The following is a 54,182-nucleotide window of genomic DNA, read 5'->3' on the forward strand; positions in this document are numbered from 1 at the left end:
GCGGAGGGCAGCAAGGTCCCTGCGGCAAAATCCATTCCGGTGCGTCTGTTCAAGGACATCCTTCCAGAGATCGTCGAGGCCGGAGAGGCTCCGATCTCGGCGTCGTGAACGCCGTGGATCACGCCCACAGGAGTGAAGGACGATGAGAGACAGCGCGTCGGACGTGACCGACATCAGCGACGCCGTTCACTTGTGCATCGACATGCAGAACATCTTCGCTCCGGGTGGCCTTTGGGAGACGCCATGGATGGCGCGAGTGTTGCCGACGATCGCCTCGATCGTTTCGCGCCATCAGGCCAGAACGATCTTCACGCGATTCATCACGCCGGAAGATCCGGAAGATCGTCCCGGACAGTGGCAGCGCTATTTTCGTCGCTGGCGCGAAGCGACCCGCAAACATCTGCCGCCATCCGGCCTCGAACTCGTGCCGGCTCTGAGCCGCTTCGTTCCGCCGGCTGCCGTCATCGACAAGCCGGCCTATTCCGCGTTCAGCAATCCTGGCCTCGCGAGCCTGCTGATCGACAAGAACGTCGGCACGGTCGTCATCACCGGGGCGGAGACGGACGTCTGCGTGCTCTCGACGGTCCTGAGCGCCGTCGATCTCGGCTTCAGGGTCGTCATCGTCGAGGATGCGCTGTGCAGCTCGTCCGACGTCGGCCATGATGCGCTGATGACGATGTATCGCACCCGCTTTCACGGCCAGGTCGATCTGATGACCGCCGAGGAATTGGCGGAGTTCTGGCGCGAGTAGGGCACGACCCGCTCAATTGACATTGTCGCCGAGCATGTTGCGGAAGGCGGCGGCGACGGCGGCAATGCCGCTGGCGCCGTGCATCAGCGCGATCTCGCCCTGTTGCTCATGGCGGATGGCGTGGGCCATCACACGCAGGCGCAGATCGCCGCGGCTAAGCCACATCTGGTCGGCCATCCTGACCGCGCCTGCGTGATGCTTGCTCATCGTCTCGACGAACACCGTGTCGAATTGGTCCGCCGGCGCGGCCTTGACCTGTCGCATCTCGGCCTGTGTCAGGAAGCCCGGCATGGCGGCACGTTCGTCCGAGCTGCAATCGGGCATCTCGGTGTCGAACCAGCTCAGCCACCACGTCTCGAAAATCCGGTTCTCGCCGGTCTGGCTTGCGACCATCAGCATCGCCAGCTTTCGCAGATGCGGGTCCTGCGCGCGCTCGGTGGCGATCCGGGCCAGCGCGATGCCCTGGGCGTGATGCGCAGTCATGTGACGGATGTAAGTCTGGTCCGCGTCCCTGTCGCGGCCCGCCCACTGCGGCTCGTAACCATGGCTGCCGAACAAGGCAGCCGCGCCGAGCAGTGCGATCAAAGCCAGCGCGCCGGTGATCCAGGCATTGGTGAAGCGAACGTCGCGCGCGGGTGCTGCTCCCCCCGTCCAGCGCAGCCGGGCAAACAGGGGGTACATCACGGCCGAGGAGCCGTGGACGAGCAGGCCGATCCAGTAGGGCTGCTGCAGCGTGAACAGCGGTTGCCAAAACGGAAACAGGGGCACCAGCACGAACCATTCCATGCTTGACGAGAACACGGCCCAGGGCAGCGCGAGCAGCAGGATCGTGAGCGGCCGCAGGTCAGCGGTCCAGCGCCCGAGCACACCGAAGAACACCAGCGCCCAGGAGAAGTCCGCCCATTGGTGGAAGGCGATCCCGGCAAGGATCGCGCTCCACGACGGCTCTGCGCTGATCGCCCAATCGCGCGCGGGAATGGCGGCGACCGTCATCCAGTCGACCGCGGCATCGCGTCCGATGCGCGCGGCGAAGAGCTGGCTGACGATGGTCGAGAAGGTGCTGCTGATCAGGCCGAGTTCGGCAGCGGCGACCCAGCGCGAGCGTCGCCGTGAGGCGCCTTCATCACCGGTGCGAATTGACTTGGAAATGGCTGACGGCGCGGCAGCGTTCACGTCAGCTGATTGAGTTTCTTCAACGGATTGAGCTCGCTCGGCTTGCTCTGTTCGTCCCGGCCGCGCTCCGCTTGCTCCTTGCCTTCCTCATGGAGATTCTGATCGCCGACGATCTCGCCGACGGCCTGTTTCGCCTTGCCGGCGATCCGCTGACCGAGGCCCTTGGTCTTGCTCATGATCCGCCTCCTGGCTCACGCCGCCACCCCGGCGCTTGAAGGGGGTGAGCGCCGGGGCTGCGGTTTCGTCTATTCAGCCTCCGGCAGGGGGGACGTCGGAGGCGTTGATGAGACTCTCTGACGCGCGGATGGTTCCTCGGCCGTCACCGTGGCTCGAGTTCGATGATCACGCCTTCATTGCCGCGGAGCAGGATGGAGGCGTCCGGCAGCGGCTCGGACGGCAGGTCGAGATGCGTCGACATCAGCAGGCGGCCGCGACCTTGCCAATGCAATTTCCGCGGCTCGGCGGCAATGTTGAGCGCGACCAGAATTTCCTTGCCGCCATCCGTCCGCCTGTAGGCAAGAACGTCGTTCTGCGCGCGTAGGGGCTCGTAGCCGCCGTGGCGCAGGCACGCGCGCTCGCGCCGCAGTCGCATCAGCGCGCGAAACAGCGCCAGGATCGAACGTGGGTCGCGCTGCTGCGCGGCCACGTTGGCCGCGCCGTCGCGCGGCTCGAGCGGCAGCCATGGATCGCCGGTTGTAAAGCCGCCGTTGCTGCTGTCATCCCATCGCATCGGCGCGCGTTCGGGATCGCGGCAAAGGCCATACCCCGGCACGAGCTTCTCGAAGGGATCGTGGACGCGGTCGGGCGGAATGGGAACGCGCTTGCGGCCGATCTCGTCGCCCATGAAGAAGAAGGGCGTTCCCCGCAGCGTCATCAGCAGCATCGCCAGCACGCGCATTTGCGGCTCGCCGATTTGGCTCGCGATCCGTTGCTTGTCGTGACCACCGATCACCCAGACCGGCCATGCATGATCCGGGATGGCGTTGAAATACGCGTCGATCGTTGCTTGCAGGGACAGCGCGTCCCATTGCGAGTCCAGCAGTGCGAAATTGAGGGGCAGATGCAGGCGCGGTCGGTCGTTGCCGTAGAAGTGGCCGATGCGGTCGGTCTTGCCTTGGACTTCACCGCACAACATCCGCCCTGGATAGCCGTCGATCACCTCGCGAATGAATTCGATGCAATCCATCGTCTCCGGCCGGTCGTCGGTAAAGACGGGCGTTTGGCGCTGCGGCGGCGGCTTGCCTTTCGCTTGCGGGTTATGCGGATTGTCGCGCAGCAGCGCGTCCTTGATCAGGACCGCGCTGGCATCGACGCGAAAGCCGTCGACGCCGCGATCGAGCCAGAAGCGCATGACGTCGGCGATCGCGGCGCGCAGTTGCGGGTTGCGCCAGTTCAGATCGGGCTGCTCGACCAGGAAGGAGTGATAGTAATATTGCCGCCGCGCCTCGCACCATTCCCAGCCGCTGCCGCCGAAGCGGCTCAGCCAGTTGTTGGGCGGGCCGCCGTTCTCGGCTGCGTCGGCCCAGATGTACCAATCGGCCTTCGCGCTGTTCCGTGAGCTGCTGCTCTCGATGAACCATGCGTGATCGTTCGCGGTATGATTGGGCACGAGATCGAGGATCACGCGGATATCCGCCGCGTGCAGGGCCTTGAGCAGGCGGTCGAACGCCTCGAGGCTGCCGAACGCAGGATCGATCGAGCAGTAGTCGGAGATGTCGTAGCCGAGGTCGCGAAACGGGCTCTTGTAGACCGGCGTCAGCCACACCGCGTCGACGCCGAGCCATTTCAGATAGTCGATGCGGGATGTCAGGCCGGCGAGATCACCCTTGCCGTCGCCGTCCGAGTCCTGGAACGAGATCAGTGCGATTTCGTAGATGACGGCGGATTCCCACCACGCACCTTCGTTACGGGACGCTTCGCTCATTGTCTTGCATCACCTCGTCGCGCGTTCTCAGGTCCGTTCCGTCGCGGCGTGCGCTGCGATCTGCTTGGCCGCGGTTCGGGCGCTCTCGATGCCCTTGGGAAAGCCGCTGCGGTTCGGATACAGCTTGCGCCGTGCGTCGCGCTGCGGCCGCTGCGGCTTGGTGTCCTGCGCGGCGCGGTAATCGAGCATCGCGATGCCGCCGACCATCAGCAGCGCCAGCGCGATATTGCCCTTTTTGGGATTGTCCGCGGTCAGCCCCGAGAGCAGCGCGGCGGCATCGAGGCCGTCGCCGCCGACGCGGGCCCACAGGCCGGCGTTCTTCTCGACCGAGAGCGTCATGACCCCGGCCAGGATCTCGCGCAGGCCGAAGGTGCGGACCAGCGTCTCATGGCCCTCCATGCCCAGCGTTTCCGTGACGCGCCGCGGCGCGAAGAATTCCACGACGCCGAGACCGATGCTGAACCAGCCGAGCGCACGGGCGAGCTGGTCTTCGGGCCGCTTCAGGCTCGGGCCGCCCTCGACGATTTTCGGGTCGCCCTTGGTGCGAACGATGTTGGAGAAATGAAACATGGGTCTTGCTCCTCAGGGCTTCAGCACGACCTTGACGCAGGAGTCGCGCTTGTCGCGAAACACCTGGTACATCTCGGGGCCTTGGCTAAGCGGGACGGTGTGGGTGATGACGAAGGACGGATCGATCTGACCTTCCTCGATGCGATGGAGCAGGTCGTCGGTCCAGCGGTTGACGTGGGTCTGGCCGGTGCGCATCGTCAGGCCCTTGTTCATGAAGGCGCCCATCGGCAGCATGTCGGAGAATCCGCTGTACACGCCTGCCACCGAAATGATGCCGCCGGGCCGGCAGACATAGATCATCTCGCGCAGCACATGGGGCCGGTCGCTCTCCACCATGACCATCTGCTTGGCGCGGTCGAGCAGCGTGTCGGGCAGGGAAGCCATCACATGCGACTCCATCCCGACGCAATCGATACATTTTTCGGGGCCTCTGCCGTCGGTGAGCTCCTCGAGCCGCTCCAGGACGCTTTCTTTTTCGAAGTTGATGGTGGTGGCGCCGCCGGCTTCGGCCATGCTGAGCCGTTCGGGCAGGCAATCGATCGCGATCACCTGGTTGGCGCCGAGCAGGATGGCGCTGCGGATCGCCATCTGCCCCACGGGACCGCAGCCCCAGATCGCGACCGTGTCGGTCGGCTCGATGTCGCATTGCACGGCGGCCTGCCAGCCGGTCGGGAAGATGTCGCTGAGAAACAGCAACTGCTCGTCGGGAATGCCCGCGGGCACCTTGATGTGCGTGGCGTCAGCGAACGGCACGCGCAAATATTCGGCCTGGCCGCCGGGATAGCCGCCGGTCAGGTGCGTATAGCCGAACAGGCCGGCGCCCGAATGACCAAACGCTTTTTCAGCGAGATGACTCTTGCGATTGGTGGTTTCGCAAACCGAGAAATTGCCACGCTTGCACTGGTCGCATTCGCCGCAAATGATTGTGAAGGGCACGACGATGCGGTCGCCCTTCTTCAGCTTGCCGTCGACGCCCGAGCCGACCTCGACCACTTCGCCCATGGTCTCGTGGCCCATGATGTCCCCGGGCAGCATGCCCGGAATGTAATTGTGAAAGAGGTGCAGGTCCGAGCCGCAGATGGCGCAGCTCGTGACTTTGATGATGGCATCCCGCGCGTCCTGAATTTCCGGATCGGTAACGGTGTCGCAGCGTATGTCTTCCTTGCCGTGCCAAACCAGCGCCTTCATCTCTTTTCTCCCGAGCTACGAGGCAACCAAGTCGAACAACGAACGATGGTTGCTATTCCACAGTGCAAAATCTTTGCGCCGCACCAGCGTGCGTCCCCGATAGGAACGAGCGCGCATTGCGGTGATTGGAGCGTCATCAATCCCCCTCGAGGATTAGCGAAGGATACGCTCATGCCCGCCAATCAACTCGCCGTCGTCACCGGCGCCTCCACCGGCATCGGGCTGGAACTCGCCAGATGCTGTGCCCAAGCAGGTTTCAACCTTGTCATTGCGGCGGACGAGCCCGAGATCGAGAGGGTGGCCGTCGATCTGCGCAGGCTCGGCAGCAGCGTCGAACCGGTGCAGGCCGATCTCGCCACCACCGAAGGCGTCGACAAGCTCTGCGCCGCGGTCGGCGACCGGCCGATCGACGCGCTGCTGGCCAATGCCGGCGTTGGTCTTGGCAAGGCCTTTCTCGACCAGGATTTTGCCAGGATCAAGCACCTCGTCGACACCAACATCACCGGCATGCTGTATCTCATCCATCGCGCCGGCAACGCGATGCTTCGCCGCAATTCGGGGCGCATCCTGATCACGGGCTCGATCGCGGGATTCACGCCGGGCAGTTTTCAGGCGGTCTACAACGCCAGCAAGGCGTTTCTTGATTCATTCTCATTCGCGCTCCGCGAGGAGTTGCGCGACAGCGGCGTCACCGTCACCTGCCTGATGCCTGGCGCCACGGAAACGGAGTTCTTCCGCCGCGCCGACATGATGGATACCAAGGTCGGCACCGAGCCGAAGGACAGTGCCTACGACGTGGCGAAGGCCGGCTTCGACGCCATGTTGCGCGGGGAGTCCGACATCGTGACCGGAATGAAGAACAAGATCCAGACCACGATCGCCAACGTCACGCCGAACGAGATGCTGGCCAAGCAGCATCGCAAGATGGCGGAGCCGGGCACGGCGAAGTCGTAGAACGATACCGTCGCAATCTAAGCTAACCAGTGCGGCGCGGACCGATAAGGAGGACGCCGATTCACATAGCCTAATGCGCAAAGCTCCCCGCGCCGTCAGACTGGTTCGGCTGGAAAAAGGGGGCTGTGATGCCGATGGATCGCGTCGAACAGGCCTTTGTCGCAACGGCAATCACGGGTTTTCTCGTCATGATGGCGGCGATCGTCTGGATGATGATGGGTTGATGACCGGGAGGGCTGCTGATTTGCGGATCGCGTTGCCCTATGCTGCGGTGCTTCTGTGTCTGGCGGTGACCGCCTGGCTCGCTTTCGCGCATCTGTTCTGATCGCCGTCAGGCTCGGCCGTGCGGATCGGCGATCAGCGCCGCCAGCCTCTGTGCCATCGCAGGCATATCGATCGGTTTCTCCAGGATCGGCACGTCGTGGAATTCCGGACTGATCGTGACCTTGTCGTATCCGGTCGTGAAGAGGAAGGGGACGTTCCGTGCCTTCAGTTCGCGCGCGACCGGAAAGATCATCTCGCTGCGGATGTTCACGTCGAGCACGGCGGCATCCAGAACACTGCCGTCGTGCAGGATACGGAGTGCGTCGTTGAGATCGCCCACCGGGCCCGCGATGTCTGCGCCGAGCGCGCGACATGCTCTGCCAATGTCGTCGGCGAGAAAATATTCGTCCTCGACAATGAAGATGCGTCGCCCGCTGAGCGCCGACTCTGGACCTGACGATCGAGGCGACATCGCCATGGTGCCTTCCACCCCTTCGTTGCCGGTTCATAGGAACATAGGGCGGTGACCCGCCTTGGTACAAACGAATACAACCGATAGTGGGTTCCATGAGCAACCGCGACATCATCGTCATAGGTGGCTCGGCCGGCGCGACCGCGCCGCTGAAGCAGATCCTGGGCCGGCTGCCGCCGGATCTGCCCGCGGCGGTGTTCATCGTGCTGCACATCCCGGCGCAGGGCATCGGCATTCTCTCGACGGTGGCCAGCAGCGCCGGTCCGCTCCCGGTCCGGCAGGCCGAAAACGGCATGAAGATCGAGCCAGGCCGGGTTTATCTGGCCGCACCGGACCACCATCTGCTGCTGTCCGAGGATCGCGTATTCCTCGGGCGCGGCCCGCGCGAGAACATGGTCCGGCCGGCCATCGATGCCTTGTTTCGCTCGGCCGCCATCAATTACGGCCCACGTGTGATCGGTGTGCTGCTCAGCGGCCTGTTGTCGGACGGTTCGGCCGGTCTCAACGCCATCAAGCGTTGCGGCGGGATTTCGGTGGTTCAGGACCCCTCGGATGCCATCGCCGATGAAATGCCAAGGAGCGCCCTCGAGGCGACCATCATCGATCTTTGCGTTCCCGGCGCCGGAATGGGCGACGTGCTGTCTGATCTCGCCAGGGAGGCTGCCGGCGCCGCACTGCCGATCCCGCCGGAGATCCGGCTCGAGGTCGAGATCGCGGCCGGCGAACGGATCGGCAGTGACCGTCTCGTCTCGATGGCCGATCCGGTTGCGCTGACCTGTCCGGCCTGCGGGGGCGTCCTGTCCGAGATGAAGGAATCGCACCCGATGCGCTTCCGTTGCCAGGTCGGTCACGCCTTCGCCGCCGACGTCCTCGCAAAAGAGCAGGAGGGGCAAGTGGATGAAGCCCTGCGGGTCGCACTGCGCATCATCGAGGAGCGGGCCGAGCTGGTGCAGCGCATGGCCGCCGACGGACGGCGCAACGGCCGGCCGGCGGTGGCCGAGATGTACCAGGCGCGCGCTGCCGAATATCGCGAATATGCCGACATGATCCGGCGCGTTGTGCTAAAGTCGCTCGATCCTCCCATTCGCAAGCGGGAGGCTTGAGGGTCGCGATGGCCATTTCCCTCGCCGAATGGACCGAGCAGCTCGATACCGAGCGCCGCCATCTGATCAAGGCCGATCGGGATATCGAGGAGGGTTCGCGGCGCATCCTCGATCAGGAGGCGCGCATCCGCGAGCTCAGTGCCGGCGGCCACGACGCGGGCCAGGCGGAACGGTTGGTCGAGGCGCTGAAGCAGACCCTCACGGAATGGCTGCGCCATCGCGTCCTGATCGAGCAGCGGATCGCCTATCTTCGGCAGCAAGTCGGTCCGGAGTGATCTGGGGGCGTTGGCAGGCCACCCAAGCTCAATGCCTAATGCCCAATGCTCGCTGTACGGAACGCAGCGTGACGTTTCCGCCTTGCACCTGTTGGGATAATATCAATTCTGCTATTTGCGGCGAGCGGGCGTCCTCTGGTTCCCGTCAATGAATGAGAGCTACCGAGACCATGCATGAAATCGGCGACCAGTCGGTCGAAAGAGAGCGCCAGACCAGGTCTCCGCTGATCATCGGGGTGGGCGCCGCGCCGACAGCTCTGGATAGCGTCGAGCGGTTCTTTTCCAGGCTGACCGTAAGCGCCGACCAGGCCGTCGTGCTCGCATTCCAGCATCATGAGGCCCTCGACGAGCCGCGGCTGCGCCAGATCGTGCGAAATTCCCACGGTGGCAAGATTTCCGACGTCGGCAACGGCCAGACCATCGAGGGTGGCACGATTTATCTGTGCCCGCCGGCGATGATCACGACGATCCAGGACGGTCGCTTCGGCGTCCGCCCGGCCGAGCAGGCGCCCGGCGAGCGGGCGACGATCGACAGCTTCCTGGTGTCGCTGGCGGAAGAACGCGCCGAGCAATCGATCGGCGTGATCCTGTCCGGCATCGGCGGCGATGGCACGTTGGGTACCGCGACACTGAAGGACCACGGCGGCCTTGCCATCGCCGAAAAAGGCGCGAGCGACGACGCGGATCATCTGAAGGACGCCGATACGCCGGCGGCGATCGCCGACTACGTGCTGACCGCCGAAGACATCGCCGAGCACATCCAGGTCTATGCCCGTCATCTGCGGCGGCTGGAGGAGAAGCAGGGGTTCGATGAGGTGCTGGCCGCTGCAGCGACCTCGCTGTCGCGCATCGCCGACATCCTGCGCAGCAAGACCGGCAATGATTTCCACGGCTACAAGCAGAACACCTTCCTGCGTCGCGTGCAGCGGCGGATGCAGGTGGTCCAGATCGGCGACATTTCCGCTTACGTCGATTTCCTGCGCAACGACCAGGACGAGGCGCAGCACCTCTTCAACGACCTCTTGATCGGCGTCACCGAATTCTTCCGCGACAAGCGTGAATTCGAGGTGCTGGAGAACCAGATCGTCCCGAAGCTCTTCGAAGGCAAGGACGCGAGCCAGCAGGTTCGCGTCTGGGTGCTCGGCTGCGCAACCGGCGAGGAGGCCTATTCGATCGCTATCCTCCTGCGCGAGTACATGGCCAAAATGGACTCGCCACCGCAGGTTCAGATCTTCGCGACCGACATCGACGGACGGGCGCTGGCGGCTGCGCGCGTCGGCCGCTATCGCACCAAGATCGAAGCGGAGATGACCGGCGAGCGCCTGGCGCGCTGGTTCGTGCGCGAAGGTGACACCTATTGCGTGGTCAAGGAGCTGCGCGAGATGTGCATCTTCTCGCAGCACAACGTGATCAAGGACGCACCGTTCTCCAAGCTCGATCTCGTCTCCTGCCGCAACCTGCTGATCTACCTCAATGCCGAATTGCAGAACCGGGTGATCCCGTTATTCCACTTCGCCCTTCTGCCGGATCGGTTCCTGTTCCTCGGCAATTCCGAGAACGTCACGCGGCATCCAAAACTGTTCGTACCGGTCGACCGCCGCGCCCGCATCTTCAAGAAGCTCGAGACCGGAACCCGGCTGCCGCCGGAATTTCCGATCACGACCGCCGCGGGGAGGGCAAACCTCGAGATAGCGCCGGCGCGCTCCTTCCGCCCTGATATCGGGCTGGAGCGTCGCGCGCAGCGGATCGCGGAGCGCTATGCGCCCGCCTATGTCATCGCCGACAGCAACTTTCAGGTCCTGCACTTTTCCGGGCGCACCGGACGCTACATCGAGCCGACGGCAGGCGCCGCCACGCTCGATCTGCTCCAACTCGTCCACCGCGATCTCCGCCTGGACCTGCGGGCGGTGCTCAGCCGCGCGGCGGAGACCAACGAGCCCGCCCATGCCGAACAGGTGCAGCTCGGCGCCAACGGCCAGCACATTCCCGTCGACATCACGGTGGAGCCGATCCAGGAGAGCGGCAGCGGCGATCGCAATTTTGTCGTCCTGTTCAAGGACGGCCCGGTGCGCGCCATCGATGCCGGCGCAGGCAAGCCCAATGCGTTGGTGCAGACCGAGCATGTCGAGCGTATCGAAGGCGAGCTGCGGGCGACGCGGGAGCGCCTTCAGGCGACCATCGAAGAGCTCGAAAGCACCAATGAGGAGCTGAAGTCCTCGAACGAGGAATACCAGTCCCTCAACGAGGAGCTCCAGTCCGCGAACGAAGAACTCGAAACCTCGCGCGAGGAATTGCAGTCGGTCAACGAGGAGCTGACCACCGTCAACGGCGAGCTTGCTCACCGCGTCCAGGAATTGACGCGCGCCACCAGTGACCTCCGGAATTTCCTGGAGAGCACGCAGATCGCGACCGTATTCCTCGACAACGAGTTGCGCGTGATGAACTTCACGCCGGCGATCACGCAAATTCTGCATCTCGTAGAAACCGACATTAGCCGGCCCATCGCGCACATCAAGGCGCGCGTCCCGATCGAGGACCTCTATGACGACGTTCGCAGCGTGCTGCGGACGCTTGCCAGCGCCGAGCGCGAGCTGAGGGCGCCGGACAGCGGCACGCGCTACATCGTGCGAATCCTGCCCTATCGCAGCATCGAAAACTTCATCGCCGGGGTCGTGATCACCTTCGTTGACATCACCGCCATGACCCGCGCCGAGGAGCGGCAGCGCCTGCTGCTGGCCGAGCTCCAGCATCGGGTCCGCAACACGCTCGGCGTGGTGCGCTCGATCGCCCGTCGCACGGCCGATACGAGCTCGACGGTCGAGGAGTTTGCCTCTCATCTCGACGGCCGGCTCAACGCTTTCGCCCGTACCCAGGCGCTGGTGACCCGCGATCCCGAGGGCGGCGTCGATCTCGAATACCTCGCCGTCGAGGAGATGCTGGCCTATAATGCCAGGGAGGGCGAGCAGGTACGTGTCAGCGGTCCCCCGGTGCGTTTTCAGTCGAAGGCAGCGGAAACCTTTGCCCTTGCCATTCACGAGCTCGCGACCAACGCACTCAAATACGGCGCCCTGAGCCGGCCGACCGGTCGCATCGAGATTTCCTGGCGCCTCGAGCAGGGCACCGACCCGGCGGAGCTGGTGTTCGAGTGGCGGGAGCGCGGTGGGCCGCCGGTTGCGCCGCCGCCGCACAAAGGATTTGGGACCGAGCTTCTGGAGCGCACACTCGCGTTCGAGTTCAAGGGGCAGACCAGGTTGGCATTCAGTCCCAAGGGATTGGAATGCACGATCACCATTCCCCTCAGCAAGCGGGCGTTTCATACACCGGCGGTGGCCAGCTGATGCCCTTGTCGACGCTAGATCGCAGCCAGGTGGACCCGGTCATTCGCCGGCTGAACGTGCTGAGGCCGCTGTCGACGGAGGCCCGCACCTCGCTCGAATATGCAATGCTCGAGGGAATCCAGCGCGCAGGAGCGGGCGAGGATCTGATCTCGGAGGGCGATCCGGTCGACAGCGTGCGCCTCGTGCTGTCGGGCTGGCTCTGCCGCTACAAGACGCTCGAGGACGGGCGGCGCCAGATCGTCAATTTTCTCTTTCCCGGCGAAAGTTGCGACGCGCACGCGTTCCTGTTGTCGGTGATGGATCATTCCATCGCGGCGATGACGCCGGTCGTCTACACCGAAATCAAGCGCGCGCGGTTCGAGAGTCTGGTGGCGAGCGACCGCGCGCTGGCGGAAGCGTTCTGGTGCGAGACGCTTGTCAACAACGCGATCCAGCGCGAATGGGCCATCAATCTCGGCCGCCGGGTGGCCTTCGAACGCGTGGCCCATCTGTTCTGCGAAATCATCGAGCGGCTGCGTCCTGTCGGCATGGTCGAGGGCAATTCCTGCGTGATGCCGGTGACGCAAATGGATCTTGCGGACGCCACCGGCCTGTCGGTGGTCCATCTCAACCGCACGGTTCAGGAGTTGCGTGCTTCCGGTCTGATCGTGCTGCGCGATCGCACGCTGACCATCACCGATCTCGATGCGCTCAAGGACGCGGCGCTGTTCTCGCCGAGCTATCTGCAACTCTATCGACGGAGCTAAGCGTTTGCTCGGTTGGGGGACGGTCGTACTTGATCCAGGTTAGCGTTCGCGAATGTTTTTTGAGCGGATGGCTGGTTTTGAGTAATTGACGTAACTTACGTAAAGGCAGTTTCGTCCCGAATCCTGTATTGTCGTTCCATGAACGACGTCCTGCTTGCCCGCGCTGAGCGCGCGATCGAAGCAAGCCGCGCCCTCCGGGCGCAGCGCAGAGCGGTCGCGGACCAGCTTGATCACGCCACGCGCCAGGTGCGCCGGGTGGTGATGGAAAGCGCGATGTTGCGCTCGGAGCTCAAGGCCCTCCGCGACGACCGGGAAGGACAGGATCTCCGGCACCGCGCGCCGTCGGAATAGGAGCCGACGACACTAAACGTCTAGCTGCGCCGGGATGGGTGCCTCGCTCAGCGCCGCTTCGCTGCTTTGGATCGCCTGTTGTAAGGCGAGCGGTTGACGGGCTTGAGCGAAATGCCTTCGCGCTGCGCCTTGCTGCGAATGGCCGCGACCGGACGCTGCAGCTTGATGCTCATGACGCCCGTGGGCGTGTTTCCTTTTGCGAGCTGCTTCAGCTTGCTCACGTCCGCAGGTGTCCATCGTTCGCGCGCCCGCCGCTTGTACGCGGGGTTTGCCTTGCGCGGGCCCTTGCGGCCGATCGGTGAACCCGGTTGTTTCCATGCTGCTTTCACCATGATGATCCTCCTTCAAGTCCCTCATCAATAAGCGAATCAGCATTTCGGTTCCGGCGCACTCGAGGCAGTGCCGGCGCGCGAAGGGAATGCGCGCATCCGTCGCTGCTCGGCCGTTTCGTTTCGCACCAGCAAAATCACGCACCGTTAACTTATTGAAATGCCGGAACCTGCGGTTGCGGCCGAAGCTGCCAACACTGCCGGGCTGGGCCGCCCCAACCGGCACGAAACTCTGGCCCCGGCGCCGACCTCCCGCCGGGGCCAATTCCTCCCATCCCAATCCTTCCATCTGAAGGGCTTTGTGAAAGTACAATGACCGCGAAACGCAACCGCAGGAAACAGACCCAATCGCTCCAGGAGCGGTTGGCGGCATTCGCCCAAACCGCTCGCGAGCGTGCGCGCAGCCTGCCGCCCGGCAAGGAGCGCGACATGCTGCTTCAGCGCGCCAAGCAGAACGAGGTGACCTCGAACCTGACGGACTGGCTGAGCGAACCTGTCTACCCGAGACGGGGAGGGTGACGATGCGGAGCATCAAGCACTACCGCGCGTTCCAGATCGATCCGGACGGGCATGTGTTTGGATGCATCAACCTGGTCTGCGACGATGATGAGCAGGCCAAGCGCGAGGCCGCATCGCTCGTGCTGGTGCACCGCATCGAACTGTGGCGGCTGGACCAGCGCATCGCGCAGTTCGATGTGCCGCCGGAAGTTGTCCGCCAGTAGGGCGACGAGAGGAGAGCGAGAAGGAACCGCGCGCTGCGCCCCGGGTTGGTCGAACTGTACCGACCTCGCGAGGAGCCAGCATGACGGAAGCCGACATTCGCAAGGGGATGCCGCCCGTCAAGCTCTCGCGCGAGGCCTTCGAGCGCCGCTACAGGAGCCGGTTCGTCGATCCCGCCTTTGCACCGCTCCAGCGCGAGCTCGACGCCATCGTCGGCGCGGCCTGGGACGCCTACAGCGATTCACGCAAGGCCCCGCTGACGCGAAAGGCGGGCGCGGGATTCTCCGATCCCGATTACGACATCGCCATCGACTGGCTCGATGCGCGCGCGAAGATCCTGGCGGCGCAGCGACGCCATGACGATGCGGACGAGACGCCGCGCATCCTCATCATCAACGGCTCGGCCCGCAGCGAGCACACCTGTCCCGGCGAGATGTCCAAGACCTGGCGTCTGGTCGAACTCGCCGAGCCGGTCTTTGCCGAGCTTGGGTTTGCCGTCGACATCCTGGACCTGTCGCGCCTGGCCTCGGAGTTCGGCAAGACGATCCATCCCTGCAAATCCTGCGTCGGAACCGCGATGCCGCTCTGCCACTGGCCGTGCAGCTGCTATCCAAACTATTCGCTGGGGCAGACCGACGACTGGATGAACGATATCTATCCGCTGTGGGTCGCGGCCCACGGCATCCTGATCGTGACGCCGGTGAACTGGTATCACGTACCCGCCGGACTGAAGGCGATGATGGACCGCATGGTCTGCGCCGACGGCGGCAATCCCGATCCGACCTCGACCCACGGCAAGAAGGCGGCCGAGGCGAAGGCGCTGGAGCTGAAGGGCTGGCCTTATCCGCGCCATCTCGCCGGCCGTCATTTCGGCCTCGTCGTTCACGGCGATGCGGTCGGTGCCGAGGGCGTGCGCCGGGCCTTGTCGGATTGGTTGACCGATATGCAGTTGATCTCGGCGGGCCGCTTCGCCGAGCTCGATGGCTATGTCGGCTACATGGAGCCATACGCCACCTCGCACCGCGACCTCGATGACGACAGGGCATTCCAGACGGAGGTGCAGAACGTCGCGCGCGCACTCGGCAACGCGGTCCGCCTGGCGCGGAGCGGACAGCTTCGCGAGCCCGGTGCGGGCCTGTCGGATCCAAACCCCAAATGATGGCGAATGATCAGCCGTATGATTGCCTGATCGTCGGCGGCGGCCCGGCCGGGCTGATGGCTGCGATCTACCTCGCGCGATTTCGGCGCCGCGTCTGTGTCGTGGACGCAGGCGCGAGCCGGGCGGCGCTGATCCCGCGCAGTCACAATGTGCCGGGCTTCGTCCACGGCCTCTCCGGCACTGACCTGCTCGCGCGCATGTCCGCGCAACTGGGCGAGCTCGCGGTCACGCGCGTTGATGCCGAGGTCACCAGCTTGCGACGACACGATCACGGTTTTCAGGCGATCTGGAACGGCGGCGCGCATACGGCCGCCACCGTCATCCTTGCCTGCGGCATCGTCGACGCCCATCCGCCGTTCGACGAATGGCGCGCGGCCGTCGCGGACGGGCTGTTGCGCTACTGTCCCGTTTGCGACGCCTTCGAGGCGATCGACCGTCGCATCGGCATCGTCGGTCCGCTTCACCGCGCCGCCGGCAAGGCGCTCTTCATGCGCGGCTACTCGCGCGACGTGACGCTGCTGGCAACGGGCGAGGATGACGGGAAGCCCGCGGCAGCGGAGCTCAATGAAGCCGGTGTCGAGATCGTCGTCGCGCCCGGCCTGCGCCTGAGGCGGCGAGACGACGGCGTTGAAGCCGTCTTCGCCGATGGCCGGACGGCGCAATTCGAGATGGTTTACCCGGTGATGGGTGCGGAAGTGCGCTCGCATCTCGCGATGACGCTTGGGGCCGAACACACCGCAGACGGCCATCTGAAAGTCGACGACCATCAGCGCAGCTCGGTCGACGGGCTCTACGGCATCGGCGACGTCGTCACCGACCTGCACCAGATATCGGTCGCGTTCGGCCACGCCGCGCTCGCCGCCTGCACGATCCACAACAGCCTGCCGCGGCGGCTGGCATGAGGAACGGGGTATCGGACATTGGCAACAGAATCATCCTCGAAGACCGCGGTCTATGCGGCGCTCTTCGGCAATGTCCTGGTCGCGGTCACGAAGATCGGCGCCGCCGCGTGGACGGGAAGTTCGGCCATGACGAGCGAAGCGGTGCATTCGCTCGTCGATACGACCAATGAGATCCTGCTGCTCTACGGCTACCGGCGCGCGAGCCGCTCGCCCGACGAATCCCATCCGCTCGGCTATGGGCGCGAGCTGTATTTCTGGAGCTTCATCGTTGCGCTGCTGATCTTCGCCCTGGGCGCCGGTGTCTCGCTGTATCAGGGCATTCTGCATGTCGCCGCACCCGAGCCGATCGAAAGTCCGATCGTCAGCTTCGTGGTGCTCGGGCTGTCGTTCCTGTTTGAAGGCGGTTCCTGGCTGGTTGCCCTGCGGCGCTTCAGCTCCGACGGCCAGCGGTTCGGGTATTACCAGGCTTTCGTTCGCAGCAAGGATCCTCCGGCATTCATGGTGCTGCTCGAGGACAGCGCGGCGCTGGTCGGCATCGCCATTGCCGCGGCGGCCACTGCCGCGGCCGTATGGCTGCGCCAGCCGGTCTGGGACGGGATCGGTTCGATCATGATCGGGATATTGCTGGCGATCGTGTCGATCGGTCTCGCGCGCGAGAGCAAGAGCCTGCTGATCGGCGAGCCCGCCGATCCGGAACTTGCGCGATCGGTCCTCGACATCGCAAGGCGGTCGCCCGGCGTGCTCAGGGCCAACGGCCTGCTGACGGTGCAGCTGTCGCCGGCCGAAATCGTTGCGGCCCTCAGCATCGAATTTGCGGACGACAAGCGCGCCGACGATATCGAGCGATGCGTCGTTTCGATCGAGACCGAGATACGCAAACGCCATCCAAGCGTGGCCGCCTTGTTCATCAAGCCGCAGACCGATGCTCGCTACCGGGCGGTGCGCGCCAGGCGTTACGGCTAGCTTTGCGAGGTTCCCTGGACGTCACAATCGGCACGACGGCAGGAACGATCACAACATCCCCCTGGTTGACCGGTGCAGGGGGCGAGCAATGGAGACACCGGATGGCTCAATCCGAAGACATGACGCGCTGCATCGCGCTCTGCATGAGCTGCTATCAGACCTGCCTCGGCACCGCGATGAACCATTGCCTCGAGACCGGCGGCAAGCACGTCGAGCCCAAGCATTTCCGCCTGATGATGGCGTGCGCCGAAATGTGCCGGACGGCGGCGCATTTCATGCTGATCAATACGCCGCATCACCGGCACACATGCGGCGAATGCGCCGAAATTTGCAGCGAATGCGCCGAGGATTGCGAACGGGTCGGCGGCATGGACGAGTGCGTCGCCATGTGCCGCTCCTGCGCGCAATCCTGCCGTGCGATGGCGGCCTGAGGACAAGCCCATGCTGGAAGAGAAACTCACGGAAGCCATCGTCGAGGAGCTGAAGCGGCAGGCGGCGAACCGGCCGCAATCGCTGAAGGTCGAACGGGCGCACGACGCGAAAGCCTCGGAGGAGCTGATCGTCAACGGCAAGATCGACTTGGCCGCGCTGGTCATGGTGATCGCCGGATCGGTCGCCGGCGGGCCTTAGGTCCGGCCGTCAACGGCGCCCTCAGCCATATTCCTCGCCGATGCCGTATTCCCGGTAGATCTCCAGCGGATCGAGGTCGGGAAAAAGCCGGCATTTGGCCTGGGCGAGATGCAGGGTCACCGCCGCCGGCTCCTTGCCGTTCGCGAGCATCTTGCGGATGTCGTCCATATGCGCGCTCGGCTGGTGCTTGGTGTCGAGCTGCTCCAGCGCGACCAGCGCAGTCGCCAGCGCCTCGGTCAGAACCCAGTCGTCGTGGCCGGTGATTCCCTTCTTCGGCATCGGCAGACCCCACATGTGGCGACCCCAGTCTATCGGGACTTCCGCCAAATCTCCAAGGAGCCGTTGCAGCCAACAGGCGCGCGGACGGCTCGACGGCCGGGGCTCCGGCTTGCATTATGGCCGGGCGTGGCTAAAAGGCGGCATCGCCGGGGCAATAGTATCTTTGTTGAAACAAAGTTGGCGTAGACGGGGCTGCATGGCATTCAGGCCGGCTGTTCCGGTCTGGGCTCCTGATCCCCGCATTTGCAACACGGTCGGTTGCGCCACCCTTCAAGGCTTAAGCCCGCATGGTCTTTTTAAGCTTCGTCTATCGCTTCGTGACCAACTTCGCATTCATGGCGATGGTCTATTTCAGCCTGAATTTCATGGAGAAGTACCAGAACCGGGCGATTATCGCGATCCTGGTGCTGGTCTATACCGGCATGCGCGCAGCTTCGACGCTGCGGGCGTTCTACTTTTACCAGAAGATCGAGAAGCTGGAAGCCGAGACCAAGCGCCTTCAGGCTCCGCTCAATGACGGCACTGGCGGAACGAGTGTGCGCAAGCAGGTCGTGGTTGACGTCGCCCGGCTGCGGCGCGACGGCGAGGTCAAGTCCTATATGGACCTGTTCTTCCTGGCGCTGATCGTATTGCTCTGCGTCGCCAACATCATGCGACAGTAAGCTCTACTGCGCGCGCTTCTTCAGGCTTGCCACACGGGTCGGGCGCGGCGCTGTGCTCTTGGGCGCGGCGCTCTTGGGGGCAGTGCTCTTGGCTGCAGTGCCCTCGGTCTCTGCGGCGTGGTTCGGTGTGCCATGAGCAGCGCGCGCGGTGCGGCGAGCGTGCCACTTGCCGGCTTTGACCTTGGCCGCAGGAGGCGTCTCGGCCGCCATTGCCAGGCGCGTCGCGGCGCGCCGCGACAAGGTCGTCGACAGCAGCACCTCGACCGAGCCTTCCGGGATCGCAAAGAGATCGCGGCCAGGCGCGGGCAGGGTGGCCGCGACATTGGCGAGCGCCATGGTCTTGCGCGGCAGCAGCGGTTGGTGCGCGGCCTGTGCGTTGAGGTCGGCCAGCGAGGGTGCCGGAAGCGTCTTGGTCTGCGCGAACACGAAGTTCGGCACGGCCGGCCAGCGCGCGATCGGTGTGGTCTCGGTCGGCGGATGCAGCAGCCATTCCACCGGCGTTGTCGGCGTCGCCAGCTGCTCGGCGGTCGCGGGCACCACGTGCACGATGCGATAGCCGCGCGCCTTGAGGTCGCGGATGATCTTCGGCAGCGCCGCCACCGTGCGGGCCTGGATGTCGTGCAGCAGCAGGATGCCCTTGCCCTTGGCCTCAAGCCGCTGGATTGCGAGCTGATAGACGCGATCGGGCGACACATGGCGCCAGTCGTCCGCCGGGAAATCGGCGCTCCAGACCTGGATGCCGCGCGAGATCAGAACGTTCTCGACGCCGTCGGCGCGCATCAGGCCGGGAATGCGGAAGAACGGCGCGAGCTTGGACGGATCGGTCATTGCGGCCGATGTCCACTCGATGCCGCCATTGATCTGCGCCTCGGCCTTGTCGAGCGGCATCCGGTCCATTGTGAGCGGATGCGTCATGCTGTGGGTGCCGACGGTATGGCCCGCTGCGACCAGCTTGCGCACGCCTTCCGGGTTCGCCTTGGCCTGTTCGCCAATGATGAAGAAGGTCGCCTTGATGCACTCGTCGGCGAGGATCTGCAGCACCTGGTTGGAATATTTCGGCAACGGACCGTCGTCGAAGGTCAGGACGACTTCATGGTCCTTCAGCGGCAGCGTCTCGCGGTACTGCATGGTGCCGATGCGGGGATGCTCGTGCGGATCGACCACGAGCGTGCGGGAGGTCCCGAGCGCGTCCGGATGGCCGGGGCAGTCGGCCGCAATGGCCGGCGAGCCGATGGTCAGGACACCAAGGAATCCGCCAAGAAAGCTGCCAAGGCAAAGGACGATCCACGATCGCGTCCGAGCAACAACGCTACTTCCGATCATGAACCCGGTCTGCCCTCTTACGCGATTGCCGCCATAGTAGGTCGGAGACATCAGCAAACGGTTCAGGCGCAAGAACCCCGACCCAGAACCCTGCCGCGACAAGTCCCCTTGATACTTGCATGGCGTAGCATGAACGGACTGTTAATAGGGCCCAAATCACCCCATTTTGCACCGGCGTGACATTCCGGCATCAATGCGCGTCGGCACTCTTCTGTGATGCACCCGCCGGCACGACGTGAACCACCCGATAGCGGTTCTCCCTCAGATACCGCAGGAAGGCCGGCATGATCGCAGCCGTACGCGCCTTGGGATCGTGGAACAGGATGATACCCTTGCCGGCGGCGGCGAGCCGCTCGGTGACGAGCTTCATTTCCTGCTCCGGCGTCATCTCGTTCCAGTCGCTGGCCCACAGGTCGGCCCCGAACACCACGATGCCGCGGGACTGGAGCAGGTCAAGCTCGGCTGGCGTCGCCTCGAAATAGGGGAAGCGGAAGAACGGGGTCGCGGGCGTCGTTGTCGAGGTGCCGTGCAGAGCCAGCTCGACGGCCGCGATGCCGCGGTCGATTTCGCTCTTCGCTTTGTCGAACGGAATGCGCGCCATGAACGGGTGCGAGAAGGTGTGGTGACCGATGCTGTGGCCCTCGCGCGCGATGCGCTTGACCATGTCAGGGTGTTCGGAGGCGTGCAGGCCGATCAGGAAGAAGGTCGCGCGCACGCATTCCTGCGCCAGTGCCACCAATACCTTCGACGTCGTCGGCGGATGCGGCCCGTCGTCGAAGGTCAGCACGACCTCGTGATCGGCAAGCTCCAGCGTCTGCGGAAAGCTCTTCAGGCCCACGCGCGGCGCGGTCTTGGCGTCGACGCTCAGAATGCGGGAGGTGCCGAGCGCGTCCTTGCGCGGGCACTCGGCGGCTTCACTCGAGGCGATGCCGGTGAGGGCGGCGAGGGCTGCGCCTGCCGACATCGAGGTCCACCTCAGTCGAAGCATCTTTGTCATTGCGCTCAGAGTTGCCTTGTGGGTATTGCCTGAACCGTCAGCTCAGACCACTCGTTCCAACCTGTCGAACGGCGAGGCGCGCCATGGATGAACATCTGGACGGTGCCGCATCTGCCGCGGAATCGGTACTCGACCACGTGCCGATGCGCAATGAAGACGGCGAAATTCGTCACGAATTCGTCGCGGAAATTACCCATGCGATCGAGGCCGGCGACAGCGCCGCGCTGCGCGCCTGCGTTGCCGAGCTGCACGAGGCCGATCTCGGCGATCTCATTGGGGCTCTCGAGCCCGACGATCGGGTCCGCCTGGTTGAGCTGACGGGGCGCGATTTCGACTTCTCCGCGCTGAACGAGCTCGACGAGGGCGTGCGCGAGGAGATCCTCGAGGAACTGCCGCCGCAGACGGTCGCGGAAGGTGTGCGCGAGCTCGAATCCGATGACGCGGTCGAGCTGCTGGAAACGCTCGATCAGGCCGATCAGGAGGAGATCCTCGAGAAGCTGCCGCTCAAGGAGCGCGTCGTGCTCGAGCGCAGCCTGCTTTATCCGGAGAACTCCGCCGGCCGCCGGATGCAGACCGAGTTCATCGCCGTGCCGCAGGATTTCACCGTGGGGCAGGCGATCGACTACATGCGCGAGACGCCGGATCTGCCAGACCGCTTCTACGAGATCTACGTCGTCGACAAGGAGCAGCACTGGCAGGGCGCGGTCTCGCTCGACGTGCTGCTGCGCGCCCGCCGCCCGGTGGCGCTTGCCGAACTGACCGACGAGGATCGCCGCCGCGTCTGCGTCCTGGAGGACCAGGAGGAGGTGGCGCGCATGTTCGGCAAGTACAATCTCGTCGCAGCCCCGGTGCTCGACACCCAGGACCGCCTCGTCGGCGTCATCACCGTCGACGACGTCGTCGACGTCATCGAGGAAGAGGCGGACGAGGACCTCAAGGCGCTCGGCGGCGTCAACAGCGACGAAGAGCTGTCCGACACCGTGTTCACCATTGCACGCGCGCGGTTCAACTGGCTGCTGGTCAATCTCGCCACCGCCTTTCTGGCGTCGTCCGTGCTCGGCCTGTTCGAGGGGCAGCTCGAGAAGATGGTGGCGCTCGCCGTGCTGGCGCCGATCGTCGCAAGCCAGGGCGGCAATGCCGCGACCCAGACCATGACGGTCGCGGTGCGGGCGCTGGCGACGCGCGAGCTCGGCTCCTCCAATGCCTGGCGCGTGGTGGTGCGCGAGGGCCTGGTCGGCCTCGTCAACGGTCTCGCCTTTGCCGTGATCACGGGCGTCGCTGCGGTGGCCTGGTTCAGGATCCCGGGCCTCGGCCTGGTCATCGGGCTCGCCATCATCGTGAACCTCTTCGCCGGCGCACTCGGAGGCATCCTGATCCCGATGGCGCTCGAACGTGTCAGGGCCGATCCGGCCGTGGCCTCCGGCACGTTCGTGACAACGGTCACTGACGTCGTCGGCTTCTTCTCCTTCCTCGGCATCGCGACGTTGTGGTTCGGGTTGAGGTAGGGCTACACGCACTCTCGTCTCCCCGGCGCGCTGCAACGCCCTTGGCGTTGCTGCGCAACCGGGACCCAGAAGCGGCACAGTATTGCAGCGACATGGGCCCCGGCTCTGCAGCGCACCGCTGAAGAAGCGCTGCGCTGCGTCCGGGGCACGAGACCGTATACGCAGCCATCATCTTTAATCCGAACTTAAGCGAGCTGCCGCATCATCGCCTTGCTTGGGGGAATGAGCATGCGTGTGCGGTTGAAGGCGGACGGACGGATTGTCGAGTTGCGGGATGGGCGGGAGTTTCCGGTCCAGCCGTTTCCAATCCAGCCCGTACCTAACGCAGCGCCGCCCGACACCAGCTCGCTCGCCGTGCGCGATTTGCGCCGCCGTGCCTGCCTGACCCAGATGGAGTTCGCGGCCAAGCTCGGCGTTCCCGTCGAGACCATCCGCAATTGGGAGCAGGGCAAGCGGGCCCCGCGGGGACCCGCCCGCGCGCTGCTCGCTGTGATCGCGCATGCGCCTGACACCGTATTCCAGGCGCTTGCCAAAGCCTGAGCTCGAGGCCTGACCTCAAGGCCTGACGTCAAGGCCTGACGTCAAGGCCTGGCACGAACCTCCCGTTAGCATTGCGCGCAAGATCCGACCCGGCGGCCGGTGTCGCCCGTTGGCAGTGTTGCCAGCCGGGTTCATAATGACGCCTGGATCATGATTTGGGGCGACCGCGACAGAGAGGATTCCTCATGCTGTTCGTCGAGACCAATGGCGCAAGGATACCGGCGATCGGGCTGGGGACCTGGGAGCTGAGCGGGCGCATGTGCACCCGTGTGGTCGAGCAGGCGCTGCGGCTCGGCTATCGCCACATCGATACCGCACAGGTCTACGAGAATGAGCGCGAGGTCGGCGACGGCTTGCGCGCCTCCGGCGTGCGCCGCGACGACATCTTCCTGACGACCAAGGTCTGGACCAATCATTTCGCGCCCCACGATCTCGAGCGCTCGGTCAAGGAGAGCCTGGCGCGCATGCGACTTCCCTCCGTCGATCTCCTGCTGCTGCACTGGCCCAATTCGCACGTGCCGCTGGAGGAGACGCTGGGCGCGCTGTCGCATGCCAAGCGCATGGGCCTGACCCGCCACATCGGCGTTTCCAATTTCACCGTGGCGCTGATCGAGCAGGCGGTGGCGTTGTCGCCGGAGCCGCTGGCCTGCAACCAGGTCGAATACCACCCTTATCTCGACCAGGCGAAGGTGAGGGCGGCCTGCGATCAGCACGGGCTCGCGCTGGTCGCCTACAGCCCGATCGCCAAGGGGCGGATCAAGACCGACCGGACGCTCGCCGAGATCGGGCGTCTGCATCACAAGACGCCGGCGCAGGTCTGCCTGCGCTGGCTGGTGCAACAGAATGTCGCTGCGATCCCGCGCACCTCGCGCGTCGAACGCCTGTCGGAAAACATCGAGATCTTCGATTTCGAGCTTTCGGACGACGAGATGGCCCAGATCGCCGCGCTGGCCAGTCCCAGGGGCCGCCTGACCGATTTCGCCTTCGCGCCAAAATGGGATTGAGAGGGGCCTGCCGTATGCTAGGACCAGCTTGGCAACCTGAAGTCAGGCGATGGAACTGCGGAAGATCATACGGACGGACATTGCAGCGTCGGCGATCGCCCATCTGACGCTGGTCGCGCTGATCATCGTGATCAGCGAAGTCCATCCGTTTCACGCCAGCCCGCCCGAATCGGTTTCCGTCAGCATCGTGACGCCGGAGCAGGTGAAGCAGGAGGAGGCCAAAGCCGAGGAGAAGACCGGGGAAAAACTCAAGGCGAAGCCGCCGGAGCCGACCCCTGACCTGAAACTGCCGAAGTTCGATTTGAACGATAAGGACAAGGCGGCGGCCGCGCCGAAGCCCGAGGCGAAGCAGCAGGCTGCGGCACAGTCCTCGAAGCAGCAGGCCTCGCCTGAACCGCCGCAGCAGAAACAGCCGCAGCCACAGCCTTCACAGACGCCGCAGCAGCGCGAGGCAAATGCGCAGCCGCAACCGCAGCCTCCACAGCCACAGCCTCAGCCATCGCAGTCGCCGCCGCCTCAGGCGACGCCGCAGCCCCCGGCGCCACAGCTACTGCCACAAGCGATGCAGCACCCGGAGGCCGCGCCGCCGCCGTCCTATCAGGCGCCGGAGCCCGACGTCACTGTCAAATACGGCGTCATGCTGGGCCTGCCGCCGGAATTGCCGACGGAGCTGCCGAAAGACGCCCCCAAAGACGATGGCGGCGATGCCAAGGATTCAATCGCGGCGAAGCTGCCGGTCGAAATCATCGCCGAGCTGCGTCGTCATTTGCGAAGCTGCGCCAAGCTGCCGGCTGGGGTCGCGCCGACCGACAACGTCAACATCAAGCTGCGCACCGTGCTCGCGACCGACGGCACGCTGGCGCGCGAGCCGATCCTGATCGAAGCCCCGCCGTCCGCAAAGGGCGTCGCGCTCGTGAAGTCCGCCATGAGCGCGCTTCAGGCCTGCCAGCCCTACAAGATGTTGCCGGCCGACAAATACGGGGAATGGAAGGTGATGGACCTGCCGTTCAGCCCGCGGGATTTCGGCGGCTAAACTCTCGCTTGGGCTACGGCCTTGCTTTGTCGCTCTGCTGTCAATCCATCTTCGCAAATATATTCCACTTTACCGAAATTCGGACACGGCGTATGTGTTGGCCATCCCGGCTCATCCTTGAGGGGCGATCTTGTGGTCGTCATGTTCGCGAGCCGGCTTGCGGTGGACGCGGCAGCGTTCGGGTGCGAGAGGCCAAGGGCAGGGCGGATTGCTCTCTGTGAGCCCAAAGCTTCGTGCCGACGAGCGGCGCTGCAAAGCTTCGTCACGGCGCCGCCTGTCAAACCGCCACAGACGAGACGCCGGCAGCGAATACAACCTCAGCCTGAGTCGGGCGGCGAAATTGAAGCGCAGCCGCCGCGCGTGCACGGCGATTGCCGCGTCGGCGGGAGCATCAAAATGCAAAGATAATCAATGCCACCAGCAAGACGTTGAACATGCCCAACGTGAGTACGGCGATATCGAAAACGCGGATCAAGCTGATCATGGTGTCCTCCGATACACGCCAACCGGGTGCTATGATGCCTCCGCTACGACCGGGTGTCTATGCAGTTTGTGCCTGCTCGGCGACCATCGCCACAATGTCGGCCAACCGCGTTGGGTCCAGAACGCCGTGTGTGGGAGCGCGGGCGCGCTTGGGAAAAGTGGTGAAAATTCCGCCTTCGTCAACTCGCGCGGCATTGTTGACCGATGCGCTGTTGAGTTGCAACCATTTATCTCAAACCTCACTCGCCCTGTGGAGACAGGCGAGACCGTCGAAACTATCGTAGTTACCGTCGGGCATCGTGCTACCGACCAAGGCAGCTCTACCTGGCCGCTGAAGCTGCCCTCTGCTTGTTCTCTGTCCAACTCTGCTCGCCGCAGTCGCACTTGAGCGACGGATAAGCCGAGATCGCCGCTAATCCTTACAAGCCAGCCGGAGCACACGCTGGGGACACCACCATCTCGACCCAACACCTTGTGCACCGCGCGCTAGTGCCCACGATCTCGCAAGCTGGGTCGGCCGACACAATGTCGCGGCAGCACTTCGGGCACGTATATCCCGCGGTGTTTGGTGCGAAGTCATACTCCGGACCAACATAGGCGCAGATCATGTGGTGGAATACCGGAAACAAGATCAGAGCGGATGAGCCGCAAGCCGGGCAATTCGTTTGAGTCCCTTCGATCTGCATGCTGCACCTCGCTTCCTCTCACAGCTCGTCGAGCCCGAATAGTTTCACCAGCATGGAAGCGATCCGCGCGCTGAGTTGTGTGTAGTGCATGTGAACGTCGACGGCCGAGTTCAGCGCCGGGGGATGCGCGCCTGGGCTGAACTGAATTCGCGCGATTTGCGAGGCGGTACGCTCGCGCGCCGCCGATGAGCCCGCTCCGGGGTACACGTCTGACACCGGCAGAATTTCCACGATCTCGCCCAGAATTCGCCGGTTGCCGAACAGGACAAAGACTTCGTTGCCGACTTTCGGGTCGGACAGGCGTTCGTTGGGAACGTACCAGTCGACGAAGACATCGGTGGGGTCGAGAATTTGTGCGATCGGAGTGCCCGCCCGCGAATCTCTCGACGCGGCGCGCTCACATCTGCAGCTTGCTGAGGAAGCTGTCCAACTTATCGCAACCTCATCGGCCGCGAGCCTGAATTACCGCATTGACAATAAGTAGCGACGATTTCATCGTGCTGCGGAGACCGCACCCTTCCGATTTCTTCGCCGGCCTTGACCGATCCACCTCTCACCACGGTGATGCTGTTGATCTGCACGATGTAGGGCAGTGAAACCAAATATCTTGGCGAGGACACGCTGCCCGGGCCGCCGAGATAGAGAATTGGCCTCCCGAAATAGACGACAAAGAATGCGAGTATGCCGAATACGATTGTCGCATAGGCGGCGCGGACGGTCCGTCCGGCCGCGCGCCGACGGCTCTCGATAGGATCGGGAATATGCGGATCGAGTCGCGTCAGGGCCACCGTCATTTGGCCACCTCTTTTGTCCGATCTCCGAATAGTGCACGGCGAACGCGCGGTGGCACGAAATCATCGTTCCGCGACGAGGCAAAGATGATTTCCGAAGAGTAGGAAAAAACCGCGCGCACTTCAGATAGACGCCCTGGTACAAGGGAAAGATCAGCGCCATCTTCCAGCCAAAGTTTCCGACGGATCGTTGGAATAGGGCGAACACAAGTGCCATATTGAATACCGAGATCCAGAGCAGCAGCAGGTAGATCGCCGAGAGAAACAACACGGCATCCGGGCCGAACAACAGCACAATGTAGGCCAAGTAGAACGGCAGGCTGAGCGTCGGAACGAGATCGAAGACGATGAAGTCCAGCCTTTGGATCGTGTCCGGTAAACGCTCTAGCGGATGGCGAAAACTCAGCTCGCCATACATCATGAAACGGATGCGCAGAGCATCGCGATCCCAGCGCGCGCGCTGGCGCAACAGACTGATGCCGCTTGCGGGGCCGGCTGTTTCCGCCCAGGCGTCGGACACGAACCGAATGACATAGCCGAGCCTGCGGAGCCGTAACGTGTACTCCATATCTTCGCCAGGGCCGACGTCGAGCCCGCCTTGCTGCGTGAAGATATCCCGCCGATACATGGAACAGGCGCCGGACAGACACGCGATCGCATCCACCACGTCGAGGATCGACCGCCCCGCAGTGATCGACATCAGGTATTCGACGCTTTGAAGTCCTGTCCATATCGAATCGCGCTCATTGCTGATCGCGATGTTGCAACTTGCGCCGGCGACGAGCGGATCGCCGAACGCAGCCGCGAGGCGCTCAACCGCGTTCGGTTCGAAGACAGTGTCGGCATCTACGGTCAGAAGAAGATCGCCGCGGGCAAACCGTGCTGCAGCGTTGATGGCAGCGCTGCGGCCGCAGCGGGTCCCATGGCAGATGACCATATCAACTAGCCCCTGCGCTCTCGCCCGCTCCGCGACCGCGCGTGTTTGGTCGGTGGAGCCGTCGTCGACGACGATGATTTCGACAGGTCGCAGGGTTTGCCGGCGCAGCGAGCTGATCGAAGGAGCAAGCCCGGAGCCGCCGTTGAAGGTCGGGATAATCACGCTTACCGTCACCTCGCAAACCGTCCCACTGGCGCTTCGCCGCTTCGAGCTGAACAGAGCAAGAGACACCAGCGATAAGGTGTAGCGGGGTATGTCGAATATCAGCAGCGAGAAGGCGAGCAGAAACAAACTCGTTCCGGCGAGCACTTCTACCATTTCGGACATGCCGGCCACCTCCGCTGCGAAAGGACCATTCCGAGCATCCGACCAAACAAGGCGCGCAAGGCAATTATCAGATGGGAAAATGAAGACCATCGCGTTGATGGTCGAGTGGTAAATTGCGTAAACATTTGCTTTGTGTGTCTGCGCTATTCACCTCCAGCATCGGCTTGGCCAATTGACGATGGAAGCGTGCTCTCGAGTTTTGATTTTGTTGGCCTGCTGGCATCAGCATTGCGGTTTCATGCTGTTGCCGGGTCGATAAATCCGACAAGGTGACCGGTCCGGCCAACCTTTCAGGCGCAAGACGGCCTCAGTCTGGAGGGCTGAGGCCGGGGGCCGTTGATGTACCGTTGGGGTCGGTACTCTTCTATTTTAATCATGGCGAGACCACTTTGCGGTATTGTCCTGAAGGACAAGCAATCAGCACGTTGTTCCTCTCACACATCTGCGGACCGCCCGACGGGTATGACGGACCGTCGTCCGTGCTACGCACACGCCGTTGATACGTGTCCTACCGACGCCGCAGGCAGCAGCAACTTCCGTAACGAGGCTTTCGGGCTGTGCAATCGGGGCAGGTGTCATCGCCTGAGCCGATACTGCGAAGCAGAAGGCGAATGTGGCAATTCCGAGCGACTTGATCATATCGAGCTCCCTGGAAGCGCCCAACCGCCCGGCCGGCGCGGCGGAGCGATGACGCGACTCTCTCAAGTTGATGCCCGCGTCTGTAAGAGAATTGAGATAGATCAAAGCGACTTTAGGGAGTTCCATGCGGCAATCGCTGCACATAGCAGATCGAGACGCCGGCTTAGGACTATGACCGCAGACTTCCCTGTGCCTCTTGGGACAAGAGGGTGAAGTGGCCAGACTCGGGCAAAATGCGCCGCGAAGGTGCGAAGCTATAGTCGCAATTCAAGATGCGAGCTGGAAAAGTGGCGCTGCCGCCTCATGCTCCGTCATTGCGAGCGCAGCGAAGCAATCCAGTCTGCCGCCGCGGGGGGATTCTGGATTGCTTCGCTGCGCTCGCAATGACGATGTGGAGAGAGGGTGCGCCACATTCGCTCTTGTGGACGCACCGCTACTCAGCGGTGCACTGCAGAGCCGCAACACGAGCGCGTCAGGGACCGCGCCGCGTCTCCTCGCCATTCACCACCTCCGGCGCCATCGCTTCCCACGCGCTCGAGGCGAACTGCCGCCGCCAAGTCACGATCACCACGGTTGCCGTGGTCACGAACAACACCCAGGGGCTGACGAACCAGCCGAGATAGCCGAGTGCGAAGAAGAAGGCGCGCTGGCCGCGGTTGAAATGGCGGCCGGCGGATTCGAACAGGCGCGAGGTGCGGATCACATGAGCTTCGGCCTCCGGCGTGTCACGCTGCGCGGCTGCCGGCATGCCGCCGAACAGGATCGCGACATAGTTGAACAGGCGGTACGACCAGGCGAATTTGAAGAAGGCATAGACGCAGATCAGGACGAGGCCGACGCATTTCAGCTCCCACATCGCCGGCGAGGTACTGAGATCGATCGGCAGCTTGCTCAAGATCGTGATCGCGTCGTTGGTCGCGTGCAGCAGCGCCAGCGCGCCGCCGAGCGCGATCAGGCTGGTGGAGGCGAAGAAGGCGGTGCCGTTCTGCAACGAGGCCATGATCTGCATGTCGACCATGCGCGCGTCGCGGTCGAGTAGCCGGCGCACCCACACCTCGCGGTAGCGGTTCATGCGCGCCGACAGGCTGTCGCGGCCATAGGCCGATTGCTCCAGCGTCAGGGCGTAGACCAGCCATTCGATGATGAAGAAGCCGACGGCTGTGATGTCGACCCAATGCCTGCTCATGTCAGTCTCCCGGAGAGGATCGCAACGCTTGCCACGCATGGCGAGGTGCAGCAACGATTGATTGGCGGCAGGCGATGGCGTTAAAAGCGGCTCGCTTCAAGGCGTATCGAGAAGGACTGATGACATGGCTGCGCTGAAACTCGCAATCGGCAACAAGAATTACTCGTCATGGTCGATGCGGCCCTGGCTCGCGCTCCGCGCCAACGACATTCCGTTCGTGGAGACCCTCATCCCGCTCTACACCGACAATCCCGCGGACAAGGAGCAGATCATCTCGTTCAGCCGCGCCGGCAAGGTGCCGGTGCTGGTCGATGGCGACATCACGGTGTGGGATTCGCTCAGCATCATCGAATACATCGCCGAGCGCTATCCGGAAGTGAAGCTGTGGCCGGACGAGGCCGCCGCGCGCGCCCATGCCCGTTCGGTGTGCGCCGAGATGCATTCCGGCTTCATGGCCCTTCGCAACGAATGCGGCATGAACCTGCACCGTCCGGTGCGCCCCGTGACGCTGTCGGCGGACGCCGAGGCCAATATCGCGCGCGTGCAGGAGATCTGGCGCGAATGTCGGGCCCGGTATGGCGCCAATGGACCGTTCCTGTTCGGGCGCTTCGGCGCAGCGGATGCGATGTATGCCCCGGTCGTGCACCGCTTTCGCACCTACGCGATTGAGGTCACGCCGGAGACCAAGGCCTACATGGACACGATGCTGGCGCTTCCGGCGTTCCAGGAATGGACCCGGGACGCGCTCGCCGAAACGCTTGTCATCGAAAAGTTCGAGAACGTGTAATCTGCGGTGATCGGCCTCGCTCGACGTCGAGCAAGCCGGCGGCGCTCCATGCTAGGATGGTCGGCAGGGAGAGGGACCTCACGGCCCAGGAACCGCCCAAGATGGTGGATCACGCCAGCCCCGACGGCCGTTTGCCCCATACCCCCGGAAGAACCGGTTCCAGCGGTATCGTCGGCTGACGGCATCACTCTGAAATAACTGCAAAATTCGCACGTTTGCCATGTCGCATACTGCTGGCCAAAAACGCTCGTCGCATGCTATACAGCGGCCGGGTTTCCGGCCGGCCGACGCAGTGGGACCATGGGCGTGGCAGGCGTTGTTTGAGTGATGGAGAGGGTGTTGAAGCACAAATTCCCTATTGGCGCGCGCGTATTGTTCACCGCCAGCAATGTCGCACGCCCCGCTGCCAGCGGTTCGTATGAGGTCATCCGCCTCCTGCCGACCGATGGTGACGACTGTCAGTACCGGATCAAGAGCTCGACCGAAGCCTTCGAACGTGTCGCCAAGGAAAGCCAGCTCGCGCTGTCCTGAAGGCCGACGCTATCCGCGCATTGGCGCGTCCCCGGGAATTTGTATTCTGCCGCCGTCAAAAGGCCCGCTTCACCTTCAAAAGGTGGGCCGGGGGCAGTTGCCGACTCTCGGTACTCGCTTTGACCATTCGCTCTCTGCTCGCGTGAGGGGACGTCGCGCATGAACTGGGCATGGGCCTCGTCGCTCGACCAAATTTGGCGCTCGCCGGCCTTTCCAATGTGGATGATGCTGGTGGCTGCCGGCTTCTTCGGGGTGATCCTCCTGGTCACGCTGCTGCGCGCCGAACGATCGGTCGCCAACGGCGCGCTGACCGTCCTTGCGCTGCTCGCCATTGCCATCGCGCTGGCTGCTGTTGTGCGCGTCGATGGACCGGCGGGGCAGACCACGCCGACCGAGGCGCGCGCACAGGCGGCGATGACCGCGAGCCTGCCGGCGTTGTCCTGTCTCGACGATCTCGCCGGCGATGCCGTGGCCATGGGCTGCGAGAAGGCGCTGTTCGGCGCGCCGGACGTGGCCGCTGCGGCCGTCTCCACGACCGCGGCCAGGATCGACCGTCTGACGGCGCTCGGCGATGCCGCGACCGCCGAGAAGAGCCTGACGCCCGACATCAAGGTGCTGCGCAAATCGCTGGAGCGTGATCGCTATGGCTTGGTCGCGCAGGTACTGGTCGTGCGCGACGGCTGCACGCAGTTCGACTGTGCGGCCTTCCGCTCGCTGACCGACCAGCAGCAGGTCGCCGCCAACATGGATTCCCATCTCTACGACACGCTGGTCGCGCGCTACGCCCCGACCTGGAATGCGCCTGCAGCAGCGCAATCGTTGCCGGCCACTGCCGCACTTGCGGGACTGCCGCCGTCGATGCCGACGGGCAAGCCGACCAATGCCGAGTTCCCGAGTGCCTCGTCGACGCCGCCGGTCAGCATCATGAATCCCGAGCCGCCGACGCGTCAGGCGGCGCCCACCGCAAACGCGGCGGCTCCGCGCGCCCCCGCAGCGGCCTCGGCGCAGGCCGCAGCTCCCGCCGCGAAGAAGCCGCCTGCGCCGAAGGCTGCGCGGGCGCCGGCGGCAGCACCGGTTCCGCTCACGCCGCCGGCCGCGGCTGCCCCGGCTGCGGATAACGAGTAGATCGGCATTCCAAATGCGTGGCTGTCCGGCTAATGCTGGGGCATGCCACTACATCTGATCAAGCTCGCCGTCGGCTGCGAATCCGTCAAGGAATTGAAGGAGTGGACCGCCGAACGGATCCAGACCGCCAAGAAGAAGGGTCTGCCGCAACATCACATCCACATCACCCGCATGGTGCCCAAGCGCGACGCCGAGATCCTGTCGGGCGGGTCGCTCTATTGGGTGATCAAGGGCGAGGTCGCCGCGCGCGAAAAGATCATCGGCATCGAGCCGTTCCGCGACAAGGACGGCATCGGGCGCTGCCGGATCGTGATGCAGCCGAAGGTGATTCCGGTGTCGCCGCGGCCGATGCGCCCGTTCCAGGGCTGGCGCTATCTCGCCGACGATTCGGTGCCGCCCGATCTCGGCAAGTCCGCCGCCGGCTCGATCGCGGCGATGCCGGAGCCGATGCGGCGCGAACTGCGCGATCTCGGGCTGCTCTAAACCGCGATATTGTCGATCAACCGGGTGGTGCCGAGCTTGGCCGCGACCAGGATGCGCAGCGGTCCGTCGTTGCGCGAGCTGACCTGTGCCAAGGTCGCTGCATGGCGCACTTCGAAATAGTCGAGCTCAAAGCCGGCCGCCGTGATCATCGCGGCACCGCGCGCCATTGCGGGCGCGACCGCTTCGCCGGCGCGAATGCGCCCGGCGCTCTCCTTCATGGCGCGGTATAGCGTGGTCGCGGTCTGCCGCTCCTGTGGCGACAAATAGACGTTGCGCGAGGACATCGCGAGCCCGTCGCGCTCGCGCACGGTGCGGGAGCCGATCACCTTGACGCCGAGCTCGAGGTCGCGGGCCATCTGCGCCACCACCCGCAACTGCTGAAAATCCTTCTCGCCGAAGATCGCGACATCCGGCCGGCACTGGGTGAACAGCTTGCCGACGACGGTGGCGACGCCGCCGAAGAAATGCGGGCGGAAGCGGTCCTCGAGGCCAGCCAGCGCCGGTCCCTCCGGCATGATGCGGGTGGCAAAGCCCTCCGGGTACATGGCCTCGGCGCCGGGATGCCAGACGATATCGACGTCCTCGGCGGCGAGCTTGGCGAGATCGGCCTTCCAGGTTCGCGGATAGGCGCCAAAATCCTCGGTCGGAGCGAACTGGGTCGGGTTGACGAAGATCGACACCACGACGCGGCTCGCGCGCCGCTTGGCCAGGCGCACCAGCGACACATGGCCGTCATGGAGCGCTCCCATGGTCGGGACCAGCGCGATCGTCGCCTTTCGCTTGCGAAGATTGTCGACGGCGCGTCGCAAGGTGGGGACCGTGCGGGCGATCAAGGGGCTGCGTGACATCAGAACTCGACGGGATTGGGAATCGACGGGCGCGTTCCGGCGCCCGGCAGGCTAACCTTAACAAGCGGCGACCATGGACGCCATGCATCCGGATGCGGCACAGCATCCCGCGCAAAGCCGCGCAAGCGTCGCGGCATTGTGGGCTGGATCACAGACGCGAAGCGGCGCCGCGATTCATGATGAAGGTCAGCGCGCCGCGATTTGTCTTGCCTGTCACGCATTTCACTTGACCGCAGACGCGGCCAACTCGAAGATATTCGTTAGGGGTGTTGAGGATCGCGATGCTTGTGCAAGCTAGCCAAGGCCAGTCCGGCTCGGCGCATGTGGTCGTGCTCGGCAACGAGAAAGGCGGCTCCGGCAAGTCGACCACCGCCCTGCACATCGCAGTCGCGCTTCTCAAAGCCGGCCAGCGCGTCGCCACCATCGACCTCGACTGCCGTCAGCAGAGCTTTACTCACTACATCAACAACCGTTCCGCCTGGGCGCGCCGAACCAAGCTCGACCTCGAACTGCCGTTGCATCGCTGCATCAAGCTTGGCGAAACGATGCAGGTTGCCGAGAACGAGAATTCGGAGTTCCTTCAGTTCATGGAGGCGGTCTCGGCGGTCGAGAGCAGCTTCGACTTCATCGTCATCGATACGCCCGGCACCGACAGCTACCTGATGCGGCTTGCGCACTCGATGGCCGACACGCTGGTGACCCCGATCAATGACAGCTTCCTCGATTTCGATGTGCTCGGCACTGTCGATCCCGCCAATTACGCGGTGACAGGCGAGAGCCACTACGCCGAGATGGTGCGGGATGTCAGGCGCAAGCGCCGCCAGCTCGACGGTGCGACCACCGACTGGATCGTGGTGCGCAACCGCCTGTCGATGCTCGGCTCCCGCAACAAGCAGCTCGTTGCCGATGGGTTGAAGGATTTGTCGCTGCGGCTCGGCTTCCGCTACGTCGACGGCTTCGCCGAACGGGTCGTCTATCGCGAGTTCTTCCCGCGCGGTCTGACCGCGCTGGACGAGATCGACGAGGCCACGCTCGGCATGCGGCCAAATCTCGGCCATCTCACCGCACGGGAGGAGGTGACGAGCCTGCTCCGCCAGCTCAAGCTTCCGCTCGACGAGCGCGGACGTCGCCGCGCGGCCAATCGCGCCGAGTGGTTCAACCAGGTCGACAAGCCGCTCGAGGTCCACGACATCCTCGGCGCTTGAGGCGGCGGTACATCGCTACTTCCAGTCGATCAAGAGGCCGGTCTCCCCCGGGGAACCGAGCCCGCGCTCAACCGTTTTCACCCCGTGTTTACTGCAAAACGGAACCCGATCGAGACAGGTTGCGTCGGATGGTGACGTGCACCCTGACGTAGCCGTGTGAGAGCGAGATGCCCAAGAAACGTGTGCGCCGCACAATGAAAGGGCTGCCGGTTCACAATATTTGGCCTTCCTGTCACGCGGCTGTGACATATATTAGGGAATAGGCGACCAGGGGCCGAAGAGCTCCGGAAGAACACGATTTTCAACAGGGATTCAGGCCGCAAGAGCCTGAGGCTGAGGACGAAAATGAAGCGTGGAATTGCCGTTCTGGTTTCGGTCAGTGCCCTCTGTGGCGTCGCCTATTTCACGGCGAGCAAGTGGGCAATCAGGCACGAGACCATCACCTTCTACGATGCCTCGCGCGACAACCGTGCGGTGCCCGTCGATATCGCGATCCGTCGTGACAAGGAAATGCAGGCCAATGCCGGCATGATCACGATGCCGGTCGCCGTGATCAACCACGGCAACACCGTCAAGAACACCGAGTACGGCTTCCTCGCCAACATTTTCGCCGCGCGCGGCTACCTCGTCGTCAGCCCGCAGCATGATTTGCCGACCGATCCACCGATGGTGACCAAGCCGGGCGAGATCTATGTCGGCCGGCTGCCGCAGATCCTGCGCGGCGTCGCCAACATCCATCTCGCCATGCAGGAGATGAAGAAGGTTCAGCCCAACGCCGACTACGAAAAGGTGACGATGGTCGGCCACTCCATGGGCGGCGACATCACGATGTATTTCGCCAAGCAGTATCCGGATGAGGTCAAGAAGGTCGTCACACTCGACAATCTTCGCGTGCCCTTCGTCACCGCCGGGAAGTTCAAGATCCTGTCGTTCCGCTCCACCGATCCGCAGTTCAAGGCCGATGCGGGTGTGATCCCGACCGACGAAGAATGCGAGAAGGCCGGCATCCAGGTCGTGAAGACCGAATTCCAGCACAACGACATGCGCGACACCGGTCCGGATGCTGCCAAGAACTCGATCCAGGGCATGCTCGACAAGTTCCTGAGCGCGACCGACAGTGAAGTGGCGCCGGTCGACACGCAATCGTCCCCACCCAAGATTCTCGAGCCCGGGCCGGTCGCTTTGATGGCGCCCGCCAAGAGCTGACGCCTTCCTCGTCGTCGATACCGATTTCAAAGCCTCCGCCGGCTGCCGCCTGCGGGGGCTTTGCGCATTGACCGGGCTGCATGTGCTGACCACATTAGCCGCTCACGCAAGGGTCAAGGAAATGTCCGGCGAACCCATCAAACCGCGCGGCCGCGATGCCGTCTCGGCGCAACCAGGCGACGCTGTGCCGCAGGCGGGGACCTCGACCTCGGAGGACATCGCCGCCTTCGTCGCCAACGCGCGCGCGCTGTCACCGCATGCGCCCGGTGCAAAAGGGCGGCTGATCTTCGCGCTGGATGCGACGATGAGCCGGCAGCCGACCTGGGACATGGCTTGCGCGCTTCAGGCCGACATGTTCCGTGAGACCGCCGCGCTCGGCAGTCTCGACATCCGGCTCGTCTACTATCGCGGCTTCGACGAGTGCCGCGCCACGGGATGGATCTCCGACAGCGCCAGGCTGGCGGCGCTGATGAGCAAGATCGATTGCCGTGGCGGCGACACCCAGATCGGCAAGGTGCTGAGCGAGGCGCGGCGCGAGGCCGTCGCATCCGGCGTGCGCGCCGTCGTCTTCGTCGGCGACGCCATGGAGGAGAACGTCGACCAGCTCTGCGCCAAGGCAGGCGAGCTCGGCATGCTCAAAGTGCCTGTGTTCGTCTTTCAGGAAGGCCATGACGCGGTGGCCGAGAAGGCCTTTCGCGAGATCGCGCGCCTGACCGGCGGCGCTTGGTGCCGGTTCGATCCGGGCGCGGCGGCGCAGTTGCGCGAGCTGTTGCGCGCAGCCGCCGCCTACGCGGCCGGCGGACGCGAGGCGCTGTTGCAATTGGCGAAGACCGCCAGTGGCGCGGCCAGGCTGATCGGCCAGATGAAGTAGCGCTGGCGCAAGGACACGATGCTTTTTGGCGGTAGGCCGACTATATTCCGGCCATGACCCTGATCGCCGGCGCTATCGCCATTATCACCCTTTATTTGCTGCTCCAGATGTTCCGTTCGGCCAATCCGGCCGTGCTGGCACGCGCGATCAGGTTCGGTGGCGGCGTGGTGGCGCTGGCTGTCGCAGCGTTCACGGGCTTGAAGGGCGAACTGGTGGTGGCGATCCCGCTCGGGATATTCGGCGCCGGGCTCTTGGGCTGGACACCGATGGCAAACGCCGGCTTCGGCAATATCGGCGGGCTGTTCGGCGGGGGCGCGACGCGCCCGGCCGGTCAGGCCTCGCGCGTGCGCTCGCAATTCCTGGATATGCGGCTCGATCACGATTCCGGCCAGCTCGGAGGCCAGATCGTCGCCGGGCCTCACGCCGGGCGCGATCTCGATGAGTTTGATCTCGCGGCCCTGCTGGCAATGGTCCCGGCGTTCGACGCCGAGAGCGTGGCCCTACTTGAAAGCTATCTGGACCGCCGGTTTCCCGCTTGGCGTCAGAACGCGCAGGGCGACGCGGCAGGGGGGCAGCGCCGCACGGTGGCGAGCGGTAAAATGACGACGGAGGAGGCCTATCAGATCCTTGGCCTGCAGCCGGGGGCGGGGCGTGACGACATCAGCCGGGCTCACAAGTCCCTGATGAAGAAACTGCATCCCGACCAGGGGGGCTCGACGTATCTCGCTGCCCGTGTAAACGAGGCCAAGGATACTCTGCTTCGCACGCATAACGGCTAACTCCGGCACCACGCTACAAACGCTCGTCCCGCGTGAGCTCTGCTTGCTCTGTTTGCCGTCGCCCCGATGCCCGCCATTGTCGGCGTGGTCGATCCCTTGCGTAAAGTTTTAACCGTAAATCCTTGACGAGAGGTTGTCGTGGAACAGCCTCGTCGGTCACCGCATCCCGAAAATGAAAATGCCCGCGCAAGGCGCGGGCATTTTCATTGGAGCGGTGCGAAAGTTCAGTTGCGGACGGTCATGCAGGAGATCTCGGCGCGCTTCAGGGTGCGGCAGACGGCTTCGGCCTGGTCCCGGTCGAGCCCGGCGAAGCGGGCGCGGTAGAGCTTGCGATTATCTTTCGCGACGACCGGCTCGGTGAACGGATCGGCCTTGCTGAGCAGGCCGCGAGCCGAGCTGCGCGCCGCGTCGATGCGCTGCTGGGCTTCGTTCTCGCTCTCGAGCGCGCCGACCTGAACGATCCAGCCGCTGTGGGTAGCAACCGGCTTCGTGGTGGCGCTCATCTGGATCGGCTGCAGCGCCGGGTCGGCTGATGCGAGCTTCGCAGCAGCCGGGGCGGGTGCGGCGGCGGTGGCGGCCGGCAAGACGCCGAGGGTGCCGTTGCCGGTGCCGAAGCCCGCCGGCTGCCGCGGCAGCTCGGCACGGGTGATCTCGGCCCTCGGAGCTTCCGGTTGGCTGGCCTCGGGCTTGTTGATGAGGTCTGCGCGGGCGACGACGGCACCGGAGGTTTCGGCGACTTCGGAGCGGGATGCGATCGTGCTCGTGACCTGCGGTGCGATCTGAGCCGGGGCGGCGGAGGCGACCTTCACCGCGCCGGCCTTGACCTGGACGGTCTTGACCCGGACCGGCTTCATCGGTTCGGACGAACCGGGGATGATCGAGAGCGGCTGGCTCGAGATCACGCCATTGGTGAGCGGCGCAGGCTCGATCTTGGATTCTATCGGCCGAACTTCAGGCCTATTGGCTTCAGATCTGGGCTGAGCCGACGGCACCGCGGCAGCCGCAGCCGCAAGCGTCGAAAGGCGCGCGGCGAGACGCGACGGGGCTGCTTCGGGAGCAGGGGCAGCCGACGCCTGGACCTGCGGAGCGGAACGGGCCGGGGTGTCCGATGTATCGGCGACTTCGGCAGCGGCGTCGGAGCCGTTGCGTTCGGTGACCGCGGCGACGGTGTGGGCGGTCGCGGCCTTATCGAGGTTCTCCGCGAGCAGGTTACGCATGATGGCGTCGCGCGAGCCGCCGCTACGGCCGCCCAGCACCACGCCGATCAGGTGGCGGTTGCCGCGGCGCATCGAGGTCACGAGATTGAAGCCGGAGGCGCGAGTATAGCCGGTCTTGATGCCGTCCACGCCCTCGACATTCCCGAGCAGATGATTGTGGTTCCGGATCGACTGTCCGCGCCAGTTGAACGTCGAGGTCGCGAAATAGCGATAGTAGCGCGGGAAGCGCTCCTGGATGGCGCGGCCGAGCGTGGCCTGGTCGCGCGCGGTCGTGACCTGCTCGTCGTTGGGAAGACCGTTGGCGTTCCGGTAAACCGTCCTGGACATGCCGAGCGAACGCGCCTTGCGCGTCATCATCTGGGCGAAGTCGTCCTCGTCGCCGCCAATTGCTTCCGCGATCACAACGGCTGCGTCGTTGGCGGAGCGGGTGACGAGACCTTTGATCGCGTCCTCGACGCGAATGGTCTGGCCGGCACGCAGGTTCAGCTTGGTGGGATCCTGATCGGCGGCGTGCTGCGACACCGGCATCTCGGTGTCGAGCTTCATCTTCCCGGACTCGAGGCGCTCGAACAGCAGATAGAGCGTCATGATCTTGGTCAGCGAGGCCGGATGGCGGATCCCGTCGGGACTCGTGGCCTGAAGCACGGAGCCGGAGTTGCCGTCGACGATGATCGACGCGAATTTCGGGCTGGAACTCTCGGACACATCGCGCTGCACGCGGTGTTGCGCGTAGTGACGCCGGTGGCGCCGCGCCTCGGCAGCATCGGTGGTGAAGATGACTGCACTCGTGACCGCAAGAAGCCCAAAAACGCCAACCCGCGCCAAGCGCGAGGAAGACAAGTTTTTACGAAGCATGAAACCCCGTCCCCGTTTGTGACTTGATCACCGGCTCGTGAGGCGAAATTGTGCCCAAGGGACCCGGGATCATTACCTGCTCAGGCTGTCCTCCGCAGATGTTCGCCGCGGGGGACGTTGGACCTGAGCCGCTGTTCTGGCTAAGGTGATGTTCTCCAACGGCTTTTGGCCGCTTGTGGAAGTTGAACACGTCCAGGGAATCAAGGTAGGGGGCCGCGGTTTCCAAAAGCTTAAGGAACCATTGCGGGAAACCCCGGGAATCTTGGCAAATTTTGTGCGACGCACAAAATTCTTGACTTTTTTGTGCGTTGCACTAATCGTGAGCAGAGTCAGGGAGCCGGGGCTTCCGACAGGCTAGGGAAAAGGATTCCGAATGTTCAAGGTTGAAGACTTTCAGGGCTACGGGAAAGAGCACTTCGAGCAGTACGTCGCCTCCGCGACGTCGATGCAGCACGGCCTTCAGGCGATCGCCAGCGCTTATGGCGACTACACCAAGAAGTCGTTCGAAGACACCAAGTCCTTCGTCGAGAAGCTTTCCGGCGTGAAGTCGCTGGACAAGGCCGTCGAAGCGCAGACCGAATTCGCCCGTTCCGCCTACGAGTCCTTCGTCGCGGAATCGCAGAAGATCGCCGGCCTTTACAGCGACCTCGCCAAGCAGGCGTTCAAGCCGGTCGAGACCATCGTGTCGAAGTTCACCCCGGCCGCCAGCTAACGTTTCCTGACGTCCTGGAATCAAAGGCCCGGCTGCAGTAGCCGGGCTTTTTTTGTTTGTCTCGAAGTGTAGGTCTCAGCGCGCCATCGCAGCTTCCACAGCGTGCCGGTTTCCTTGAACATCGAGACGTCTGATCTGCCTTCGTCATCAGATAGAACTTGTCGGTGCGGCTCGCGCAATACTGCAGCACGCGGGAGGTCGGGTCGCTCCGGTGTTCACCTGCACCGTATGGATCCTGATGTTCGCCGCCTTGGCGTTATCGCACAGCTTCTTCTGCCGCGCGTCGATCTGCGAGGCGTGACGATCCCCGGAAATCTGTGCCTTTGCCCGTTTTCGCGTCACGCCATTGAGGGTAAATTGGTCCGTAGATAACCGGAGATAGCCCGCGCGAAACCGCCGCAGCCGCGTTGCTGGCCGGGTTCCTGGTGAACATCTTCTAAACCGGCGGGGCGGAAGCTTTTGTCAAATCAGTCCGGATTGATTAACCTTGGTGAGGATCGCCCGGACCGGGAATCGGGACCGCCATGGCCGCATCGGCCGAACTGCCGCACGCTTGCGGCGAGCCGGGGGCAGGCCCATATTCGGTGAGGCCGATCCGGTTTGGACCGGACCGGCTGGAAGCGGCGATCCAAAAAGGCGGTGCGCCTGTGCGAAGCTCCGAAGGCCGGGGCTGCGCGGCGAACCGTCATACGCTTCCGTGGGGAATTTGAACGCCTGAGCCATGCCGCAACTGTCTTCCAGACCAGATCCCTCCGCGGCCGCCGCCGCCCACGCTGCCCTGATGAGCAACGACGAGAACCGTTCCGGCGGTCCTTCCGCGCCAAACACGTCCGTCATCACCAAGGTCAAGCCGAAGACCAAACGGCCGAACCTGTACCGTGTGCTGATCCTGAACGACGATTACACGCCGATGGAATTCGTCGTTCATGTGCTGGAGAAATTCTTCCAGAAGGACGCCGAGGCCGCAACCAAGATCATGCTGCACGTTCATCATCACGGGATCGGGGAGTGCGGCGTGTTCACCTACGAGATCGCCGAGACCAAGGTGACGCAGGTGATGGATTTCGCTCGCAAGCACCAGCATCCGCTGCAATGCGTGATGGAAAAGAAGTAAGACACGTTACGGCGCATTCGAAGCCGGTTCTTGTGCATGTCGCAGTGTGATTGCCGCGTGATGTCTGCGCGCGATGTTCGTTGCAGAGGGCAAAACTACGGAATTTCGGACCGGTGCTGATCGTGCCCAAACCGGAACGGGTTTTGCATCAAAAAATACCGTAGCTGTGCAGCCGCCCGAGTCGCGGAACCGGTCTTTCGCCGCGATCTTGTATAACTATATGTGACAAAGGTTGTTGTTGCCTGACCGGGCGATGGCGATCATGATGGTGGGGGCCATAGAGGACGCGAATGCCGACTTTTTCCCAAAGCCTTGAACAATCCCTGCATCGTGCACTGGCGATCGCAAACGAGCGTCATCACCAATACGCGACGCTCGAGCATCTTTTGCTCTCCCTGATCGACGACTCCGATGCAGCCGCCGTCATGCGCGCCTGTAGCGTCGACCTCGACAAGCTCCGTACGAGCCTCGTCAATTATCTTGAGACCGAATTCGAGAACCTGGTGACGGACGGCGCCGATGACGCCAAGCCGACCGCAGGCTTCCAGCGCGTGATCCAGCGCGCGGTGATCCACGTGCAGTCGTCCGGTCGCGAAGAGGTGACCGGCGCCAACGTGCTGATCGCGATCTTTGCCGAGCGCGAGAGTCATGCCGCGTATTTCCTGCAGGAGCAGGACATGACGCGCTACGACGCCGTCAATTATATCAGCCACGGCATTGCCAAGCGGCCGGGCGTCTCCGAGGCGCGGCCGGTGCGCGGTGTCGACGAGGAGACCGAGACCAAGGGCAGCGAGGACGCCAAGAAGAAGGGCGAGGCGCTCGAGACCTATTGCGTCAACCTCAACAAGAAGGCGCGCGACGGCAAGATCGATCCGGTGATCGGACGCAATTCCGAGATCAACCGCGCGATCCAGGTGCTGTGTCGCCGGCAGAAGAACAATCCGCTGTTCGTGGGCGAGGCCGGCGTCGGCAAGACCGCGATCGCGGAGGGCCTGGCCAAGCGCATCGTCGACAGCGAGGTGCCGGAGGTGCTGGCGGCTGCGACCGTGTTCTCGCTCGACATGGGCACGCTGCTCGCCGGTACGCGCTATCGCGGCGACTTCGAGGAACGCCTGAAGCAGGTGCTGAAAGAGCTCGAGGCGCATCCCAACGCCATCCTGTTCATCGACGAGATCCACACCGTGATCGGTGCGGGCGCGACCTCGGGCGGTGCGATGGATGCCTCGAATCTGCTCAAGCCCGCGCTGGCTTCCGGCACCATCCGCTGCATGGGCTCGACCACCTACAAGGAATACCGCCAGCACTTCGAGAAGGACCGCGCGCTGGTGCGGCGCTTCCAGAAGATCGACGTCAACGAGCCGACGGTCGAGGACGCGATCGCGATCCTCAAGGGCCTCAAGCCGTACTTCGAAGACTACCATCGGCTGAAATACACCAATGAGGCGATCGAGGCTGCGGTGCAGCTCTCTTCGCGCTACATCCACGACCGCAAGCTGCCGGACAAGGCGATCGACGTGATCGACGAATCCGGCGCGGCGCAGATGCTGGTCGCCGAGAACAAGCGCAAGAAGACCATCGGCATCAAGGAGATCGAGACCACGATCGCCTCGATGGCGCGGATCCCGCCGAAGAGCGTGTCGAAGGACGATGCCGAGGTGCTCAAGCATCTTGAGCAGACCCTGAAGCGCACGGTGTTCGGTCAGGACAAGGCGATCGAGTCGCTCGCCGCTTCGATCAAGCTGGCGCGTGCCGGCCTGCGCGAGCCGGAGAAGCCGATCGGCTGCTATCTGTTCTCGGGTCCGACCGGCGTCGGCAAGACCGAGGTCGCGAAACAGCTCGCGGCGTCGCTCGGCGTCGAGCTGTTGCGCTTCGACATGTCCGAATACATGGAGCGGCACACCGTGTCGCGCCTGATCGGCGCGCCTCCCGGCTATGTCGGTTTCGATCAGGGCGGCCTGCTCACCGACGGTGTCGACCAGCATCCGCATTGCGTGGTGCTGCTCGACGAGATCGAGAAGGCGCATCCCGATCTCTACAACGTGCTGCTCCAGATCATGGATCACGGCCGGCTCACCGACCACAACGGCAAGCAGGTCAACTTCCGCAACGTGATCCTGATCATGACCACGAACGCGGGCGCGTCCGATCTCGCCAAGCAGGCGTTCGGCTTCACGCGCTCGAAGCGGGAAGGCGACGACCACGAGGCGATCAACCGGCAGTTCGCGCCGGAATTCCGCAACCGTCTCGATGCCGTCGTGTCGTTCGGCCATCTCAGCGTTGAGGTGATCGGTACGGTGGTCGAGAAGTTCGTGCTTCAGCTCGAAGCGCAACTCGGCGATCGCGATGTCACCATCGAGCTGTCCGATCCCGCCAAGACCTGGCTGGTGAAGCATGGTTACGACGAGCAGATGGGCGCACGTCCCATGGCTCGCGTGATCCAGGAGCACATCAAGAAGCCGCTGGCCGACGAGGTGCTGTTCGGCAAGCTCAAGGGTGGCGGCCATGTCCGCGTCGTTCTGGTCAAGGACGAGGCCGACGAGACCAAGGACAAGATCGGCTTCGAGTTCGTCGAGGGTCCGGTCACGCCGAAGCAGGAGAAGCTCCCGGGTGCCCGCAAGCGCCCGCCGGGCAAGTCCAAGCCCGGTGGCCCCGGCGGCTCGAAGGGGCCGACCAAGAGCCCGCTGGTCAAGGCTTGATCTGCGCGCGATGAATTGAAAAGGCCGGCTGAGAAGCCGGCCTTTCTCGTTGGCAGCCAAATATAAGCAAGAAGATCCGGTATGACCAACACGCCTTCTGCAAACTCGTCGTCAGCTTCCTCGATCCCCGCCGACGATCCCGGCCGCGCCCTGACGGTCGCCGATCCCGACGGCGCTGACGTGCCGCATATCTCTGTGGCCGGCGGCACCTACACGGTTCTGGTGTCGGGCGCGCAGACCGCAGGACGCTATTGCCTGGTCGACATGCTGGTGCCCGCCGGCGGCGGGCCCCGCCGCACAGCCACGACTTCGAGGAGATGTTCACGCTGCTCGAAGGCGAACTTGAATTCACGTTTCGCGGTAAGTCCCATACCGTAAGTGCGGGGTCGACCGTCAACGTCCCGGCCAACGCGCCGCACGCGTTCAAGAACGTGTCCGGCAAGACGGCCCGTATGCTCTGCATGTGCGCGCCAGCGGGACAGGACGAATTCTTCCTGGCGGTTGGCTTTCCCGTCGAAGGCCGCACATCGCCACCGCCGAAGCCGACCCCGGAAGAGATGGCCGAGAAAGGCAAGCTGATCGCAGCACTGCTGCCGAAATATCGCACCGAGATGGTGAAGATGTGAGGCGCGGCGGACGCAGCCGAAATCGGCCTTCCCAAATGGTCGCGCGCTATTCGCCGCGCAGGCGCTGGTCGTCCTGCACGCGAACATGCTCGGCGCCGCGCGCACCCGCGGACGACAGCCGCAACATGCTCAGCGCTGCGCCGCAGAGCGCGAAGCCGACGCCGGTCAGCAACGCGATCCTGGTTCCCTCGATCGGATAGCGGCCGAGGAAGAGTGCCACCAGCGCTGCGCCGGTGGTCTGCCCAAGCAGCCGCGCCGTCCCCAGCATGCCGCTGGCGCCGCCGGCACGCTCGCGCGGGGCGGCCGCGATCATGGTGCGGTTATTGGGGGTCTGGAACAGGCCGAAGCCGGCGCCGGCCAGCGCCATCCGCCAGACCACGTCGAGCGGCGTGGGCGCAGCCGGCAGCAAGGCGAGCGCAGCGAGGCCGCAGGCGAACAGCGTAAGGCCGATGCCGCCGAGCAGGCCGGCCGGATAATGCTCCACCAGGCGGCCGGCGAGGGGGGCTGCGAACGCCACCGCGATCGGCCACGGCGTGATCAAGAGGCCCATATGCACCGCCGAATAGCCGAAGCGGCTCTGGAGATAGAAGGGGATCGCGACGAAGGCCAGCATCTGCCCGCAGAACGAGGCGATCGAAGTCGCAATCGACAATGCGAACACGGGGATGCGCAACAGGTCGATCGGCAGCAGCGGCGAGGCCATGTGGGTCTCGCGGTAGATCAGCAGCGCGCCGGCGACGAGCGCGATGGCGAACTGCACGAGGCAGGTGATCGCGGCTTCGCCATGACCGACGCTATCGACGGCCGCGATGCCGACGCCGAAGGTGATCGCGGACAGCCCCGCGCTCTGCCAGTCGAAGGAATGGCTCGCAGGCCTGGTGTGCGGCAGGCTGCGCAGGCCCAGCACCAATGTCACCACGCCGAGCGGAACGTTGATGGCGAACAGCCAGGGCCAGCTGCCGAACGCCAGGATACCGGCGGCGAGCGTCGGGCCGACCGCGGCTGAGAAGGCGACGACGAGAGCGTTGAGCCCGATGCCGCGGCCGAGCTGGCTGCGTGGGTAAGTGAAACGCACCAGCGCTGCGTTGACGCTCATGATGCCGGCCGCGCCGAACCCCTGCACGATGCGTGCAATCGTGAGGAGCGGCAGCGTGTGCGCCAGCGCGCAGAGTGCGGAGGCAAATGTGAACAGCACCAGGCCGACCAGATAGACGCGGCGATAGCCGACGATCTCGCCGAGCGAAGCCAGCGGCAGCAGCGAGATCGTGATCGCGAGCTGGTAGCCGTTGACGATCCAGATCGAGAACGCCGGGCTGGCGTCGAGGTCGGCCGCGATCGTCGGCAGCGCGACGTTGGCGATGGCGCTGTCGACCACTGCCATGATAATGCCGAGCGCAATGGTCAGGACCGCCTGGCCACGCTGCGGCTGCGGCAGGCCGTCGGCGTGCTCCATGGAGGCTGGCAACATGATGGCGGCGTGCTTGATTCGAGCCGTGGTTCGTCTCCGGATTAGGAAATTGCGAGATGCATCGCAACCCGGCAGGATACGGGCGGTTCCTGCGCCGGGAGCGGGTCTCCCGGCAGCGCGGGCATGGGTCGGCATGGCCTCGCGGCTCACCAGCGGGAGGTCGACTTCCCGAACACATAGAGCGCGCCGAGCCCAACCGTCACCGCGGTCGAGACGATCAGGATGGTGCGCTCCCAATCGATCCGCTCCGCTCGGCGCGGTTGAGATTGAGAGCGGTGAACAGGGCCTTCATGGCAAATCGGCGCATCGGCTGCCTCGCGTGAGCGCACGATGCCACTGTCGGCGCGGGCCGGCTTGATGCAGCTCAAGCCGGACTGCGCCGGCGTGCCGGTCTCTACACCGCCGGCGGATTGCGGTCGGTGAAAGTTGTGCGCTGGTGCCAGTAAGGATAGGGCAGCGTCACCTTGCTCGCCGCATCGAGCTTGGCGATCTGGTCCTTGGTCAATGACCAGCCGACCGCGCCGAGATTTTCGCGCAGCTGCGTCTCGTTGCGCGCGCCGATGATCAGCGTCGAGACGGTCGGACGCTGCAGCAGCCAGTTCAGCGCGATCTGCGAGACGCTCTTGCCCGTTTCCCTGGCGACCTCGTCGATCGCATCGACGACGCGATAGACGTGCTCGTCCGGCACGGGCGGGCCGAACTCGGCCGTCTTGGGCAAGCGGCTTACGTCAGGCTTTGGCTGGCCGCGGCGGATCTTTCCGGTGAGGCGTCCCCATCCGAGCGGCGACCAGACCACCGCGCCGAGGCCCTGGTCGAGGCCGAGCGGCATCAGCTCCCATTCGTAGTCGCGCCCGATCAGTGAATAATAGGTCTGGTTGGCGACGTAACGCGGGAAGCCATGCTTGTCGGCAACGCCAAGCGATTTCATCAGGTGCCAGCCCGAAAAGTTCGACACGCCCACGTAGCGGATCTTGCCGGCGCGCACGAGCACATCGAGAGTCGCGAGCACCTCTTCAGGCGGGGTGAAGGCGTCGAAGCCGTGAAGCTGGAACAGGTCGATGTAATCGGTGCCGAGCCGGCTCAGCGAAGCGTCGATGGCTGTAAGCAGATGCTGCCGCGACGACCCGATGTCGTTGGGGCCGTCGCCGAAGCGGAACGTCGCCTTGGTCGAAACCAAAACCTTGTCGCGGCGGCCCTTGATGGCTTCGCCGAGAACGCGCTCGGACTCGCCGAGCGAATAGACGTTCGCGGTGTCGAACATCGACACGCCGGCATCGAGGCAGATATCCAGAAGGCGCCGGGCTTCGGTCGCGTCGGTGGTGCCCCACGCAGCGAGGCGGCCCACGCCGCCGAAGGTGCCGGTCCCAAGACTCAAGGCGGGCACCATGAGGCCCGAGCGGCCCAAGCGTCGGTATTCCATCGATTTGCTCCTCGGCTGGCCGCTGATTGATCCCCGCGACCTCTGTGCCGGATCGTAATGCAAGGCTGCGCCGTGTCCTACCTCGCGCTCACATACCGGCCTTGCTTGGAAACGGCCTAGTCGTGCAGACGCATGTCATCGAATGCCGCGTCAGTCACGCGCGGGCTGGCCGTCGTCGCCGGAAGCGGAGCCGCGCCCCTCGTTACTGGTGATTGAAGGCAGGTGGCCTCGCTCTCGCGCGCCGGCCGCGGCAGGAGCGTCAGGCTCCAGCCCACCGCAACAAGCACCGCGAGCCGGATCGCGATCACGCCGAGCAAGACTTCCGATCCGCTTATCGTGGCGTTGGTTCTCATGTGCAGAGCCTGATCCCGGCTGCAGCACCTGACAATCTGGAATTCACGAGCACGGCCTTCGCCTGAAGCGAAGGCTCGGGCCATTGGCTGCCCGGACGTCAATGCCGCGACTGGCTCTGCCGGAAGTCGCGCGGTGACATCCCGAAATGCTCGCGGAAGATGCGGCCGAAATGCGAGAGGTCGTTGAAGCCCCAGGCGAAGGCGATCTCGCTGATGTGGCGGTGAGCGAGCACGGGGGAGGCGAGGTCGCGCCTGCATTGAGCGAGGCGCTCACCGAGGACGTAGCGCTGGAACGAGGTGTCCTCGTCAGCCAGGAGATCGTTGACATAGCGGGACGAGATGCCGAGCGCCGCTGCGGTCTCGGACAGCGAGAGGTCGGGATCGGCAAGATGAGCCCGGATATGCGCCTTCAATCGGTAGAGCAGGGCGGAGCGATGCGTCGAGGACGGCAGCGGCGTCTTGCCCAGCCGCTCGCCCAGCGCCATCGCCAGGACATCGACGGCCTGTTCCGACAGAGCGGCGGCGTGGTGCAGATCGATCTGATCCGCGCTCTGGCAGAGCCGGTAGATGAAATCGTAGGCGATCCTCTGCAGTGGCGAGTCCGGCCCGAAAGAGGTGGCAGTAAGAGTTTCGGTCGCGCCGAGCCGGCGCTGCAGCATCTCGCGCGGCACCTTGAAGATGGTCTGCGTGAAGATGCCGTCGAATTTCAGCTCGTAGGGACGGGTGGTGTCATAGAGCGCAAACTCTCCCGGACTGACCACGGCCTCGCGGCCGTCCTGCACCACGCCGCCGGCGCCGCGATTGCCGAGCGCGATCAGGATGAAGTCCTGATCCGAGCGCGCGATGCGCGACGGCGTGCGCAACACGTGTTGACGGTCGGAGCAGACCTCGGAGCATTCCGCCTTGCCCAGTGGCGCCCGGGTGACCGTGCCGCGAAAGGCGCTGCCAAGATCGGACCTGCAGTCGAGCCCGACGAAGACGTCGCAAACGATTTCCTGCCAGAGCGCAAGCCGGCGGTGGCCTGGGCTGTCGTCCGTGGTGAACTGGATTGGCATCTGCAGAGCCTCCCTTTCACATCCCGCAAAATCGCGTGTCGGCGCTGGTCCCGACTGACGAAGGCAAATCCCGTACCGGGTCGGTGAATCCCGTCCGGTCGAGTTTTTGTTCCGCCGCGGTCGAGCGCCCGCCGCCCGGCTTGGTCAAATAGACTGCATCGGACCTGGCTTCCGATCAACCGGCAAGGGAGGCGGGAATGGGCATCGAACATCCGAAATACAAGGTCGCGGTGGTGCAGGCGGCGCCCGCCTGGCTCGATCTCGACGCCTCGATCGACAAGTCAATCGCCCTGATCAGGGACGCCGCCGAGAAGGGCGCCAAGCTGATCGCTTTTCCGGAAGCCTTCATCCCCGGCTACCCCTGGCACATCTGGATGGATTCGCCGGCCTGGGCGATCGGTCGTGGCTTCGTGCAACGCTATTTCGACAATTCGCTGTCCTATGACAGTCTGCAGGCCGAGCGGCTGCGCGACGCCGTGCGCAAGGCCAAGCTCACTGCCGTGCTCGGTCTGTCCGAGCGCGACGGCGGCAGTCTCTATCTGGCGCAATGGCTGATCGGGCCCGATGGCGAGACCATCGCAAAGCGCCGCAAGTTGCGGCCGACCCATGCCGAGCGCACGGTCTATGGCGAGGGCGACGGCAGCGATCTCGCCGTGCACGCGCGGTCCGACATCGGCCGCATCGGCGCCCTGTGCTGCTGGGAGCATCTCCAGCCGCTGTCGAAATACGCCATGTATGCCCAGAATGAGCAGGTCCATGTCGCGGCCTGGCCGAGCTTTTCGCTCTACGATCCTTTCGCGCCGGCGCTCGGCGCCGAGGTGAACAACGCCGCCTCGCGCGTCTATGCGGTCGAGGGCTCCTGTTTCGTGCTCGCGCCTTGCGCGACGGTCTCGCAAGCCATGATCGACGAGCTCTGTGATCGGCCGGACAAGCACGCGCTGCTGCATGCCGGCGGCGGCTTCGCTGCGATCTACGGCCCCGATGGCAGCCAGATCGGCGATAAGCTCGCGCCGGACCAGGAGGGCCTCTTGATCGCCGAGATCGATCTTGGCGCCATCGGCGTCGCCAAGAACGCCGCTGATCCAGCCGGGCACTATTCGCGCCCCGACGTGACCCGGCTCCTGCTCAACAAGAAGCGATACCAGCGCGTCGAGCAGTTTGCGCTGCCGGTCGACACCGTCGAGCCCACGGACATTGCCGCGGCGGCGAGCTGATCGCCGCAATCGAGGGAGGCACGATCATGGAATCCGCAATTCCTCTGCATCTCGAGACGCCGCGCACGCGCCACAAGCGCGTGCCGGACGATTACCAGCCGCCATACCCGTCCTTCGTGGCGCGCTATAAGCCTTCCGTGAACCGGGTCGTGATGGCCTATTTCGGCCTTCAGTATCGCGGCACGGCGGCAGCTGCTGCAACGGACGCTCTCGCCGAAATCGCGGCGCGGTTTGCCGCGGAAGGCGGTCCTTCGCATTGGGACCGGGCGCAATATGTTGATCAGGCAGGCTACGAGAACGTCGTCTCGGTGGCCTATTGGGACGACATTGCGCGGTTCGACAAATGGTTTGCATCGGCGCGCGAGGCCTGGACCGGAGCGCAGCCCGAGGGCATCGGCACGTTCATCGAGGTGCTGCGCCCCACGGTGGCGCGGCACGAGACGCTGTTTTCCTCGCTCGGCCGGCCCGAGGGCGTCGCCGCAATCTCCGGCGGCATGAGCGGCGAGGTGCAGGAGCACGCCTATTGGGGCGGCATGCGCGACCGCATCCCGCTGTCACAGACCGGCCCGATGTCGCCGGGCGGCAATCCCGAGCTGATCCGCGACGGCGCGCGGCTGCGCGTGAAGGCGCACGACAATCTCTGTCTGATCCGATCAGGCCAGGATTGGAGCGATACCGAGACCTCTGAACGAAAGCTCTATCTCGACGACGTCGAACCGGTGTTGCGCGAGGGCATGGATTTCTTGCGCGATGACGGCCTTGGCATCGGCTGTTACGCCAACCGTTACATGCGCGTGCTTGCAGCCGGCGGGGACGCGAGTGAAAAGTCCTACGGTCAAAGCTGGTGGAAGAGCCTGGCGGCGCTGGAGCGGTGGGCGGAATCGCATCCGTCCCACGTCAGGATATTCGGCGCCGCGATGAAGTACCTGTCGACGCTCGGCCCCTCGGCAAAACTGCGGCTCTACCACGAGGTCACCGTGGCTGCTGCCGACGAGCAGTTCTTCGAGTACCTGAACTGTCACGCCAAGACCGGCATGCTGGCGGCGGTGGAGACCGTCGCCGCTTGATAGAGTTAGATCACGCAATGGCCGAGCAGCTCGGGATGCGCGGCGCAGATGTGATGCGCGCCGGCGTCCCGCAGCTCGGTCTCGCTGCCGTAGCCATAGAGCACGCCGATCGCGGTCATGCCGTTGGTGCGGGCGCCGACCACGTCATGGCTGCGGTCGCCGATCATGATCGCGCTGGCGGGATCGACCCTGGCTTCGTCGAGCGCGTAGCGCAGCAGGTCGCGCTTGTCGACGCGCGTGCCGTCGAGTTCGGAGCCGAACACCCGCTCGAAATACGGTTTGAGGCCAAAATGCTCGACGATACGGGTGGCGTAGACCGCGGGCTTGCTGGTCGCCACGAACATGCGCGGTGTTGTCGCGGCAAGCGTTGTCAGCGTGTCCACGATACCGGCATAGGCTTCGTTCTCGAACAGGCCGACGTCGCTGAAGCGCTCGCGATAGAGCAGCAGCGCCCGGTCGGCGAGTTCCGCGCTGCCCGTGAGCTTTTGCAGGCTGGCATGCAGCGGCGGCCCGATGCACCAGGTCAGCTCGTCCTCGCTCGGAACCGCAACGTTGAGCCGCTCCAGGGCGTACTGGATCGAGCGCGTGATCCCGGGCTTCGGGTCGGTCAGCGTGCCGTCGAGATCGAAATAAATGGTCACCATATTGTCGCGCCTGTGTTGATACCGCCGCCTATTGCCAGACCTAAACGAGGCCGGGGGCCAAGGCAAACGCGCAACCATTGTCACGCCGAAAATCGCCTTCCCGATACCGCGTATCCCTTAAAGCTCGCTATTCGCGGGAGGGAAGCGTAGAGTCGCGCCATCACCGCCTTTCCATTGGCATCGACCGGTGACTGAGGGTCACCAGCGCTCCCGCCGACTGAGCAGGAGCGTGCATGACTCGATTTCGTCTGGTCGACTGGATCCGCCGGAGAGCGCTTCTCGTCGCATTGATGCTTGGCACATTGATACTTGGCACACTGTCGCAAGGCGCTGTCGCGGCAGGACCGGACTGCCGGGCGATCGAAAGCACGAGCGGACGTCTCGCCTGCTACGATGCTGCGTTTCCTCCGAAGGAAAAAAAGCCCGCTGCTGCGGAAGGCGATGGGTCCCGTGCTGCCTACAAGGACCCGTTCGTGGCGGAAGAGGCCAGAACCGCGGCGAAGCTGAAGAACATCTGCCGCGGCTGTTGAGGGTTGCTCGTTCGCCGCGCTCGTCGATCAACGAGTCCGGACGAGGGATCGAGACGATTTTTTCAGGAGAGGCCGGATGAGCGAGCGACTTGAAACCCTGAAGAAGGCCCGTGAGCGCATGATCGAGGACAGGGACGCGCATGCGAAAGTGCTGGCCGCCCCCTTTGTGCGCGACACGGCCGAGCGAGCGCGCAACAAGTTTATCGAGATCCAGGCGCTGATTGATGCCCTCGACCGCGCCATCCGGGGCGAAATCCCGGTTGCGGTCAAAAACTAAGGCGGTAGGCAGCGAGACCAGCGGAGCGCCGCTACCGCTCCCTCATTGCTGTCTCGCCCATTCGACGATGGCGGTCGCCTCCGCGCCTGCCCGGGTTTCCCAGGCGGTGATCGCGCCCGTTGCTGCCTTCCGCAGCTCCGTGACAAGGGACGCAGGCGCCGGCTCGGCGATATGGACGCCATTGTCGCGCATGCGCGCATAGTTCTCGATGGTGCGGTGGCTCAATAGCGCCAGCTGGCTCTGCTCAGTCTCGGCCGCCGCCGCCAGCACCTCGCGCTGCATCGGTTCGGACAGTTCGGCAAAGGCGTCGCTGCGGACGAAGGCGATCGAGATTGGCATCGCGTAGTTGATGGCCGTGAAATGCGGCAGGAAGTCCCACAATTTGCGTCCCGCGCCGCCGTCGCCGGAGGTGAGGAAGGCATTCAGCCGGTGTTCCCTCAGTCCGGCGAGCGCCGCATCCATCGGCAGGAATTGCGCGTTCGCGCCGGCTGCGCGCATGACCTCGGTGGAATTGGCATCGTAGGTTCGCAGGTTCAGTTTCGGCAGGTCGTCAGCACCGTCGAGCGACTGCTCCGACCAGAGGCCCGTGGCCGGCCAGATCGTCACATAGAGCAGCTTGAGGCCGCGCGCAGCCAGCGCCTTCTCATAGAGCGGTCGCGCCCGCAGATTGGTGGCCCGGGCGAGATCCACCGATTGCACGAGAAAAGGCAGGGTGGACAATCCGAGCACAGGGTCGAGGCCCGAGAGCGCGCCCGCGAAGGCATCGCCGCCCGCGATCCGGCCGTCCAGCGCCGCGCGCGGCATCTCGCCCGAGTTGATCTTGAGCTGGTTGTCGAAGGCGTTAGTCACGGTCACGAAGCCGTGGGTACGGTCGGAGACGCGGCTGGCGAAAGTC

Annotated in this window: 60 protein-coding genes and 1 pseudogene (2 of these 61 running past the window's edge); 37 read left to right on the forward strand and 24 right to left on the reverse strand. The window is 64.3% G+C overall.

The features are described 5' to 3' along the window. Positions 1–108 carry the 3' end of an FdhF/YdeP family oxidoreductase gene (locus IVB36_RS22190; protein WP_204511421.1) on the forward strand. The gene continues 2,214 nt to the left of window position 1, outside the view, so 108 of the gene's 2,322 nt are visible here — the last part of the coding sequence; its start codon lies off the left edge, out of view; the stop codon is at positions 106–108. Between the two features lie 34 nt (positions 109–142). After that, positions 143–751 carry an isochorismatase family cysteine hydrolase gene (locus tag IVB36_RS22195; RefSeq protein ID WP_018455224.1) on the forward strand — a complete coding sequence of 203 codons (609 nt, stop codon included), beginning with the start codon at positions 143–145 and terminating at the stop codon, positions 749–751. Between the two features lie 12 nt (positions 752–763). On the opposite strand, the gene IVB36_RS22200 is transcribed toward IVB36_RS22195, so the two are convergent. The 5 genes from IVB36_RS22200 to IVB36_RS22220 all read right to left on the reverse strand — a co-directional run bounded on the left by IVB36_RS22200 (position 764) and on the right by IVB36_RS22220 (position 5,606). Further along, on the reverse strand, positions 764–1,924 hold the full coding sequence (locus IVB36_RS22200; protein ID WP_247370554.1) for a DUF305 domain-containing protein: 1,161 nt from the start codon (positions 1,922–1,924) through the stop codon (positions 764–766). Continuing rightward, positions 1,921–2,100 carry a CsbD family protein gene (locus IVB36_RS22205; protein ID WP_085351350.1) on the reverse strand — a complete coding sequence of 60 codons (180 nt, stop codon included), beginning with the start codon at positions 2,098–2,100 and terminating at the stop codon, positions 1,921–1,923. Before IVB36_RS22205 ends, IVB36_RS22200 begins: the two co-directional genes overlap by 4 nt. Positions 2,101–2,243: 143 nt before the next feature. After that, entirely contained in the window at positions 2,244–3,848 is a 1,605-nt protein-coding gene (locus IVB36_RS22210) for an alpha-amylase family glycosyl hydrolase (RefSeq protein ID WP_085351351.1), read from the reverse strand. Between the two features lie 27 nt (positions 3,849–3,875). Next, positions 3,876–4,418, reverse strand: a complete 543-nt coding sequence (locus IVB36_RS22215) for a hypothetical protein (protein WP_018455219.1) — start codon at positions 4,416–4,418, stop codon at positions 3,876–3,878. A 12-nt stretch (positions 4,419–4,430) separates the two neighbouring features. Further along, positions 4,431–5,606 carry a zinc-dependent alcohol dehydrogenase gene (locus tag IVB36_RS22220; protein WP_085351352.1) on the reverse strand — a complete coding sequence of 392 codons (1,176 nt, stop codon included), beginning with the start codon at positions 5,604–5,606 and terminating at the stop codon, positions 4,431–4,433. A gap of 171 nt (positions 5,607–5,777) precedes the next feature. On the opposite strand from IVB36_RS22220, the gene IVB36_RS22225 reads away from it, so the two are divergent. Further along, positions 5,778–6,560, forward strand: coding sequence for an SDR family NAD(P)-dependent oxidoreductase (locus IVB36_RS22225; protein ID WP_247370556.1), 783 nt, complete (start codon positions 5,778–5,780; stop codon positions 6,558–6,560). Between the two features lie 331 nt (positions 6,561–6,891). On the opposite strand, the gene IVB36_RS22230 is transcribed toward IVB36_RS22225, so the two are convergent. Beyond that, the gene (locus IVB36_RS22230; protein ID WP_083926391.1) at positions 6,892–7,302 is read right to left on the reverse strand and encodes a response regulator; all 411 of its coding nucleotides are present in this window, start codon (positions 7,300–7,302) and stop codon (positions 6,892–6,894) included. 89 nt (positions 7,303–7,391) lie between these two features. Between IVB36_RS22230 and IVB36_RS22235 the strand changes: the two genes are divergently transcribed. The 5 genes from IVB36_RS22235 to IVB36_RS22255 all read left to right on the forward strand — a co-directional run bounded on the left by IVB36_RS22235 (position 7,392) and on the right by IVB36_RS22255 (position 13,109). Further along, on the forward strand, positions 7,392–8,399 hold the full coding sequence (locus IVB36_RS22235) for a chemotaxis protein CheB (RefSeq protein WP_018455214.1): 1,008 nt from the start codon (positions 7,392–7,394) through the stop codon (positions 8,397–8,399). A gap of 8 nt (positions 8,400–8,407) precedes the next feature. Then, positions 8,408–8,674 (forward strand): hypothetical protein, encoded by a 267-nt coding sequence (locus IVB36_RS22240; protein WP_018455213.1) that lies wholly within the window; start codon positions 8,408–8,410, stop codon positions 8,672–8,674. A 170-nt stretch (positions 8,675–8,844) separates the two neighbouring features. Next, positions 8,845–12,012: a CheR family methyltransferase gene (locus IVB36_RS22245; protein ID WP_247392984.1), complete on the forward strand. Its 3,168-nt coding sequence runs from the start codon at positions 8,845–8,847 to the stop codon at positions 12,010–12,012. Further along, complete coding sequence (locus IVB36_RS22250) at positions 12,012–12,758, forward strand: Crp/Fnr family transcriptional regulator (protein ID WP_018455211.1); 747 nt, start codon at positions 12,012–12,014, stop codon at positions 12,756–12,758. The genes IVB36_RS22245 and IVB36_RS22250 overlap by 1 nt, the downstream gene beginning before the upstream one ends. 138 nt (positions 12,759–12,896) lie before the next feature. Beyond that, complete coding sequence (locus IVB36_RS22255) at positions 12,897–13,109, forward strand: hypothetical protein (protein ID WP_018455210.1); 213 nt, start codon at positions 12,897–12,899, stop codon at positions 13,107–13,109. Positions 13,110–13,156: 47 nt separating this feature from the next. Here the strand turns inward: IVB36_RS22255 and IVB36_RS22260 are convergent, their stop codons facing one another. Continuing rightward, positions 13,157–13,441, reverse strand: a complete 285-nt coding sequence (locus tag IVB36_RS22260; protein ID WP_018455209.1) for a hypothetical protein — start codon at positions 13,439–13,441, stop codon at positions 13,157–13,159. A 309-nt stretch (positions 13,442–13,750) separates the two neighbouring features. Here IVB36_RS22260 and IVB36_RS22265 point away from each other — a divergent pair, with 309 nt between their 5' ends. The 7 genes from IVB36_RS22265 to IVB36_RS22295 all read left to right on the forward strand — a co-directional run bounded on the left by IVB36_RS22265 (position 13,751) and on the right by IVB36_RS22295 (position 17,812). Continuing rightward, positions 13,751–13,957 carry a hypothetical protein gene (locus IVB36_RS22265; RefSeq protein ID WP_018455208.1) on the forward strand — a complete coding sequence of 69 codons (207 nt, stop codon included), beginning with the start codon at positions 13,751–13,753 and terminating at the stop codon, positions 13,955–13,957. A gap of 2 nt (positions 13,958–13,959) precedes the next feature. Next, on the forward strand, positions 13,960–14,160 hold the full coding sequence (locus IVB36_RS22270; protein WP_026232903.1) for a hypothetical protein: 201 nt from the start codon (positions 13,960–13,962) through the stop codon (positions 14,158–14,160). Positions 14,161–14,240: 80 nt separating this feature from the next. After that, positions 14,241–15,317, forward strand: coding sequence for a flavodoxin family protein (locus IVB36_RS22275; protein WP_018455206.1), 1,077 nt, complete (start codon positions 14,241–14,243; stop codon positions 15,315–15,317). After that, on the forward strand, positions 15,314–16,219 hold the full coding sequence (locus IVB36_RS22280; protein WP_247336174.1) for an NAD(P)/FAD-dependent oxidoreductase: 906 nt from the start codon (positions 15,314–15,316) through the stop codon (positions 16,217–16,219). The genes IVB36_RS22275 and IVB36_RS22280 overlap by 4 nt, the downstream gene beginning before the upstream one ends. An 18-nt stretch (positions 16,220–16,237) precedes the next feature. Beyond that, complete coding sequence (locus IVB36_RS22285; RefSeq protein WP_018455204.1) at positions 16,238–17,182, forward strand: cation diffusion facilitator family transporter; 945 nt, start codon at positions 16,238–16,240, stop codon at positions 17,180–17,182. A gap of 101 nt (positions 17,183–17,283) precedes the next feature. Next, complete coding sequence (locus IVB36_RS22290) at positions 17,284–17,613, forward strand: four-helix bundle copper-binding protein (protein ID WP_007611368.1); 330 nt, start codon at positions 17,284–17,286, stop codon at positions 17,611–17,613. Positions 17,614–17,623: 10 nt separating this feature from the next. After that, positions 17,624–17,812, forward strand: coding sequence for a hypothetical protein (locus IVB36_RS22295; protein ID WP_018455203.1), 189 nt, complete (start codon positions 17,624–17,626; stop codon positions 17,810–17,812). Between the two features lie 21 nt (positions 17,813–17,833). On the opposite strand, the gene IVB36_RS22300 is transcribed toward IVB36_RS22295, so the two are convergent. Then, complete coding sequence (locus tag IVB36_RS22300) at positions 17,834–18,091, reverse strand: hypothetical protein (RefSeq protein WP_240543306.1); 258 nt, start codon at positions 18,089–18,091, stop codon at positions 17,834–17,836. Between the two features lie 287 nt (positions 18,092–18,378). Between IVB36_RS22300 and IVB36_RS22305 the strand changes: the two genes are divergently transcribed. Continuing rightward, positions 18,379–18,753 (forward strand): hypothetical protein, encoded by a 375-nt coding sequence (locus tag IVB36_RS22305; RefSeq protein ID WP_018455201.1) that lies wholly within the window; start codon positions 18,379–18,381, stop codon positions 18,751–18,753. 3 nt (positions 18,754–18,756) lie between these two features. Here the strand turns inward: IVB36_RS22305 and IVB36_RS22310 are convergent, their stop codons facing one another. After that, complete coding sequence (locus IVB36_RS22310; protein ID WP_247392995.1) at positions 18,757–20,076, reverse strand: polysaccharide deacetylase family protein; 1,320 nt, start codon at positions 20,074–20,076, stop codon at positions 18,757–18,759. 190 nt (positions 20,077–20,266) lie between these two features. Then, positions 20,267–21,040: a polysaccharide deacetylase family protein gene (locus IVB36_RS22315; protein WP_162496377.1), complete on the reverse strand. Its 774-nt coding sequence runs from the start codon at positions 21,038–21,040 to the stop codon at positions 20,267–20,269. Between the two features lie 116 nt (positions 21,041–21,156). Between IVB36_RS22315 and mgtE the strand changes: the two genes are divergently transcribed. The 4 genes from mgtE to IVB36_RS22335 all read left to right on the forward strand — a co-directional run bounded on the left by mgtE (position 21,157) and on the right by IVB36_RS22335 (position 25,155). After that, the gene (gene mgtE / locus IVB36_RS22320; protein WP_247392985.1) at positions 21,157–22,578 is read left to right on the forward strand and encodes a magnesium transporter; all 1,422 of its coding nucleotides are present in this window, start codon (positions 21,157–21,159) and stop codon (positions 22,576–22,578) included. Between the two features lie 222 nt (positions 22,579–22,800). Further along, on the forward strand, positions 22,801–23,118 hold the full coding sequence (locus tag IVB36_RS22325; RefSeq protein ID WP_085351361.1) for a helix-turn-helix domain-containing protein: 318 nt from the start codon (positions 22,801–22,803) through the stop codon (positions 23,116–23,118). A 185-nt stretch (positions 23,119–23,303) separates the two neighbouring features. Further along, positions 23,304–24,122, forward strand: a complete 819-nt coding sequence (locus IVB36_RS22330; RefSeq protein ID WP_018455196.1) for an aldo/keto reductase — start codon at positions 23,304–23,306, stop codon at positions 24,120–24,122. Between the two features lie 49 nt (positions 24,123–24,171). Continuing rightward, entirely contained in the window at positions 24,172–25,155 is a 984-nt protein-coding gene (locus IVB36_RS22335) for a hypothetical protein (RefSeq protein ID WP_085384444.1), read from the forward strand. Between the two features lie 541 nt (positions 25,156–25,696). Here the strand turns inward: IVB36_RS22335 and IVB36_RS22340 are convergent. The 5 genes and pseudogenes from IVB36_RS22340 to IVB36_RS22355 all read right to left on the reverse strand — a co-directional run bounded on the left by IVB36_RS22340 (position 25,697) and on the right by IVB36_RS22355 (position 30,204). Further along, positions 25,697–25,861, reverse strand: a complete 165-nt coding sequence (locus tag IVB36_RS22340) for a hypothetical protein (protein WP_247336178.1) — start codon at positions 25,859–25,861, stop codon at positions 25,697–25,699. Between the two features lie 481 nt (positions 25,862–26,342). Continuing rightward, positions 26,343–26,555, reverse strand: coding sequence for a hypothetical protein (locus IVB36_RS22345; RefSeq protein WP_085395607.1), 213 nt, complete (start codon positions 26,553–26,555; stop codon positions 26,343–26,345). Positions 26,556–26,591: 36 nt separating this feature from the next. After that, positions 26,592–26,759: pseudogene (locus IVB36_RS40525) on the reverse strand (hypothetical protein); the annotation flags it as partial. A gap of 57 nt (positions 26,760–26,816) precedes the next feature. Beyond that, positions 26,817–28,379 carry a glycosyltransferase family 2 protein gene (locus tag IVB36_RS22350; protein ID WP_247392986.1) on the reverse strand — a complete coding sequence of 521 codons (1,563 nt, stop codon included), beginning with the start codon at positions 28,377–28,379 and terminating at the stop codon, positions 26,817–26,819. Between the two features lie 1,111 nt (positions 28,380–29,490). Next, positions 29,491–30,204 (reverse strand): DUF599 domain-containing protein, encoded by a 714-nt coding sequence (locus tag IVB36_RS22355; RefSeq protein WP_018455192.1) that lies wholly within the window; start codon positions 30,202–30,204, stop codon positions 29,491–29,493. Between the two features lie 124 nt (positions 30,205–30,328). Here IVB36_RS22355 and IVB36_RS22360 point away from each other — a divergent pair, with 124 nt between their 5' ends. From IVB36_RS22360 to IVB36_RS22375, 4 genes are all read left to right on the forward strand, one after another. After that, positions 30,329–30,991 (forward strand): glutathione S-transferase family protein, encoded by a 663-nt coding sequence (locus IVB36_RS22360; RefSeq protein WP_018455191.1) that lies wholly within the window; start codon positions 30,329–30,331, stop codon positions 30,989–30,991. Positions 30,992–31,318: 327 nt separating this feature from the next. Further along, complete coding sequence (locus IVB36_RS22365; RefSeq protein ID WP_007611353.1) at positions 31,319–31,522, forward strand: hypothetical protein; 204 nt, start codon at positions 31,319–31,321, stop codon at positions 31,520–31,522. A gap of 159 nt (positions 31,523–31,681) precedes the next feature. After that, positions 31,682–32,647, forward strand: coding sequence for a hypothetical protein (locus tag IVB36_RS22370; protein WP_247392987.1), 966 nt, complete (start codon positions 31,682–31,684; stop codon positions 32,645–32,647). Positions 32,648–32,689: 42 nt separating this feature from the next. After that, complete coding sequence (locus tag IVB36_RS22375) at positions 32,690–33,130, forward strand: DUF1489 domain-containing protein (RefSeq protein WP_085395609.1); 441 nt, start codon at positions 32,690–32,692, stop codon at positions 33,128–33,130. Here the strand turns inward: IVB36_RS22375 and panC are convergent. After that, entirely contained in the window at positions 33,127–33,978 is an 852-nt protein-coding gene (gene panC, locus IVB36_RS22380; protein WP_085395610.1) for a pantoate--beta-alanine ligase, read from the reverse strand. The genes IVB36_RS22375 and panC overlap by 4 nt on opposite strands. 281 nt (positions 33,979–34,259) lie before the next feature. On the opposite strand from panC, the gene IVB36_RS22385 reads away from it, so the two are divergent. The 4 genes from IVB36_RS22385 (at position 34,260) to IVB36_RS22400 (ending at position 38,039) form a co-directional block, all read left to right on the forward strand. Then, complete coding sequence (locus IVB36_RS22385) at positions 34,260–35,183, forward strand: division plane positioning ATPase MipZ (protein ID WP_018455186.1); 924 nt, start codon at positions 34,260–34,262, stop codon at positions 35,181–35,183. A gap of 345 nt (positions 35,184–35,528) precedes the next feature. Beyond that, a complete protein-coding gene (locus tag IVB36_RS22390) occupies positions 35,529–36,389 on the forward strand; it encodes an alpha/beta fold hydrolase (RefSeq protein ID WP_007603233.1) in 861 nt (286 codons plus the stop codon). A gap of 121 nt (positions 36,390–36,510) precedes the next feature. Continuing rightward, complete coding sequence (locus IVB36_RS22395) at positions 36,511–37,260, forward strand: hypothetical protein (protein WP_018455185.1); 750 nt, start codon at positions 36,511–36,513, stop codon at positions 37,258–37,260. Between the two features lie 53 nt (positions 37,261–37,313). Then, on the forward strand, positions 37,314–38,039 hold the full coding sequence (locus IVB36_RS22400; protein WP_018455184.1) for a DnaJ domain-containing protein: 726 nt from the start codon (positions 37,314–37,316) through the stop codon (positions 38,037–38,039). A 224-nt stretch (positions 38,040–38,263) separates the two neighbouring features. On the opposite strand, the gene IVB36_RS22405 is transcribed toward IVB36_RS22400, so the two are convergent. Continuing rightward, positions 38,264–40,111 (reverse strand): D-alanyl-D-alanine carboxypeptidase, encoded by a 1,848-nt coding sequence (locus IVB36_RS22405; protein ID WP_026232897.1) that lies wholly within the window; start codon positions 40,109–40,111, stop codon positions 38,264–38,266. Positions 40,112–40,484: 373 nt separating this feature from the next. On the opposite strand from IVB36_RS22405, the gene IVB36_RS22410 reads away from it, so the two are divergent. The 5 genes from IVB36_RS22410 (at position 40,485) to IVB36_RS22430 (ending at position 45,259) form a co-directional block, all read left to right on the forward strand. Further along, positions 40,485–40,823, forward strand: a complete 339-nt coding sequence (locus IVB36_RS22410; protein WP_007603238.1) for a phasin family protein — start codon at positions 40,485–40,487, stop codon at positions 40,821–40,823. A gap of 781 nt (positions 40,824–41,604) precedes the next feature. Next, entirely contained in the window at positions 41,605–41,937 is a 333-nt protein-coding gene (clpS, locus tag IVB36_RS22415) for an ATP-dependent Clp protease adapter ClpS (protein WP_018455182.1), read from the forward strand. Between the two features lie 290 nt (positions 41,938–42,227). Beyond that, positions 42,228–44,633, forward strand: coding sequence for an ATP-dependent Clp protease ATP-binding subunit ClpA (gene clpA, locus IVB36_RS22420; RefSeq protein ID WP_018455181.1), 2,406 nt, complete (start codon positions 42,228–42,230; stop codon positions 44,631–44,633). Between the two features lie 81 nt (positions 44,634–44,714). Beyond that, complete coding sequence (locus IVB36_RS22425; protein WP_247392988.1) at positions 44,715–45,011, forward strand: hypothetical protein; 297 nt, start codon at positions 44,715–44,717, stop codon at positions 45,009–45,011. Further along, positions 44,951–45,259, forward strand: a complete 309-nt coding sequence (locus tag IVB36_RS22430) for a cupin domain-containing protein (RefSeq protein WP_018455180.1) — start codon at positions 44,951–44,953, stop codon at positions 45,257–45,259. The genes IVB36_RS22425 and IVB36_RS22430 overlap by 61 nt, the downstream gene beginning before the upstream one ends. 46 nt (positions 45,260–45,305) lie before the next feature. Here the strand turns inward: IVB36_RS22430 and IVB36_RS22435 are convergent, their stop codons facing one another. From IVB36_RS22435 to IVB36_RS22455, 5 genes are all read right to left on the reverse strand, one after another. Further along, a complete protein-coding gene (locus IVB36_RS22435) occupies positions 45,306–46,727 on the reverse strand; it encodes an MFS transporter (RefSeq protein ID WP_051112982.1) in 1,422 nt (473 codons plus the stop codon). Between the two features lie 146 nt (positions 46,728–46,873). Then, entirely contained in the window at positions 46,874–47,095 is a 222-nt protein-coding gene (locus IVB36_RS22440; protein ID WP_162496372.1) for a hypothetical protein, read from the reverse strand. A 26-nt stretch (positions 47,096–47,121) separates the two neighbouring features. Beyond that, positions 47,122–48,147 carry an aldo/keto reductase gene (locus IVB36_RS22445; protein ID WP_085351373.1) on the reverse strand — a complete coding sequence of 342 codons (1,026 nt, stop codon included), beginning with the start codon at positions 48,145–48,147 and terminating at the stop codon, positions 47,122–47,124. Between the two features lie 116 nt (positions 48,148–48,263). Continuing rightward, positions 48,264–48,500: a hypothetical protein gene (locus tag IVB36_RS22450; RefSeq protein ID WP_085384439.1), complete on the reverse strand. Its 237-nt coding sequence runs from the start codon at positions 48,498–48,500 to the stop codon at positions 48,264–48,266. Positions 48,501–48,598: 98 nt separating this feature from the next. Next, positions 48,599–49,555 (reverse strand): helix-turn-helix domain-containing protein, encoded by a 957-nt coding sequence (locus tag IVB36_RS22455; protein WP_247392989.1) that lies wholly within the window; start codon positions 49,553–49,555, stop codon positions 48,599–48,601. A 197-nt stretch (positions 49,556–49,752) separates the two neighbouring features. On the opposite strand from IVB36_RS22455, the gene IVB36_RS22460 reads away from it, so the two are divergent. Both IVB36_RS22460 and IVB36_RS22465 read left to right on the forward strand, forming a co-directional pair. Further along, positions 49,753–50,769: a carbon-nitrogen hydrolase family protein gene (locus tag IVB36_RS22460; protein ID WP_018455175.1), complete on the forward strand. Its 1,017-nt coding sequence runs from the start codon at positions 49,753–49,755 to the stop codon at positions 50,767–50,769. A 26-nt stretch (positions 50,770–50,795) separates the two neighbouring features. Continuing rightward, positions 50,796–51,836 carry a phenylacetaldoxime dehydratase family protein gene (locus IVB36_RS22465; protein WP_085384438.1) on the forward strand — a complete coding sequence of 347 codons (1,041 nt, stop codon included), beginning with the start codon at positions 50,796–50,798 and terminating at the stop codon, positions 51,834–51,836. Between the two features lie 5 nt (positions 51,837–51,841). Here the strand turns inward: IVB36_RS22465 and IVB36_RS22470 are convergent, their stop codons facing one another. After that, a complete protein-coding gene (locus tag IVB36_RS22470; RefSeq protein WP_085351376.1) occupies positions 51,842–52,480 on the reverse strand; it encodes an HAD family hydrolase in 639 nt (212 codons plus the stop codon). A gap of 233 nt (positions 52,481–52,713) precedes the next feature. On the opposite strand from IVB36_RS22470, the gene IVB36_RS22475 reads away from it, so the two are divergent. Both IVB36_RS22475 and IVB36_RS22480 read left to right on the forward strand, forming a co-directional pair. Continuing rightward, the gene (locus tag IVB36_RS22475; RefSeq protein WP_085351377.1) at positions 52,714–53,010 is read left to right on the forward strand and encodes a hypothetical protein; all 297 of its coding nucleotides are present in this window, start codon (positions 52,714–52,716) and stop codon (positions 53,008–53,010) included. 76 nt (positions 53,011–53,086) lie between these two features. Then, positions 53,087–53,287 (forward strand): hypothetical protein, encoded by a 201-nt coding sequence (locus tag IVB36_RS22480; protein ID WP_018455171.1) that lies wholly within the window; start codon positions 53,087–53,089, stop codon positions 53,285–53,287. 42 nt (positions 53,288–53,329) lie between these two features. Here IVB36_RS22480 and IVB36_RS22485 read toward each other — a convergent pair whose 3' ends face one another. Continuing rightward, positions 53,330–54,182, reverse strand: the 3' portion of a protein-coding gene (locus tag IVB36_RS22485; protein WP_204513945.1) for a TRAP transporter substrate-binding protein. 188 nt of this gene lie beyond the right edge of the window; 853 of the gene's 1,041 nt are visible here — the last part of the coding sequence; its start codon lies beyond the right edge, outside the window — the gene reads right to left on this strand; it ends in the stop codon at positions 53,330–53,332.

The organism is Bradyrhizobium sp. 35 (assembly GCF_023073215.1).
Taxonomy (GTDB): domain Bacteria; phylum Pseudomonadota; class Alphaproteobacteria; order Rhizobiales; family Xanthobacteraceae; genus Bradyrhizobium; species Bradyrhizobium canariense_D.

Coding starts and splice junctions, on each gene's coding strand:
- IVB36_RS22330 (WP_018455196.1), top strand. CDS start 23,304: ATGCTGTTCGTCGAGACCAATGGCGCAAGGATACCGGCGATCGGGCTG.
- IVB36_RS22370 (WP_247392987.1), top strand. CDS start 31,682: ATGAACTGGGCATGGGCCTCGTCGCTCGACCAAATTTGGCGCTCGCCG.
- IVB36_RS22390 (WP_007603233.1), top strand. CDS start 35,529: ATGAAGCGTGGAATTGCCGTTCTGGTTTCGGTCAGTGCCCTCTGTGGC.
- IVB36_RS22270 (WP_026232903.1), top strand. CDS start 13,960: ATGCGGAGCATCAAGCACTACCGCGCGTTCCAGATCGATCCGGACGGG.
- IVB36_RS22235 (WP_018455214.1), top strand. CDS start 7,392: ATGAGCAACCGCGACATCATCGTCATAGGTGGCTCGGCCGGCGCGACC.
- IVB36_RS22365 (WP_007611353.1), top strand. CDS start 31,319: ATGGAGAGGGTGTTGAAGCACAAATTCCCTATTGGCGCGCGCGTATTG.
- IVB36_RS22405 (WP_026232897.1), bottom strand. CDS start 40,111: ATGCTTCGTAAAAACTTGTCTTCCTCGCGCTTGGCGCGGGTTGGCGTT.
- IVB36_RS22350 (WP_247392986.1), bottom strand. CDS start 28,379: ATGTCCGAAATGGTAGAAGTGCTCGCCGGAACGAGTTTGTTTCTGCTC.
- mgtE (WP_247392985.1), top strand. CDS start 21,157: ATGGATGAACATCTGGACGGTGCCGCATCTGCCGCGGAATCGGTACTC.
- IVB36_RS22225 (WP_247370556.1), top strand. CDS start 5,778: ATGCCCGCCAATCAACTCGCCGTCGTCACCGGCGCCTCCACCGGCATC.
- IVB36_RS22305 (WP_018455201.1), top strand. CDS start 18,379: ATGGTCTTTTTAAGCTTCGTCTATCGCTTCGTGACCAACTTCGCATTC.
- IVB36_RS22280 (WP_247336174.1), top strand. CDS start 15,314: ATGATGGCGAATGATCAGCCGTATGATTGCCTGATCGTCGGCGGCGGC.
- IVB36_RS22460 (WP_018455175.1), top strand. CDS start 49,753: ATGGGCATCGAACATCCGAAATACAAGGTCGCGGTGGTGCAGGCGGCG.
- IVB36_RS22310 (WP_247392995.1), bottom strand. CDS start 20,076: ATGATCGGAAGTAGCGTTGTTGCTCGGACGCGATCGTGGATCGTCCTT.
- IVB36_RS22355 (WP_018455192.1), bottom strand. CDS start 30,204: ATGAGCAGGCATTGGGTCGACATCACAGCCGTCGGCTTCTTCATCATC.
- panC (WP_085395610.1), bottom strand. CDS start 33,978: ATGTCACGCAGCCCCTTGATCGCCCGCACGGTCCCCACCTTGCGACGC.
- IVB36_RS22245 (WP_247392984.1), top strand. CDS start 8,845: ATGCATGAAATCGGCGACCAGTCGGTCGAAAGAGAGCGCCAGACCAGG.
- IVB36_RS22260 (WP_018455209.1), bottom strand. CDS start 13,441: ATGGTGAAAGCAGCATGGAAACAACCGGGTTCACCGATCGGCCGCAAG.
- clpA (WP_018455181.1), top strand. CDS start 42,228: ATGCCGACTTTTTCCCAAAGCCTTGAACAATCCCTGCATCGTGCACTG.
- IVB36_RS22455 (WP_247392989.1), bottom strand. CDS start 49,555: ATGCCAATCCAGTTCACCACGGACGACAGCCCAGGCCACCGCCGGCTT.
- IVB36_RS22315 (WP_162496377.1), bottom strand. CDS start 21,040: ATGTCGGCAGGCGCAGCCCTCGCCGCCCTCACCGGCATCGCCTCGAGT.
- IVB36_RS22430 (WP_018455180.1), top strand. CDS start 44,951: ATGTTCACGCTGCTCGAAGGCGAACTTGAATTCACGTTTCGCGGTAAG.
- IVB36_RS22205 (WP_085351350.1), bottom strand. CDS start 2,100: ATGAGCAAGACCAAGGGCCTCGGTCAGCGGATCGCCGGCAAGGCGAAA.
- IVB36_RS22300 (WP_240543306.1), bottom strand. CDS start 18,091: ATGCCGAAGAAGGGAATCACCGGCCACGACGACTGGGTTCTGACCGAG.
- clpS (WP_018455182.1), top strand. CDS start 41,605: ATGAGCAACGACGAGAACCGTTCCGGCGGTCCTTCCGCGCCAAACACG.
- IVB36_RS22335 (WP_085384444.1), top strand. CDS start 24,172: ATGGAACTGCGGAAGATCATACGGACGGACATTGCAGCGTCGGCGATC.
- IVB36_RS22210 (WP_085351351.1), bottom strand. CDS start 3,848: ATGAGCGAAGCGTCCCGTAACGAAGGTGCGTGGTGGGAATCCGCCGTC.
- IVB36_RS22255 (WP_018455210.1), top strand. CDS start 12,897: ATGAACGACGTCCTGCTTGCCCGCGCTGAGCGCGCGATCGAAGCAAGC.
- IVB36_RS22250 (WP_018455211.1), top strand. CDS start 12,012: ATGCCCTTGTCGACGCTAGATCGCAGCCAGGTGGACCCGGTCATTCGC.
- IVB36_RS22265 (WP_018455208.1), top strand. CDS start 13,751: ATGACCGCGAAACGCAACCGCAGGAAACAGACCCAATCGCTCCAGGAG.
- IVB36_RS22410 (WP_007603238.1), top strand. CDS start 40,485: ATGTTCAAGGTTGAAGACTTTCAGGGCTACGGGAAAGAGCACTTCGAG.
- IVB36_RS22375 (WP_085395609.1), top strand. CDS start 32,690: ATGCCACTACATCTGATCAAGCTCGCCGTCGGCTGCGAATCCGTCAAG.
- IVB36_RS22290 (WP_007611368.1), top strand. CDS start 17,284: ATGGCTCAATCCGAAGACATGACGCGCTGCATCGCGCTCTGCATGAGC.
- IVB36_RS22425 (WP_247392988.1), top strand. CDS start 44,715: ATGACCAACACGCCTTCTGCAAACTCGTCGTCAGCTTCCTCGATCCCC.
- IVB36_RS22275 (WP_018455206.1), top strand. CDS start 14,241: ATGACGGAAGCCGACATTCGCAAGGGGATGCCGCCCGTCAAGCTCTCG.
- IVB36_RS22295 (WP_018455203.1), top strand. CDS start 17,624: ATGCTGGAAGAGAAACTCACGGAAGCCATCGTCGAGGAGCTGAAGCGG.
- IVB36_RS22435 (WP_051112982.1), bottom strand. CDS start 46,727: ATGTTGCCAGCCTCCATGGAGCACGCCGACGGCCTGCCGCAGCCGCAG.
- IVB36_RS22220 (WP_085351352.1), bottom strand. CDS start 5,606: ATGAAGGCGCTGGTTTGGCACGGCAAGGAAGACATACGCTGCGACACC.
- IVB36_RS22480 (WP_018455171.1), top strand. CDS start 53,087: ATGAGCGAGCGACTTGAAACCCTGAAGAAGGCCCGTGAGCGCATGATC.
- IVB36_RS22445 (WP_085351373.1), bottom strand. CDS start 48,147: ATGGAATACCGACGCTTGGGCCGCTCGGGCCTCATGGTGCCCGCCTTG.
- IVB36_RS22400 (WP_018455184.1), top strand. CDS start 37,314: ATGACCCTGATCGCCGGCGCTATCGCCATTATCACCCTTTATTTGCTG.
- IVB36_RS22325 (WP_085351361.1), top strand. CDS start 22,801: ATGAGCATGCGTGTGCGGTTGAAGGCGGACGGACGGATTGTCGAGTTG.
- IVB36_RS22385 (WP_018455186.1), top strand. CDS start 34,260: ATGCTTGTGCAAGCTAGCCAAGGCCAGTCCGGCTCGGCGCATGTGGTC.
- IVB36_RS22450 (WP_085384439.1), bottom strand. CDS start 48,500: ATGAGAACCAACGCCACGATAAGCGGATCGGAAGTCTTGCTCGGCGTG.
- IVB36_RS22470 (WP_085351376.1), bottom strand. CDS start 52,480: ATGGTGACCATTTATTTCGATCTCGACGGCACGCTGACCGACCCGAAG.
- IVB36_RS22230 (WP_083926391.1), bottom strand. CDS start 7,302: ATGGCGATGTCGCCTCGATCGTCAGGTCCAGAGTCGGCGCTCAGCGGG.
- IVB36_RS22215 (WP_018455219.1), bottom strand. CDS start 4,418: ATGTTTCATTTCTCCAACATCGTTCGCACCAAGGGCGACCCGAAAATC.
- IVB36_RS22240 (WP_018455213.1), top strand. CDS start 8,408: ATGGCCATTTCCCTCGCCGAATGGACCGAGCAGCTCGATACCGAGCGC.
- IVB36_RS22465 (WP_085384438.1), top strand. CDS start 50,796: ATGGAATCCGCAATTCCTCTGCATCTCGAGACGCCGCGCACGCGCCAC.
- IVB36_RS22195 (WP_018455224.1), top strand. CDS start 143: ATGAGAGACAGCGCGTCGGACGTGACCGACATCAGCGACGCCGTTCAC.
- IVB36_RS22360 (WP_018455191.1), top strand. CDS start 30,329: ATGGCTGCGCTGAAACTCGCAATCGGCAACAAGAATTACTCGTCATGG.
- IVB36_RS22395 (WP_018455185.1), top strand. CDS start 36,511: ATGTCCGGCGAACCCATCAAACCGCGCGGCCGCGATGCCGTCTCGGCG.
- IVB36_RS22475 (WP_085351377.1), top strand. CDS start 52,714: ATGACTCGATTTCGTCTGGTCGACTGGATCCGCCGGAGAGCGCTTCTC.